Raw genomic sequence first — 56,352 nt, forward strand, 5'->3', positions numbered from 1 at the left:
GACGTCCATGATCCTGCTCCTGTGGGTGACCGAGGCGGATTGCCTCGATGACCAACATCGCAGAGATGGGCGCTCAGCGAACGTCCTCGGTGGGGCCGGAGCGACTACCGCGCGAGCGGTTTAGTCCTCCGCTGCGAAGCGGCATCCGGATCCCAACCCTCAAGCGCCCCCCCAAGCCTTATGCGTTCCTGACACCCCCACCGCGACGCTTCGCTCCCCACAGCTCGAAGCGCTCGCATGTCCTCCCCCTCGGATTCCACTCACCCCACCCCAGCCCAAGGCCTCGCCGGGCTGACCCTGGCCGCGCTCGGCGTCGTCTACGGCGACATCGGCACCAGCCCGCTCTACACCGTCAAGGAAGTGTTCTCGCCGCATACCGGCGTGGCGCTGACGCAGGCGAACCTGATCGGTGCGGTGTCGGCGATGTTCTGGGCGCTGATGCTGGTGGTGACGCTGAAGTACGTGATCCTGATCCTGCGCGCCGACAACCGCGGTGAGGGTGGCGTGCTGGCGCTCACCGCGCTGGCCAGTCAGGCGGTGGCGGGGCAGCCGCGGCTGCGGGCGGCCTTGTTGCTGCTGGGTGTCGCCGGGGCCACGCTGTTCTATGGCGACAGCGTGATCACGCCGGCCATCTCGGTGCTGGGCGCGATGGAGGGGCTGGAGGTGCTGACGCCGGCGCTCAAGCCCTATGTGGTGCCGGCCGCGCTGGTGATCCTCACCGGGCTCTTCCTGGTGCAGCGCCATGGCACGGCCGCGGTGGGGCGCTTCTTCGGGCCGGTGATCGTGCTGTGGTTCCTGCTGCTGGCCGGCAGCGGCGTGGTGCAGATCGCCCAGCAGCCGGCCATCCTGCAGGCGCTGAACCCGCTGCATGGCCTGGCCTTCCTGAGTGAGCGCGGCTGGGGCGTGCTGGCGGCGCTGGGCGCCATCGTGCTGACGCTCACCGGCGCCGAGGCGCTGTACACCGACATGGGCCACTTCGGGCGCCGCCCGATCCGCCTGGCCTGGATGGGCCTGGTGCTGCCGGCGCTGGCGCTGAACTACATGGGCCAGGGTGCGCTGCTGATGGGCGACCCCGAGGCCCTGGCCAACCCCTTCTTCAAGCTCTTCAGCGCCGCCTGGTTGTTGCCGGCCCTGGTGCTGGCCACCTTTGCCGCCATCATTGCCTCGCAGGCGGTGATCTCCGGGGCGTTCTCGCTCACCAAGCAGGCCATCGCGCTGGGCTTTCTGCCGCGCATGCAGGTGCGCCACACCTCGGCGGCGGCTTCGGGGCAGATCTACCTGCCGGCGGTGAACAGTGCGCTGCTGCTGGGCGTGCTGGCGGCGGTGGTGCTGGCGCGCAGTTCGTCGGCGCTGGCCTCGGCATACGGCATCGCCGTCACGCTGACGATGCTGATCACCACGCTGCTGACTTACGTGGTCATCAGCCGCGCCTGGAAGATGCCGCGCCCGCTGGCCCTGGCTGCCACGGCCTTCTTCGTGACGGTGGACCTGGCCCTGGTGGCTGGCTGCGCGATCAAGTTCTTCGACGGCGGCTGGGCCCCGCTGGCCTTCGGCCTGGGCCTGTTCGTGCTGATGAGCACCTGGGCGCGCGGGCGCGCGCTGGTGATGGAGAGCATCCACGCCGAAGGCCTGGAGCTGGAACCCTTCCTGGCGCAGTTGGAGGGCAGCGAACTGCCGCAGATCGCGCGCACCGCCGTCTACCCGGTGGCCGACCCGAGCCGCGTGCCCCAGGCCCTGCTGCACAACCTCAAGCACAACCAGGTGCTGCACGCGCGCAACCTGATCCTGACGGTGGTGACCGAGTCCCGCCCCTGGGTGGCCGAGGCGGAGCGCGCACAGCGCCAGCCCTTGAGCGAGCGCTTCGAGCGCATCACCCTGCACTACGGCTTCATGGAAACGCCGGATGTGCCGCAGGCGCTGGAGGCGCTGGGCCTGCCGGCCTTCGAGTGCAGCTACTTCCTGAGCCGCGAGACGGTGGTCTCGACCCCCGGCAGCGGCATGGCGCGCTGGCGCGAGCGCCTGTTCGGGCTGATGAGCCACAACGCCGGCTCGATCGCGCGCCACTTCCGCCTGCCGGACAACGCCGTGGTGGAGTTGGGCACGCGGGTGCAGATTTAGCCCGGCATCGGCACGCCGGCGACGGTTTCCAGGCGCAGCCGGCCCTGCTGCACGGCTGCTTCGAGTTGCTCGGCGTCAGCGGCCGCCAGGCCCGCGCCGGCCCAGGCGCACACCACGCGGTTGCGGCCCTCAGCCTTGGCGCGGTAGAGCGCGGCGTCGGCCAGGGCCAGCAGCAGCGGCCAGTCGCTGGCGCCGTCGGCTTCCCAGATGACGCCGCCGGCCGACACGCGCACCTCCAGGCTCTTGCCCTCGCCGATGGCGATGGGCGCGCTGCCGATGGCGGCGAGCACGCGCGGCGCAAGGGCGCGCAGGCCGGCTTCGTCGGCACGCGGCAGGATCAGCAGGAACTCCTCGCCGCCCCAGCGCACCACGGCATCGCCGTCGCGCAGCATGGCCTGCAGGCGGCGCGTCAGCTCGATCAGCACGGCATCGCCCGCGGCGTGGCCGTGGCCGTCGTTGACGCGCTTGAAGTGGTCGGCGTCCAGCAGCAGCAGGGCCACCTTGTGGCGCTGGCCCTCGGGCCGGGCGGCGTTGTCGGTTGCCAGGCGCTGCAGCAGAGCCTCGCCAAAGCGGCGGTTGTGCGCGCCGGTCAGGGCGTCGTGGTTGGATTCGTCGCTGAGCCGGGCCATGTCCTTGCGCAGGCGGCGGTTGATGCGGCGCGAGCGGCTCAGGCGTTGCCAGGTGATGAAGGCCAGCAGGGCCACGATGAGAGCGGCACCAGCCCAGGCGCGTTCGCGCCAGCGGCGCAGCTGCAGCTCGGCTTCGCCGCGCGCCTGCTCCAGCCGCAGGCGCTCGATCTCGCGCAGGCGCTGCTGCGCGGCCACCGATTCCTGCAGCTGGGCAATGGCCTGCTCGCGCTGCGAACGGGTGAGCTCGGCGTCCAGCGTCACCCAGCGGCGCAGGGTCTGCAGCGCGGGCTGCCAGCGGCCGGCGGCTTCCAGGGCATTGACCTGCTGCTCCATCAGATCGGCCAGCTCGCGCTTGTCGCCGCCCGCGGCCACGCTCTGTTCGCCGATGGTGACCGCCTGCTGCACCAGGGCCAGGCCTTCGTCGGCGCGACCCAGATGCACCCAGGCGACACCGCGGTTGACCAGGGAGAATGCGTAACCATTGGGGTCGGCCTTGAGGTCGGACAGCGCCTCGGCACGCTGCGCGTAGTCAACCGCCTGGCGGTACTCGCCCAGATCGTTGCTCAGCGCCGCCAGGTTGATCAGGGTGTTCTGCATCAACCCGGCGTCGATGCGCAGCTCCTCGGCCAGTTGCAGCAGCTCCTGCAGCACGGCCTTGCGCTCGCGGGTTTCCTTCTGCTGCGCCAAGGTGTAGCTGTGGTTGAACAGCAGGCTGGCCAGCTTGTACTTGAAGCCGATGGAGCGGGCCAGGGCAATGGCGCGGCGGGCGTACTCATCAGCCCGCTGGAAGTCGCGCCGGGTGGCGTTGATGCGGCCCAGCAGCTCCAGCGCCACCACCTGGTTGGCCGGCTGCTGCTTCGCGGCCGCCAGCTCGGCGGCGCGCAGCGCGTCGGTAATCGCCGGCTCGGCTTCGCCCAGATTGAACTGCGCACTGGCACGGGCAAGCAGCCAATCGATGAGCAGAAACGGATCGGCCGGCTCGGGCAAGGCCGTCATCCGGGCCAGGCCCTGGCGGATGGGTCCGGGCTCGCGCGGGTTTTCCAGCCGCAAGGCCACCAGCAGCTGGCTGTGGCGGCAGGGCGCACAGGCCTCGCGGTCGGCCATGGCTTGCAGGCGGCTCAGCGCGGCGCGCGCCAAGGCGTCTTCGCCCGCCTCCAGCGCCACGCCGGCCAGGCTGGTTTCATAGCGCCAGCGCGCCTCCAGCGGCGCCGCAGGGCCGGGTGCCTGGGCGGCGCGCAGGCGCTGCAGGGCCGCGGGCGGGGTGGTGTAGCCGTGGGCGGCCAGGTCGTTCAGGACGGCCTCGGCGGTTTCGGCCGCCAGGGCCGGCCCCGCCAGCGGTACGGCCAGCAGCAGGGCCAGCAGCGGGGCCAGCGGGCGAAACGCCAGGCGCATGGGCTCTCCAGTTCGTGGGCTCGGCGGAATGATGCCCCAGCCCCCGCGCGCGCAGGCATTGGGTTCAGGAGCCGGTCAGCTGCCTTGTGATGGCCCGCTGCACCGGCGGCAGCCAGGCCGCCAGATCGAGCACGGCGCGGCGCAGCAGCAGCGCGGGCGGGCGGTCGTCGGTGAACAGGCGCACCACGGCATTGGTGCCTTCGAAGATGAAGCGGGTGGCGCGCTGGTGCGTGCGGGCGTAGCGCTGCAGGGCGGCGGCGTCGCCCGGGTTGCGGCCGCCGGCGCGGCGCAGCGCGCCCAGTTCCTGCGCCAGGGTCTCGATGCCGTACAGACCAAAGTTGTAGCCATGCGCGGTGACGGGGTGCATGCCCACGGCCGCGTCGCCCGCCAGGGCGAAGCGATGCGCGGCAAAGCGCTCGGCGTACACCGCCACCAGCGGGTAGACCTGGCGCGCGCCGGCCACCTGCATGGGCCCCAGGCGCCCCTCGCAGGCCTGCTCCACGCGCGCGGCGAATTCGGCTTCGCTCAGGCTCAGCAGCGCGGGCACGGCGTCGCTGCGTACCGTCCACACGGCCGAGCTCTGACGCCCGGCCATGGGCAGCAGGGCCAGGGTGTGGCCGGCCAGAAAGCATTCCTGCGCCACGCCCTGGTGCTCGGCTTCGTGCGTCAGCGGGCACAGCAGGGCGGAGCGGCCGAAATCCAGGCTGCGCGCCGGGATGCCGGCCAGGCGGCGCAGGCTGGAAAAGCGGCTGTCGGCCGCGACCACCAGCGGGGCGCGCAGCTGGCGCCCATCGGCCAGCTGCAGGGTGGCGGCCTCTTCGTTGCGCTGCAGGCCCTGCACGGCCACGCCGGTTTCGATGGCGATGCCGCGCGCGCGGGCACCGGCCCAGGCCGCGGCGCGCAGGCGCTGGTTGGGCACCAGCCAGCCCAGCGCCTCGTGGGCCTGCGAAGCGAAGGGCAGCACGCGCGAGCTGCCGGCGCTGCGCACGCTGGCGGCGCGCAGGGGTACGGGTTCGCCCTGCGCGCACACCCGCTGCCACAGGCCCAGGCCTTCGAGGATGCGGCGCGCGCGGTGCGTCAGCGCAATCTCGCGGCCGTCGTCGGCCGGCTCGGCCAGCGCGGCCTCGGGCTGCTGTTCGAGCACGCGCGGCTGCCAGCCTTGGTCGTGCAGCGCGCAGGCCAAGGCCAGGCCGGCCGGCCCGGCGCCCACGATGAGGAGGTCGGCAGCGGGGGCGGCGGGCTCGGACATGGTGCAGGCAGCAAGACAAGGGGGCCGCCAGCCTAGAGCGCCGGCCACGCGCCGGCCTTGACCGAAATCACCGCCTGTGCCGATTTCGGGCTCCGCCCCGCCGGGGCGGCGCAAGACAGAAAAGTGGCCGCTGCGCAGACTGCCGGCCGTGCTTTCCCCGGCTTGCGCAGTACCGGGCTGCTCGCGTTCTTGTGACGTTCCCCGGGCCAGCTTGGCCCACCCAACCCGGAGTCCCCGATGCCTTCTCACCCTTCCGTCTGGCGCCTGCCGGCGGCCCTGCTCTGCGCCGGCCTGCTGAGCCAGCCCGCGCTGGCCAGCCTGCCCCGCCCCGAAGACCCCCTGACCCTGCGCCGCGCACAGGCCGAGAGCCTGCAAGTGCAGGCCCCCAGCCAGCCCGGCCAGGCCCGCCAGGGCGAGCACGTGGCGCGCCAGGGCCTGCACCCCTCGCAGCTGCCGCTGCGCCGCGCCGAAGACCTGCTGCAGCGCCGTGAACGCATCGGCGAGCAGCCGCAACCGCTGCCGGCCGAAAGCAATCTGCGCAAGCGCCAGCAGTCCGCCCTGTCCGCCCGCGCCCTGGCCGATGGCGCAACGGCCCAGGCCGCGCAAAGCTGCCAGGCCGCCGACTTCCGCGGCCGCAGCGGCGCGAACCTGATCGCCTTCATCGACCAGGCCGCGCTGAGCGGCTGCATGTACCAGCTCTACACCGGCAGCGCCGCCGACCACCGCACCGTGTTCAGCAACGAGAACATGGTGGCGGTGGCCAACACCCTGCGCCTGCGCGCGATGAACTACACCGGCACCGACAGCGATCAGGTCAAGAACTTGCTCTCCTACCTGCGCACGGCCGGCTACTGGTGGTACCTGAGCGAGACCGGCAACAGCAGCACCGGCGTGCCGGCCGCCTCGCGCAGCGTGATGAACGCGGCCCTGGGCGCAATGAAGCAGCTGGCCGCCGCGCCGCGCTTCTACGACAGCAACGAGACCAATGCCTATGTGGTGGCGGAGGTCTTCAAGACCGTGCCGGCCGGCTTTGCCGCCGCGCTGGCACCGGCCGCAGCGCGCTGGATCGAGCAGTTCCAGCCCCAGCACGCCCAGGCCGGCTACTGGCACAACGACGCCCTGCTGGCCGCCATGAACACCCTGTTCTATGGCGACGGCCAGACCGCCTACATCACCGCGGTACGCAACGACCTGCGCTACGCCCGCGCGCTCGACGGCTTCCTGAGCCGCAACCGCACCCTGCTGGGCACGGACAACGACTACCACCTGCGCAATGCCGTGGGCGAGATGCTGCGCTTCCTGCGCCACCCGGCGCTGAAGGACGGCGTGCGCCTGATGGGCGTGGCGCAGATGGCGCAGTTCCAGCCCAGCAACGATCAGGCCATCGACGTCTGGCTGCGCGCTGCCGACATGGTGGACGCCTATGACGCGCCCTACTGCGCCTCCTACGGCACCTGCAATGCGGCACAGACGCTGGAACAGCAGAAGCTGCCGATCCGTCACGCCTGCAATGCGAACTACGTGATCCGCGCCCAGGCCATGACGCCGGCCCAGCTGCAGGCCAGCTGCGAGTCGGTGATCCAGCAGGCCGGCGAGTTCCACGCCGTCTTCAACACCCTGGGCCGCCCGGTGCCGAACGACAACAACCAGACCCTGGAGCTGGTGGTGTTCGACAGCTCGGAGCAATACAAGCGCTTCTCGGGCCACATCTTCGGCAACAACACCGACAACGGCGGCATCTACCTGGAGGGCAGCCCCTGGGTGGCGGGCAACCAGGCGCGCTTCATCGCCCACCGCGCCGAGTGGCTGAGCGGCTTCGAGATCTGGAACCTCAACCACGAGTTCGTGCACTACCTGGACGGCCGCTTCAACATGGGCGGCGGCTTCAACGACTACCCGCTCAGCAACGGCGTGAACCGCGCCTCGTCGGTGTGGTGGATCGAGGGCCTGGCCGAATACATCTCCTTCGCCCACCTGCGCCGCTTCAATGCCGACGCCACCTCGCGTGCGCAGACGGCCCCGCTGGCGCTCAGCGAAGTCATGCGCAACACCTATGAGAGCGGCAGCGCGCGTGTCTACAACTGGGGCTACCTGGCTGCCCGCTACATGGTGGAGCGCCAGCCGCAGCTGGTGGACGCCTTCCTGCCCCGCACCCGCGTGGCCGACTACGCCGGCTACAGCCAGCAGATCCTGGGGCTGGGCACGCAGCTGGATGCCGACTTCTCGCGCTGGCTGAACGAGTGCGTGGGCGGCGGCCAGCTGCAGTCCAGCGGCTGCCTGTCGCAGCGCCCGGGCACCCTGCCCCTGGTGGACGCGAATGCCGTGGGGCCCTGCCGCGCGGCATCCGAGTCCGAGCTGGGCAACGGCTGCGCCCGCGCGGTGCCCGGCAATGGCGGCGCGCGCTACTACTACCTGCGCGGCACCGGCTGGAACCAGGTGCTGTTCCGTCTGGCCGAAGTGGCCGGCGGCGGTGCCGACGTGTACGCCAAGGCCGGCGGCTGGGCCACCGCCCAGGACCACCAGGTGCACGGTGAAGTCCAGGCCGGCGGCGCCGTGCAGTTGAACGTGCCCACCAACGGCCAGGGCTGGATCTACGTCACCGTGGTGCCGCGCGCCGGCTTTGCCGGCGCCACCCTGCGCGGCATGTACAGCGCCCTGCCCTTCGGCCAGTAAACCCCTCTCGCGCGCCGCCGCGGCGGCGCGCCCTCAGGAGCTCTCTCCCATGAAACTTCGTCTCATCTCCCTGCTCGGTCTGGGCCTGGCCCTGGCCGGTTCCGCCCGTGCCGACCTGACCCTGCTCGACGCCCCCGCCTGGAAGGCCCAGTACGCCCACGCCGGTTACGACAGCCTGGCCGACCTGCCCGCCGACACCGTGCTCAATGGCCCGCTGCAACGCCAGGCCGGCCGCCACGGCTACCAGGTGGACAGCACCCAGCACGCGCTCTACGGCTTTGCCGACGGTCAGGGCGGCCTCACTCTCAGCACCGAGGCCGTGCTGGACCGCCTGGAGCTGAACAGCTTCAGCGCCGGGGTCACCGGCCTGGCCGGCTGGGTCAGCGCGCTGGACCTGTTCGGCGAAAGCCGCGAACACGTGCTGGTGCAGCTGAACCTCACCGACGTGCTGGGCGCCAGCTTCCAGCGCGTGCTGGAGCTCTCCTTCGAGCCCCTGTTCCTGGGCCTGCACAGCACGGCGGCGTTGCAGAGCGTGAGCTTCAGCGTGCTGGACCACGGAGCGCTCGGCCATCTGAGCTATGTCAGCCCGGCCTTCGGCGGCCTGTGGCTCAGCGACGGCCAGGACGGCCCCGGCCAGAACGTGCCCGAGCCCGCACCGCTGGCGCTACTGGGACTGGGCCTGCTGGCGCTGGCCCTTCAGCGCCGCAAGACGCCCGCGGCCTGACGCACCGCCGCCGTGAGCTGCTGCAGCAGCGGCAGCTCCAGGCGTGAGCATTGCCACACCAGCGGCACGTCCTGCGGCAGTTGCGGCTCCAGTTCCAGCAAGCGCCCCGCAGCCAGGGCCTCCTGCACCAGGGGCTCGGGCTGCAGGGCCCAGCCCAGGCCGGCCTCGCAGGCCTGCACGAAGCCCTGGCTGCTGGGAATGGCATGCGCCGGCGGCCGCAGTTCGCGCCTCAGCAGGCGGCGGAGCCAGCGGTATTGCAGATCGTCCTTGGCGTTGAAGCGCAGGCTGGGCGCGGCCGCCAGGCTGCGCGCACTCACTCCCTGCGGGAAATGGCGCGCCACGAAGGCCGGGCTGGCGCAGGCGCGGTAGCGCAGCCGCCCCAGCGCCACGCTGCGGCAGCCCTGCAGGGGGCTGAGCCGGGTCGTCACCGCCGCCAGCACCTCGCCGCGCTGCAGGGCCTCGGCGGTGTGGCCTTCGTCGTCCACGCGCAGATCCAGCAGCGCCCCGCTGGCCTGGTTGAAGGCGGCCGCCGCCGGCATGAACCAGGTGCTGAGCGAATCGGCATTCACCGCCACCGCCAGGCTGGGCGTTTCGCCGCGCGTGCCCGGCAGCAGCCCTTGCAGCAGGCCCTGCTCCAGCAGCTCCACCTGCTGCGCATGGCGCAACAGCGGTTCGCCCAGCGGCGTGATGCGGCAGGGCCGCGCGCGCAGCAACAGCGGGCCACCCAGGCGGTGCTCCAGCGCCTTGATGCGCTGGCTCAGCGCCGACGGCGTCAGGTGCAGGGCACGGGCGGCGGCATCGAAGCTGCCCTCGCGCACCACCGCCACCAGGGCAGCGAGCTGGGCGTAATCGAGTTGCATGGCTTCAGTTTGGCTTCAGCAGCTTTAGAAACTTTGACTGGATTGCAACATGCCCCAAAGCGAGCATGGCGGCCATGCAAAACCTTTTGCCCCATTGGCTTGCCAGCGCCCAGGGTTTCGGCCTCGGCCTGAGCCTGATCGTCGCCATCGGCGCCCAGAACGCCTTCGTGCTGCGCCAGGGCCTGCGGCGCGAGCACCTGCTGCCCGTGCTGGCCTTCTGCGCCACGGCCGACGCCCTGCTGGTGGCCCTGGGCGTGTTCGGCGCGGCCTGGATGGGCGCGCAGCTGCCTTGGCTGAGCACCGGCCTGGCCTGGGGCGGTGCGCTCTTCCTGTGCGCCTACGGCCTGCGCTCGCTCTTGCGCGCCGCCCGCGCCGGCGCCAGCCTGCAGGCCGCGCAGCAGGGTGCGGGCAGTCGCCGCGCGGCGCTGGCCCAGGCCGCTGCGTTCACCCTGCTGAACCCGCATGTCTACCTGGACACCGTGCTGCTGCTCGGCGGTGTGGGCGCGCAGCAGCCCGCTGAACTGCAGCCGGCTTTCGTGGCCGGCGCGGCGCTTTCCAGCCTGCTGTGGTTCAGCGCCCTGGGCTTTGCCGCGCTGCGCCTGGCGCCCTGGCTGGCCCGCCCGGCCACCTGGCGCGCGCTGGATGCGGCCATGGGCCTGCTGCTGCTCGGCCTGGGCATCGGCCTGATCCGACAGGCGTAAAAAAGCCCGGCCGAGGCCGGGCTGGGAGCAAGGGGCGGCGCGCTTAGAAGCGGTGCACCATGTTGACGGACAGGGCGCTGGCGTCGCGGCCGGGTTTGTCGGTGAAGCCGTAGAGAAGACCTTGCGAGTAGGGCAGGATCTGCTGCACTTCCTTGTTGTCCACATAGCTGCCCGACAGCCAGATCGAGGTGCGCTTGCTCTTGATGTGCTCCAGCGCCAGGCCGGCAATCGCGGCATCGGCATTGATGGCGCGCTTGTCGTTGTACATCCCGTAGCTGGCCACCAGCTTGTGCGTCGGGTTGATCTTGTAGTGCACGCCGACGTAGCTGAGCGAGCCATCGAAACCAAGCGCGGTGGCGATCTGCGAGCCATAGGCCAGGAAGGCCGGCTTGAGCACGGCCGGGATGGCCGTGCTGGCATTCAGCGTCGCGCGCAGTTGGGCGCCCAACACCGGGTGCAGATCTTTGGCGCGGATCCACTGGCCCCAGAGCTTGAAGGGGCCGGTCTCGTAGCTGGCGCCGATCATCGTGTTCTCGAGCGAATCCAGGCCTTCCGAGGTCTTGCGGCGCTGGTGCGCAATGCCGAAGTCGAAGCCACCGATTTCGTACCCGGTGCTGATGCCCCAGAAGCGGCCATTGCCCACTTCCTTCTCATCCGGCGAGTACATGACATTGAGGCGGAAGCCATCTTTCTCGGCCACGTACTGGATCGAGTTGTCGATGCGCACTTCCAGGCCGGTAGGCACCGTGAGCGTGGCGAAGGCGTTGCCCACGTTGCCGGCCTGGTGCGGATCGAAGCGACCGAAGGTGGCAAACACCGGGCTGTACTGGCGGCCCAGCGACAGCGCACCGGCCGGGGTGACGGCGGCCACCCAGGCCTGGCGATGCCAGAAACGGTTGTTCAGCGAGGCCTGCAGTGAGGCGCCGAGCTGTGGCACGAGCTGGTCGCGGATGGTGTTGGGGATATCGACCAGCACGCGCGCCGGCAGGGCGGTGCCACTGATGGGCGTTTGCTGGTTCTGCGAGCCGGTGTCCGCGTAGAGCTGATGCTCGATCTGGAACATGGCCTTCCAGCCCGGTGCGATCTCCTCGGTGCCCTTCAGGCCCAGGCGCGAACCCAGCTGGGTGCCGCTGGACACGAACGTGCGCTTGCCGCTGCCATAGCCTTCGATGCTCGTGACGCCGACGTCCAGGATGCCGTAGAGCTGGACCGAACTCTGCGCCTGCACGGCGCCAGCCGCCAAGGCCAGAAGGCTGAGTGCGATGTGCTTCATGGTGGGAACTCCTGCCTTCGAGATCATTGGACCCAGCCCTTGGCCCTCAGGGCCTCGTGCATGGCGACGCCGAACTTCTCATGCGCGGCCACGGAGGGGTGCACGCCATCGGCAAACATCGAGTTGGCCGGCGTTACGCCGGCCGGCAGCACGCGCAGGAAGGGGTTGCCCGCCGAGCCCGCCGGGGCCGCGGTGACGAAGCAGAACGAGCTGCTGCTGCCCAGCGCCGCGGGCACATTGCAGACCGGCGCCTGCACGTTGACGAAGCCATTGGCGGCCGGATTGCCGTACCAGTTGGAGGCCAGCGCGCCGGCATCGAACAGCAGCACGCCCGGATCCATCAGCTCGACTTCCTTCTTGATCTGTGCGTTGTAGGCGCCGCTCAGGGCCGTCAGCAGGGCCTGGGTGGAGGCACCGCCGGCCACGCCGAAGGGGGTCTGCGCGGCATTGGGGATGGTCATGAGCACCACGCGCTGGGCCCCCGCAGCCTTGACGCGCTTGACCTGGGCAATCGCCGCCAGACCGGCCTGCTCCATCTCGATGACGTACTTGGCCACGATGAGCTGGGTCTCGGCCGCGGTGAGCGCGCGCCCGGCGGCCACGCTGGCGGCGGTGATGTCATTGCCGGCCAGGGTGGCGTTGAAGAACACATCGTTGGCGCCACCCCAGATCACGACCAGGTCGGTGGGGTTGAAATTGCCCTTGGCCAGCGCGCGGTCGATCTGCGTCACCAGCGGCACAGCCGCCTGCGCGGTGCAGGCGCCCGCTGCATTGGGGTTGCAGCCCACGCCGGGCACCTTGGCCACGCGCGCACCGCCCTGGGCGTAATTGGTGGCATTGGCGGCGCTGTTGGCGCCGTTGCTGGCGGCCACGGGGCTGGCCGAGCCGACTTCGAAGCGCTCAGGCGCGATGGTGGTGCCCAGGCGCCGTGCCAGCACTTCCACCCACACCTCACCCGGGCTGTTGGTGAACTTGCCGACCAGATCGGCCGCCGCCTTGGGCACGCCGGCCTGGCTTTGCAGGATCAGCGAGTTGCCACGCGAGTAGGCGCCGCCGTCCGTCAGGCTGTCGCCGAAGGCGATCAGGCGGGTGGTCGTGGTGGTGCTGGGGGGCGGTGGGCTGTTTTCTCCGCCGCCGCAGGCGGCCAGGGCCGCCAGGGCTACGGCGCACAGGCCGAGCTTGAACTTCATGCAGGTCTCCAAGGTGCCGGGACCGGCGCCGGCCGGTCTCCTTCGAATGACTGAAGCATGCCTTCCGTCCGGACCGAGCCCCACCCGGCTGTGGCGTGTTCGCCCCTAGGACAATCCCCAGCCATGCCTCTGTTCACCTGGCGCCTGCTGTGCGCCCTGCTCACCCTGCTGGTGAGCTGGCTGGCCCTGAGCCCCGCCCCGCCCGACCTGGCCAGCACCGGCTGGGACAAGGCCAACCATGCCTTCGCCTTCGCCGCACTGAGCTTCGTCAGTAGGCAAGGCTGGCCCAGAACGCCACGCTGGCGCCATGTGGCGGCCTGGCTGGCCTACGGCTTGCTGATCGAGCTGCTGCAGACCCAACTGCCGCCGCGCCAGGGCGAAGCGGCCGATTGGCTGGCCGACGCCATCGGGATCGGCCTGGGGCTGGGTCTTTCCGCCTTGCTGACGAAGCTCAGCGGGCGAGCGCGGGCAGGATGACACCGCTGCAGGCCCCCAGGCCGATGCGGCGCGCACCCGGGCGCTCGGCGTAGGCGCGCAGGCTCAGTTCGTCGCCGTCCTGCAGGAAGGTGCGGGTCTCGCCCTCGCCCAGGTCGACCGGCTGGCGGCCGCCCTGGGTCAGCTCCAACAGCGAGCCGGCCTGCTCGGGCAGCGGGCCGGAAATGGTGCCGGTGCCGAGCAGATCGCCGGGCTGCAGATTGCAGCCATTGCTGGCATGGTGGGTCAGCAGCTGGGCGGCCGTCCAGTACATATGGCGCATGTTGCTGCAGGCCAGGCGCGTGGGGCCGCGGCCGGCGGCGCGCTGCGCGGCGGTGTGGATCCACACCTCCAGCTGCAGGTCCACGCCGCCCGCCACTTCGTTGGCGTTGTGCTGCAGATAGGGCAGCGGCGCCGGGTCTTCGGCCGGGCGCTCCATCGGGCAGCGGAACGGGGCCAGCGCCTCCCAGGTCACGATCCAGGGCGAGACCGTGCTGCCGAAGTTCTTGGCCAGGAAGGGGCCGAGCGGCTGATATTCCCAAGGCTGGATGTCACGGGCCGACCAGTCGTTGAACAGGCTCAAGCCGAACAGATGCTCTTCGGCGCGCTCGATCGGAATCGGTTCGCCGAGCGCATTGCCCTGCGCCACCCACAGGCCCAGCTCCAGTTCATGGTCCAGGCGCTGGCTGGGGGCGTACTGCGGCACCTCATCGTTCGGGCCCTTGCGCTGGCCCCAGGGGCGGCGCAGCGGCGTGCCGCTCACCACGATGCTGGACGCACGGCCGTGGTAGCCGATCGGCACCCATTTGTAGTTAGGGAGCAGCGGGTTGTCCGGACGGAACAGCTTGCCCACCGTGAGGGCGTGGTGGATGCCGGCGTAGAAGTCGGTGTAGTCGCCGATGCGCGCGGGCAGGCTGAACTCCAGCTCGGCCTGGGCGATCAGCGCGCCCTGCAGGCGGGCCTGCTGCGGGCTGCCTTCGCGCAGCGCATCAAAGAGGGCGTGACGCAGCGCGCGCCGGGCCGCGGCCGGCTGCGCCATCAACGCATTCAGGTCGCCGCGCGCCAGCGGCTCCAGCAGCACCTGGATGGCGCTGCTCCAGCGCCCGGCGCTGGCCGCTTTGGCCAGGTCCAGGGCCTGGTCGCCGATGGCGACGACGATGCGCCAATCCTGCTGCGTGCCGGCACGGCGGACGCGGGCATAGGGCAGGTTCTGCAGCGGGAAGTCGGTGTCGGCCGCATTGGCGCTGGCCACCCAGCTCTGGGCGGCGGGGTCATGGGTGTGGTCGAGGGAGTTCATGGCTGCTGTGAGTTGAACTGGTCGGCCAGGCCGGCCCAGCATTGGTCGTAGTTCGATTCGAGCATGGCGCCGCCGCCCAGCGCAAAGGGCGTGGGGCGCAGGCGCAGGCGGGTCTCGAACATGAAGGCAAGGGTGTGGTCGAGCTTGTGCGGCTTGAGTTCAGCGTTGGACGCACCGGCGAAGGCATCGGTGTCTGGCCCATGCGGCACGTAGGCGTTGTGCAGGCTGGCGCCGCCGGGCTTGAAGCCCTCGGGCTTGGCGTCGTACTGGCCGTAGACCAGGCCCATGAACTCGCTCATCACATTGCGGTGGTACCAGGGCGGACGGAAGGTTTTCTCGGCCACCATCCAACGCGGCGGAAAGATCACGAAGTCGGCATTGGCCCAGCCCGGGGTGTCCGAGGGCGAGGTCAGCACCGTGAAGATGCTCGGGTCGCAGTGGTCAAAGCTGACGGTGTTGATCGTGTTGAAGCAGCGCGTGTCGTACTTGTAGGCGTACAGATTGCCGTGCCAGGCCACCACATTGAAGGGGCTGTGCGCCTGCTCGCTGCACCAGAAGCGGTTGTCCTGCTTCTTGACGATCTCGTAGGGGCCGGCGGCGTCTTCGAAGGCAGCCACCGGCACCAGGAAGTCGCGCGGGTTGGCCAGGCCGTTGGAGCCGATCGGGCCCAGCTCGGGCAGGCGGAAGGCGGCGCCGTGGTTCTCGCACACATAGCCGCGCACCGGGCCGTCCACATCCACCTTGAAGGCCACGCCGCGCGGCACCACGGCGATCTCGCCGGGTTCCACCACCAGGCAGCCGAACTCGGTGCGGATCTGCAGCGCGCCCTGCTGCGGCACGATCAGCATCTCGCCGTCCGCGTTCACGAGCGCACGGCGGCCCATGGCGCGGTCCGCCACGTACAGGTGCACGGCGATGCCCACGCCGGCGTCCGGGTCGCCATTCACGGCATAGCTGCGCATGCCATCCACGAAATCGAGCCCCGGCTGCGCCCAGGGCAGCGGGCCCCAGCGCAGCGGCTGCGGTGCGCTGGCTTCCACGTTGGCGGCACCGCTCAGCCACAGGGGCTGGGTGTATGCCTCGTAACGGCCGGCCACCACCGAGGGCTGGCGGCGGTACATCCAGGTGCGCAAATTGGCCGCGCGCGGTGCCGTGAAGGCGGTGCCGGAGAGCAGTTCGGCGTACAGGCCATAGGGGCAGCGCTGCGGGCTGTTCTGGCCGGCCGGCAGGGCGCCGGGCAGGGCCTCGCTGACATGCTGGTTGCCGAAGCCGGCGAGGTAGGACAGTGAGTTCATGGCGCTCCGGAGGGGCTGAGATGCGGCGGAGCGGAATTCTGCCATTCCAAATTTATTCGTCTATCTAGAATCTGCTCATGAACCCTTCGCGCGCCCGTGGCATCCAGAGCATCGAGGTCGGCGGCGCCCTGCTGCGCGCGCTGATGGACGCGGGCGGCAGCATGGCGCTGAAGGACCTGGCGCAGGCCGCAGGCATGCCGGCCGCCAAAGCCCATGCCTATCTGGTGAGCTTCTGCCGGCTCGGCCTGATCGAGCAGCCGGTCGAGGGCGGCCCCTATGCGCTGGGGCCCACCGCGCGCGAGCTCGGTCTCATCAGCCTGCAGCAGCACGACCCGGTGCGCCTGACCAGCGAACAACTGGAACCCTTAGCCCAGCGCTTGGGCATGACGGTGGGCCTGGCCGTCTGGGGCAACCAGGGCCCGACGGTGCTGCGCGTAGCGCACCCGCCCGCCCCGGTGCACATCCATCTGCGCCATGGCAGCGTGCTCAGCGTGGCAGACAGCGCCAGCGGCCGCGTGCTGGCGGCCGATCGAGCCTGGGACGAAGTGGGCCGGCATTGGCGCGGCCAGGCGAGCGCCGGCCGGCTGATCCTGGAGACCGTGCAGCAACAGGGCTGGGCCCTGAGCGACGAGGCCCTGGCGCCGGGCGTGGCGGCCGTGGCCGTGCCGGTGCACAACGCCGCAGGTCGGGTCGAACTGGCGCTGGTGGCGCTGGCGCCGCGCCAGCAGTGGCTGGAAAGCCCCGGCCGCCCGCTGGGCGCCGCCCTGGAGCAGTTGCTGCGCACCGCGCAGGCCTGCTCGGCCCAGCTGGGTTACACGCCCAGGCGCATCTCGCGCAGCAGCGCGGCTTCCTCGGCCGGGCCGTAGAACAGCGGGTACAGGCTGCGCGCCTGGGCGATCAAGTCCGCCCGGCCTCCCATGGTTTCGATGTCGCGCCGCATCTCGTCGAGCGGCTTGCACATCAACACCGCAGGGGCGTTGACGGCCGGATCGAGGCGCTCGCCGGCCAGCAGGCGCGAGCCCAGCATGCGCCGGTAGAAGGGGGAATGACGCGGATGGACCTCAAAGACGATCAATTCGGCCTTTTCGATCCGGTGCGCGTACAGATAGGCCATATGGAACAGGCGCGCCAGCACAGGCTTGGACTCGGTGCCGCCATCGACGGCCAGCCGCGTGAACTCGCACAGCCGCTGCTGCTCGCGCAGCCCGCGCAGCTCTTCCGGGAACACCGCATCGGCCGCCAGGCCCGCCGGGCCGTCCATGCGCACCGTCAGCGTGCCAACCACCTGGTCGCCCTCGCGCACCCGCAGACTGGCCAGGCCATCGGCCGCCATCTCCAGCGGTGTGACGCGCAAGCCGCGCTGACCATAGCGCCGGCCCACCAGGGCCTGGTTGGCCAGCCAGCCCGCGCTGCCCTGCACGCGCTCGGCCGCAAATCGCTCAAGGGGTGGCGCCACAGGAGCCAGCCAAGCCTCCAGCGCCCCCACGGGGCCTGATTCTTCTATGCTGGAATCGCTCATTACTGCCTCGCTCGCCAATCCCTCGGAAGGAAGAGGGAACCGCAATGTAGCCGGCGAGCGTGAATTTATTGACGGAATAAGCCCGGGAATCCCCTGATGCAAGGCCTATTCGCAACAACGGCCCTGCGTGCAGGGCCGTTTCTGCTACGAGCAATTACTTCTGCAGGCGTTTCGCTGCCAGGCGGCGCATATTGCGCATCGAGATGCGGTGATATTCGACCACCTGCAGCAGGCCACGGCGGTGGAAATCCAGCACCTTGGCGTCTTCCAGCTTGGCGAATTTCTCGTCGTTGATGGCCAGGAAACCATCGACTTCGATTTTTTGGCCGCCTTCCATCGAGGCCTCGAAGCGCATCGGCTCCAGGATGCCGGCTTCGTCCAGCGCCTCGCACACCAGGCGGGTGCGCTCGACCTCGGTCTCGTAGCTCTCCAGGAACTTCAGCACCGACTGGGTGAACTCGGTCGGCTCGCCCTTGTCGTCGAACATCGGCTGGCCCTCGGTCTGCGAGAAGCCTTCCCACTGGTCGTCCATGCACACCACCATCTGGTCGCCGTTGTCCAGGCGGGCCATGGCGAAGGGGTAGCGGCGCAGGTAGGCGGGGGCGTACTCGGCGTCCCAGGTGCCGTCTTCCTTGATGAACAGGTTCTCACCGTTTTGCAGGCCCAGCACGGCCAGCGGCATCAGCGGCGCGGGCTTGCCATCCTGGCCCTGACCGGCGCGCACGAACACGATGGGGAAGTTCTGGCAGGCGTCGGCGAACTCGATGACGTTCAGGAACATCGAGTTCAGGCTCTTGGCCGGGTTGAGGTTGATCAGATCCTGGCGCACGCGCAGATTGCGGTGCTGGGCACGGTCCAGAGCGACCAGGCTGCGGTACATCGGGGGGAGTTGCATGGGATTTCTCTCAGATAAAGGCCGAATGTCGGCGCCGTGGCGCCGTGTTGGAGGCTCAGGCGAGTCGGGTGGCCAAGACCTTGTCCACCCGCTTGCCGTCGAGGTCGACGACCTCGAAGCGCCAGTCCTCCCACTCCACCGCGTCGGCCGTGCGCGGCAGGTGCCCCAGCAGCAGCATGATCATGCCGGCCAGGGTGTTGTAGCGCCCGCGGTCTTCCTCGGGCAGTTCCTTCAGCCCGAGCCGGTCCTTCAGTTCCGGCACGGGAATCAAACCATCGATGAGCCAGCTGCCGTCGGCGCGCTGCACCGCCCAGGCTTCGCCATCGCTGGGCGCATTGAATTCGCCGGCAATCGCTTCCAGCAGGTCGCGCAGGCCGATCACGCCCTGCACCTCGCCGTATTCATCGACGACAAACACGAGCGGGGCATCGCTGGCGCGGAAATGCTCCAACAGCTCCATGCCCGACAGGGTTTCGGGCACGAACACCGGCGGATCCAGCGTTTCCGCCAGGTTCAGGGGCAGCCCCGCCAGCGCACGCGCCAGCAGACCCTGGGCGGTGACGACACCCAGCACATCGGAAAGATCGCCCCGGCACACCGGGTAGCGGCTGTAGCCGTGCGCCTGCAGCACCGCCAACACCTGCTCGGGTGTGGCATCGGCGTCCAGCCAGGCGATTTCGGCGCGCGGGATCATCATCGAGCCGATCTGGCGCTCGTCGAGGCGGAACACATTGCGCACCATCTGGTGCTCGCTCTCCTCGATCACGCCGGCATCCAGGCCCTCCTCCAGGCTGGCGGCAATCTCTTCTTCCGTCACGCTGCGCTGGCCCTGATCCTTCAGCCCCAGCAGGCGCAGGGTGGCCTCGGTGCAAAAAGTCAGCAGGCGGACAAAAGGCCGGGTCAGCGTGGAAATCGCCTCCATCGGCTTGGCCACCAGGCGGGCGATCAGCTCCGGATAGAGCTGCCCCAGACGCTTGGGCACCAGCTCGCCGAACACGATGGTCAGGAAGGTGATGATGAGCACCACCAGGCCGGTCGCGGTCAGGTTGGCGCTCTTCTCGGTGAAGAAGGGGAAACCACGCTCGAGCCATTCCGAGAGCGGGCCGGAGAAGGCCGCCTCGCCGACGATGCCGTTCAGCACCCCGATCGAGGTGATGCCGATCTGGATGGTGGAGAGGAACTTGGTCGGGTTGTCGTGCAGGGCCAGCGCGGCGCTGGCGCCATGCTCCCCGGCCTCGACCATCACCTGAAGCCTGGCCTTCCGGCTGGCCGTCAGGGCCATCTCCGACATGGCAAACCAGCCGTTCAGCAGGATCAGGAAAAGAAGTAGCGCGGTATCCATTCAATGCGGCGCCGCGGTGGCGCCAGAAAAAAGCGCCGGCAGGCGGCGCGGGGCGCATTCTCTCAGCCTCGGGCGGGCGGGCCGAACCAGGGTTCCCCCGCCCCCACAATGCGCGGCCATGGATTGGCTCATCGGTGATTTGCAGGGCTGTGACGACGCCCTCGGGCGGCTGCTGACCGCGGTGGATTTCTCGCCCTCGCGCGACCGGCTCTGGCTGCTGGGCGACCTGGTCAGCCGCGGGCCCCAGTCGCTGGCCACGCTGCGGCGCGTCGTCGCCCTGGGCGCCCAGGCCGTGCTGGGCAATCACGACCTGCACCTGCTGGCGGTGGCGGCCGGCGTGCGCAAGGCCAAGAAGAGCGAGCAGCTCGACGCCCTGCTGCTGGCCCCCGACCGCGAGTTGCTGCTGGACTGGTTGCGCGCGCGCCCCCTGGTGGCCCAGGCGCCGGGCTGGCTGCTGGTGCACGCCGGCCTGCTACCCGGCTGGTCGGCCGAGCAGGCGCTGGCCCTGTCGGCCGAAGTCGAGGCGCTGCTGCGCGACCCGCAGGCCCTGTCCGCCTTCTGGCCGCAGATGTACGGCAACCAGCCCGATCTGTGGCGCGACGAACTCCAGGGGCCCGAGCGCCTGCGCACCATCATCAATGCCTGCACCCGGTTGCGCTTTGTGGACCTGGGCGGCCGCATGGACTTCGAGACCAAGGAAGGCGCCGATGCCGCCCCGCCCGGCCTGTTGCCCTGGTTCGAGCACCCCCAGCGTGCCAGCCGCGGCACGCCGATCGCCTTCGGCCACTGGAGCACCCTGGGCCTGATCAACCAGCCGGACCTGCTGGCGCTGGACACCGGCTGCGTCTGGGGCGGCTGCCTGAGTGCCGCCCGCATCGACGGCGGCCGCCGCGAGATCGTTCAAGTGCGCTGCGAGCAGGCGCAGAAGCCGGGCTGAGTGACAATGCGCGCCCTCAGGAAGCGTGGCCGAGTGGTTTAAGGCACTGGTCTTGAAAACCAGCGAGGGTTTGCGCCCTCCGTGAGTTCGAATCTCACCGCTTCCGCCAGTTTCTCTATGAGAAACAAGCAATTAGGGGCGAAATCCACCAACCAGCCCAACAAAAAAGACGCGACGGGATGATGCGGCGCGATGTTGCGACTGTCCAACATTGCGCACCTGCCCGCCGTCTCGAAGTGCTCGGCCGGCATGGCGGCGAGTGCCTCATAGCGACTGGCTTCCTGCTTAGAAATGCCTGCGTCCGCGAGCGTCTCTGCCTTGGTTTGCAACTTCGTCACATCGTTGGACGAGGTTGCAAGATCGGTTCGCCGGCCTTGCGCCTTTTCCATCGATAAGGAGAGTTCACCTGCGCGCCGCTCGGCCCGCACCTTGATTTCGGTCGCGTACTGAATCAGCTCTGAATCCTTGGCCTGGCGGGCATAAGCGGCCTGGGTTGGGGGTCAGACCTTCTTGCCGCCTGCGGTAATCAGCTTTGGCGGCGTGGCTGGCGCAAACCTGTTGTTTGCCTTCTTGGCCGCCTGTTGTGCCGCGTCCTTCTTCCCGCCTTCGCCTTTCCGAGGGTGAACGTAGGGCATGAGTGCCTTCGCCGCGTCAATGCGCAGCTTGGCCTCTGCCGTCGCGTCGTTCATGACGGCGCGGAGGAACTGTTCCGGATCGTCATAGGTCGCGCTCAGGCCAAGGAAGGCCGGCGGCTTTGGTTTCCGGCCAGCACCTGGGCGTGCACCACCCCAGCCGCGTGATTTGCCTGTCATCTTGAATTCCTTTCAAAGGGGGATTTTTTCTGCGCGTGCGGGACCACGTGGTCCGCTGAACCGGTCTCCGGCAACTTTTGACGCCCCCCTACCCCTGGGGCTCGTGCGATTGACCCGCAAAGGCCACCACACGAAGCCCCAGAGATGCGTTTAGATCCCCGCCAGCGCAGGCAGGAACGCCCGCCACGCTCGCGCCTGCTCGGTCAAATGATCCTTGCCCATGCCAACCCAGTAGGGCAACTCCACCTCATTGGCGGCATACCCCTGCTGGATCAGTTCATCGGCCTTGCCCTGCAGCGCAGCCTGAGCCCGCTCAGCCGCCTTCAGGGCCTCGTCCAAAGAGCGCACGAGATCCTGACAGTCGGGCTGCTGCAGCCGGCGCTGAGTGGCACGCCAGCGCGCAGCCTCTGCCTTCTCCTGCAGCGAGCGCAAACCGCGCTGCAACTCGGGGATCAGTGCCCGCACTTCGGCAAGCTCACGGGCAAGAACCTCGCGCTTCTCTCCTGGCTTTTCAATCTGCTTGCCAGCCATCACAGCGCGCAGCCGCTCGAGCGGGTCGCTGGTGTGCCTCATCGCGCCCTGATCAGCAGCCAGCGCCAACAGCAACTCGTTCTCCCGAGCTTGTGCCGCGTCCAGAGCATCTTGGGTTTGGAATGCCTCATGCATGAGGGCGGCATAGGTGGGGCAGAACTCGGCGGCGAGCATTGGTGTCTTCTGGTTGGCTTTCATGTGGTCCTCGTCGTGGTGAGTCAGTTGCGCACTTCAATCAGGGCACCTCGGGTTGCTCGGCTCAGGCGAGCCAACAACACGGCACGGCGCTTGTCTGGCAGCGCGGGCAAGCGCTGAACGGTTCGGCCAGCCTGCGCAATTGCGCGCATGCGCTTGTCCGCAAGAGACAGCAGCAACAGCGGATCGGCTGCCACGCGCTGTTGGGCATAGGCCAGTCGCATGGAAGCGGCCAGCGCTCGGAGTTCGCAGGCGCGCACGGCGGCCCGACCCTCGTCCTTGGTCATCTCAGTTCCTTTCGGGTTCCGGCTCAAAGTGAGCCGCGCCACCAGGCCGGCGCAGGCGGCGCGGTGGTGACTCAGTTCAACCCGGGCTCAAAGCCCGCGCAGCGCTGGTGCATCTCGGCCCACTGACGGCCGATTGACGCGGTGGTGAGGTCAGCGGCGCGGGGGGTGGATGTCGTGTTTCGGCTGTCTCTCTGCAGCTCACGGAGCAGGCGGCTAGAAGGCGCCCACCCTCCGCCGTGCCGGCCTGCTAGGCCAGCGGCGTGCAGCAGATCCAGGGCTCGAGCCACCATGCCGGCGGGCAGGCGTGCCCCGTCAGCCAGCGCGCGGACGCTCAGGGCGCCAGCAATGGGGTGAAGCCACAGCAGCGCGTCCAGCACTTCGCGGGTGCTCTCTGGCATCGCGAGGCCGGTCTGGGTCAGTGGGCCGACTTCCACGCGGGCGGTGTGCTGCGAATCCTGCGAATCCTGCGAAAACCCGCATGAATGCTGGGCTCCCGGGGGTTTTGCAGGTCTGCGAACGCCTGCGAAAACCTGCGAATCTGGCGGCGAAGTCGCTGTCACAGGGGCAGGATTCGCAGAGATTCGCAGACCGTTCGCAGGCTCCGAATCGGCTGCCAGGCCGCATGAATGCTCACGATTCGCAGGATTCGCAGGATTCGCAGGGGCATGCCCACTCACAGGCAAGAGCAGGTCGGCCAGCAGCTCAGAAGCGCGCGCGCTCATGGAGCCACCCGCGCACCGGCATGAAACTGCGCCGCGTTGTGCGCATAGCACCCAGCGTTCTCGGCCTCCCAGCGGGTGGCGAAGCCGGCAGCGGTCCAGTAGGCCGCACCGCAAGGTGCCACCGCCTTGACGCTGCCGCCCTCAATCCGCAGCACCAGGCCATGCGCTTCCAGCAGGTCTAGAGCAGCATCCCGCTTGTCTTTGGTGCGGGTCTGCGCCGGGCCATCCTTGACGATCACGGCCAGTCGTTCGCTGGCGCCGGTTCGCCCAAATAGCCACTCGTACAGGCGCAGGGCGTTCGCGGCGCTCGGGTCGGCTGCGCCGCCTTCGATGATGGCTTGCCAGGAGTCCAGGCTATAGCCCACCAGCGCCAGAGCGTTGCGGGCGCTGGCCTCGCTCACCTCGACCTCGCCCGCGAACGCTGTCAGCACCCCGGCCACTCGGCACGCTTGTTCGACGGCGCGCAGGGCGAACGGCTTGATGCCGCGCAAGTCACCTTTGCGGGCCTGCACCTCGAAGCGCTCGAAGGCGCGACCCAGCAGCAGCCTCGCGGCCGGCGCCAGCACCAGCGTGGGCGAGTCCGTTGCGTCCTCGGGCAGTGGAGCGGCTAGAAGCTCACTGCAGCGCTGCCAGTAGGCGCCCACCGAGGGCAAGGTCTCGGGCCGGAACGGGCGGTGTAGACGCGGCTGTTGCGGCGAAGGCCAGGCCAGCAGGAAGCGCGGCCAGAAGCCCAGCGCGCTCAGCATGGGGTCGGTCATGGTCTCCGCCGCCGCCATCGGCTGCAGCAGCCAATGCAAAGCCATGCGCACCCCGTAGCGCTCAGTCCGGCCCGTGGTCACGCGGCTGGCGCTCAGGTGGCCCGCATCGAACAGCTTGGACAGGAACGCGGCGGTCTTGCTCCGCATGTCGGCGCTCATGCCGTAGCCGGCCAGGATGGCGGCTGCTTCGTCGCTGAACATGCCCTGCGAGACGATGCCGTTATCCAGATCGCGGCGCAGACCTTCAACCGTGGAGTCAGCGCACAGCCGGTAGGCGGGCGGCGACGGTGGCTCGCCCTTGTCCTTGCCCTTCGGCTTGGCCCGCCAGTCTTCCAGTTCGGCGCGGTAGTCTGCGGCGAGTTGACGCTGGGCCTCGATCACCGGGCGCAGTGCAATGCCTTGTGCCGTGGTCTTGCCGTCGCCGCTGTCGCCCAAGGTCTGCAGGTACAGGCTCAAGGGCCGCACGCCGGCCAAGGTCTCGACGTTGTGCAATCCCTGGGTCAGCAGAGATGCAGCACCGAGCAGGCACTGCCCCGCCATTGCCGGCTCCACTTGACCATGCTCAGCGACGGCCGTGCAGACGTCACTCAGCGGGCCAAGCGCAGCCACCGGATAGGCAGGCGCATCACGCTCGGCCAAGCGCGGCGAAAGCAGCTCCCGGGCGCGCTGGATCGCGCTGGCGGGGTCAAGGTGGGCAGTAGGCGCAGCCCGCTGCAGTGCGGTCTGAACCACTGCGCCCCGGGCGGCAATGGCTTCGTCCAATTCAGCGACGCTCATGCTGCCACCTCCGTTCGCATCAAGGCGATGCGGGCTGCACCCAAGCGCAGCCGGTCGCGTGTCTCCTCAGTCAGGGCCTCGCCCTGCGCCAGGTCATGCGCGCAGACCATCACCAACGTGGCCTCGAAGTCCAGCAGTTCCAGCGCCTGGCCAGCGCTCAGCAGGCGGCGGCGTGCGAGCGGCTGTGCACCACTGCCCGGCGCCTCCCGAGGCGGGAACAGGTCTGATATCTCCAGACCCAGCGCGGCCGCAATGGCCTCGACGTTGCAGCCCTGCCAGCAGCGCAGAAGCACGGCGCCATCGTTGCCGACACCGATGCTCAGTGCGGAGCGATTCCGGCCGCCATGTGCTGGGCAGCAGGCCCGCCAGCGGTCGCGCCCGTTTGCGCGCAGCTTGAGGCCCCCCAGGCGGGATAGAACAAGATCAATCGGGCTGCTGCTCATCGCGGTGCTCCGATCAGATCAAGCCATGCCTCCAGGTCGTGCAAGGAGCTGAACGCGCGGGTGAGATGCCACCTGCAGGCGATCCATTCCCGGCGCCCAATCTCGTCCCTGAGTAGGTGCAGGGTGACGCCAGCAAGGGCGGCGCGCGCGGCTAGCGTGGCCGCTTGCTTGTCTTGCGCCAGGGCTTTGGCCTCGGCAGAATTCGGGTTGCTCGCAAAGCTAACCCCCTCGACGCCCTGCGCCGCGCCAACGGTCGCCAGGGCGTTGTCATTTCCGGGTTTCATGCTGCACCTCCCGCCAAGGTGCGGCGCAGCTCGCCCACGTTCCACGCCGTTGTGGCGGGGCCTAGCTTTTTGGGGGTAGGAAGTCGCCCCTCTTTGGACCAGCGCCAGACCGTGGCCGGCCCGATGCTGAACAACTGGGCAACGATGGGAAGGCGAACATGGGCGCTGTCGGGCAGCTTGTCAAAGTTCGCCAAGCCAGGGGGGACCTGGGCGGCTTCGGAGGCCGCAAGAAAAGCGGCGGGGCTGGACTCAGTGGGCGTGATATCTGGTGACATGGGGCACTCCTTGGTGAAGTGCCTCCAGTCTCAAAAGCCACATTTCACGAGCCGGGTTAGCGCGGCTTTTTCTTAGGACGACCCCGCTTTGCTACCTGCCCCTCACGAATCCTGCGCAGCATGGTTTGGACGCCTTTGAAGGTGAAGTGCACCTCATTGCCCTTGGCGTCCCACGCGCAAATCTCGCGCTCCTGCTTTGCCCCGACTTCGTTCGGGCTCATGTGCAGCCTATCCAGCGTTGCCCAAAGGTGCGGCCAAACATCCGAAGTGCCCGCGCCTTCGCCGGCCTGCTTCAAAGCGTCCTGAACTAGGTCACGCTTGCGCACGCCTCCTTCGTCTGTCTTGACAGCGGAACGCTCCTTCTTTGCACGATCACGCTGGGTCTTTCGGTACTTCTTTGCCATTGGTTCAGACGTGGCAAGGCGCACGCTTACCCCGCCGATAAACACCCAACTCGCGATCAGCATTGCAAGTGCAGCCGCCTTCTCCGCGTTGCCGTCTTGCATCGCCCATCTCATCTCTGCCGCACGAGCTAGGACCTCGGCGGCGGAATAGGCTGTCGTAGCTTCGTCAGGGCCCTGCATTGAATTCCGCAGGAAGTAATGGGCCTCCTTCACCCACTGCTCTCGCCAATAGTCCCAGTTCTGTTCTTTCCACTCCAGCTCGCTGGCAGCGAGGGGGCCGACAACGTTGCGGAGGCGAGCGATAGCCTCTTCCTCAAGGTAAGGAAGTACGCCAATCTGCTCCCCAAACCGGCCGACCTCGATTAGCTTGAGGCCATGAGCCTCGATGCCTGAAGCCAAATCGTCAGGCTCGTCGTGGAAGAGGCCTTTGCCATCTCTCAAGGGTCGGATCACGCCACTTCCTCAATAGCTAAGTGCAACGGTCGCCGCGCCAGCCCGCCAGGGTCGCGGGTTTTCGCCCATTAAGGCCAGGTGCGGCGGCAGAGGGTCAGTGAGCGTCAGGCCACTTCGGGGCTCGCCGGCCGAACTCGGTCAAGACTGGCTTGGATCAGCCGCACTTCTGCGTCTTCAAGCACTTCCCACCAGCGGTCGCGGCGCATCTCATCAGCGCTGAAATCGCAGGACGTCCCATCGGCACGCCAGAACCTAAAGGTCGGTTCTGCAATACGGCGTCCCTGTACTTCAAAGCTCTCCCAGTCGGATGAAATGCGGCGGTCGGCCATGTTGGGGTTGATCGTCCAACTTGATTGACAGAGCACATCTAAAGTCTCGTTAGCCATGGTCCAGGTCCTTTCTGGTTCGTGGTCAGGGGTCGCTCGCTGCTCCTACAGCTTGCGACCCCGCTTTGCCGGCAACCGGCCGGCGCGGGTTTACCGGGAAGCCCGGTTCATTGGGATCACCTCGCCTGCGGGAGCATCGATGGCCAGGAAGGCCGCCCAGTCCTCCATCATTCGGCGCCGTTTTTCGAATAGGTCGCCGCGACGGTAGGCGGCTTCCACCTTGTCGCCGATGGTGTGCGCTAAGGCCATCTCGGCCACCTCACGCGGGTAGTTGGTGCGCTCTGCGGCCCAATCCCGGAAGGTGGACCGAAAGCCATGAGGAACCGCCTCAGCGCCCATGCGCCGCATGACGGCGGTCAGGGTCATGTCTGACAGCATGCCGCCCTTGGAGTTGGGGAATACAAGCTCAGCGCCATCAATCCGTGGGACCGAGCGCAGCAGTTCCAAAGCCGCGCTGCTGAGTGGCACGCGGTGTTCGGCACCAGCCTTCATGCGCTCCTTGGGCACCGTCCAGACTGCACCCTGCATGTCCACTTCTGCCCAGGCCATGCCTCGGACTTCGCCACTGCGCGCAGCCGTCAGGATGACGAATTGAAGCGCCAGCGGGCCCATGCCGGACATGCCGCGCAGCCGCTTCATGAAGGCGCCCACTGCGTCGATGGGCAGGGCTGCGTGATGCTCCACCTTGGCGATCTTGCGGGGAGAGGCCAGCAGCTTGTCCAGGTGGCCGCGCCAGCGGGCCGGGTTCTCCCCTGCACGGTACTTGCGCACCGTGGCCCAGTCCAAGATGGTTTCAATGCGGCCCCTTAGCCGGGTGGCCGTCTCCGTCTTGCCGGCCCAAAGACTCGGCCCCTCGGGATCGGCGGGGTTGGCCGGCTGCTCGAAGACAGCCAGCACATGCGGCAGATCCACATCCCGCACGAGCAGTTGGCCGAGCGTGGGATAGGCCCACTGCGCCAGGGTGTTCCCCCACTGCTGACGGTGCTTCGCGTTCTTCCAACTTGCCTTGTGCGCTGCTATGTAAGCCTCGGCGCACTGTTCGAACGTCAGAGCCTTGGCGCGCTCGGCAGCCAGCTCAGCGCGCCGCACGCGCCTCTCGTCCAGCGGGTCGCGGCCTTCACGTATGGCATCTCGGGCTTTAGCTGCTGCCTCACGCGCAGCGGCAAGCGTGACGCCGGGGTAAGCACCCAGCCCAATATCCCGACGCTTGCCAGCGATCAGCACGCGCAGCACCCAATGCTGTGCGCCAGTGGGCGTCACCCTCAGCGCCAAGCCGGCAACGCCACCCACAGGCCAGAAACCAGGGCCGTTTCGCTCCCTTAACCGACTTACAGCCAATGGGCCAAGCGCTTCCGCAACCTTCGGCACTCTTTCGCTCCAACAACCCGCCCAACAAAAGCGGTGCAGCTGGATGGTACGGCGCGATACGGAATGGCGCTAGCGCTTTTCCGTTTCTCCTATGAAAACTGGATTTTTGAGCCGGAGTGATGCGGCAAAAAATGGCTGCTTAGGGGACACCGCTTCCGCCAACTGAGCTCGGTCAAGTCCGCGCAGCGGGCTTGGACGCGCCAGAGGCGCGGCAATCTCACAGCCCCCGCCAAACCCAGCAGAACCTAGCCCATCCCCACCCGCTGCCGCACCCAACCCAGGGCCGCCGCAAAGGGCAGCGCCGAGCGCGGCCGGTAGGGCGTGCACCACAGCCCGCCGTGGCAGGCCTGGTCCATGAACAGCTCGAAGGGGTGGGCCAGCTCCACGCGCGGATCGGCCGCGCCGCGGTCGGTGCGCAAGTCATGCACCCAGAGCGCGGCCATCAAGGCATTGGTGGTCTCGGGCTCGAAGACCTCGATCCCAAAGCTGGAAGCGCCGGCAAAGCCGGCGGCCAGGGCGGGGTTCTTGATGACGGAGGCGGTCACCGTCGACGGCGCGATGTTCAGGCTGACGCGGTGGCCGAGTGAGCGCGCCCACAGCGCGCGCCACTGCTGCAAGCGCTTGGCCAGCGCGTAGTTGGGCCCCTGCTCCAGCACCAGGCTGTCCACCAAGCCGTAGCGGCGCCCCTGCGGCCCCTGCAACAGGCACTCCACATTAGGCTGGAAGAAGCGCTCGCCCGCCGCCAGGTGCAGGGGCTTTTGCAGGCTGCGCGTCAGCAAGGGCCGTGCGGCGTACATGCGCTGCGAGGCCTGGGCCGTCAGCTCGGGAATGGCGAACACATCGGTGGGCGTGGCCAGATAGGCCAGGCTGCTGGCAGGCTGCGCGCGCAGCAGGGCCGAGGCCACCATGTCCATGGCCAGGCTGACGCGCAGATGGCGCTCGCCGTCCTGGTAGGCCAGGCAGGCCACGTCGAGCGGGCGATCGAAGCTGCGCAGCCAGGCGGCAACGCGCGGCGCGTCCTGCAGCAGATCGACGCCGGCCTGGGTGGTCCAGTCAGCCCGCGCCGTGCTGCTGCTGCGGATCGGCAGGTGCAGCTGGGCGTTGCCAACCAACACGCGGTCCGCCACGCGGGCCCAGACCTCGGGGCGGTCCACGTCCACCGCATACAGATTGGCGCGCCAGCGGCAGAGCCAGCGCAGCGGGCCGGCCTCGCTGGCGGCACCCAGCAGGGCGATATGGCGGTCCGACAGGTCGAACCACTCGGGGTGGCGCACGCAGCGTCCCAGGGCCTTGGCGGCGCTGGCTTCGATGATGCCGTTCTCGACCCAATCGAGCAGCTGGCGCAGGAGTGCATCGCCGTGCAGCTGCTGGCCCTTGTAGGGCACGGTCCAGGGTTGCACGGAACTGGCGCCCGCACCCTTCAGGGTCATGGTGCCCAGCGGCCAGCCTTCGGGCTGCTCCAGGGCCTGGGCCAGCGGGCGCGACTGGCCTTGGGAGTCGTCCCAGACCAGGGTCTGCCAGGCCGCCTGCAGGCCGGCGCGCGCGCTGGCCAGGGCGGCCTCGGGCTGCGGCACGGCAGCCTCGATGAGCTGGCGGAAGTAGGCGGGGTAGCGGCGGCGCCAGCGCGTCTCGGCCTCGGCCGCCTGGGCAGCGCGGCCCTGATCGAGCGCGCGCAGAGCCGCCGCCACGATGCGCGCGCCGGCGGCCGTGCTGCTGCGCGAGCCGTCCGCCTGACGAGGAAATTCGATGCCCATGAAGGTGTGCTGGCGCGCCTGAAACGGAAGCGCACGAGCCTAGCGCAAGCCCCCAGAGCGGCCTACGCAGAACCCGACCGGCGGCGTGACAGCCTGCCGGGCCTGCGCTTCTTGGCCCTCAGGCCAGGCGGCCGGCCTGGAAGTCCTGCACCGCCTGCAGCAGCTCGGCCTGGGTGTTCATCACGAAGGGCCCGTATTGCGCAATCGGCTCGCCCAGCGGCCGTCCGGCAATCAGCAGCAGGCGCGCGCCCTGTTCGCCGGCCTGCAGGCGAACGCCGTCGCTGCCCGGCGTGTTGGCCAGGATGGCCATGCGCTGCGCCGGCACGGTGCAGCCGGTGTCGAAGCGCAGGCTGCCACGGTAGACGTAGGTGAAGGCGTTGTGGCTCTCGGGCAGGGCCTGCTCGAAGCGCGCGCCCGGGGCCAGCTCGATGTCCAGGTAGAGCGGCTCGGTGTGCTCGCGCTGCACGGCGCCGGCCACGCCCTGGCTGTGGCCAGCGATGACGCGCACGCGCACGCCCTCGTGCCGCAGCTCGGGGATCTCGGCGGCCGGGATGTCGCGGTACCAGGGGGCGCGCATCTTGTCGCGCGCCGGCAGGTTGAGCCAGAGCTGGAAGCCTTCCATGCGCCCTTCCTCCTGTTCGGGCAGCTCGGAGTGGATGACGCCGCGCCCGGCCGTCATCCACTGCACGCCGCCGCTCTGCAGCAGGCCTTCATGGCCGGCCGAATCGCGGTGGCGCATGCGTCCTTCGAGCATGTAGGTGACGGTCTCGAAGCCGCGGTGCGGGTGGTCGGGGAAGCCGGCGATGTAGTCGTCGGGACGGTCCGAGCCGAAGGCGTCGAGCATCAGAAAGGGGTCGAGGCGGCGCTGCAGGTTCTGCGTCAGCACGCGGGTCAGCTTGACGCCGGCGCCGTCCTGGGTCGGCTGGCCGGCGATCAGGGTCTCGACCGCGCGCGGTCGTTGCAGGGTCGGCGTGCTCATGGGGCGCTCCTTATTGGGTCAAAGCGGGTTGGGTCAGTTGTTCGATCTGCGCACGGGCCTGGGCCAGACCGTTGGCTTGCGCCTCGGGGCCCATGTTCAGGCCTTCGGCGTAGATGAATTCGACATCGGTGATGCCCAGGAAGGCCAGCACGGTACGCAGATAGGGAACCATGGTGTCGGCGGGCTGGTCGCGGTGGATGCCACCGCGCGCCGTCACCACATAGACCTTCTTGCCCTGCAGCAGGCCCACCGGGCCCTGCGCGGTGTAGCGGAAGGTGACGCCGGCCTTGGCGATGGCGTCGATCCAATGCTTCAGCTGGGCCGGGATGCCGAAGTTGATCATCGGCACGGCCAGCACCAGCACATCGGCAGCCTGCACCTGCTCGATCAGGGCCTGATCCAGCGCGGCGCGCGCGGCTTGTGCCGGGCTGCGCTGCTCGGCCGGGGTGAACAGGGCCTGCAGGGCCTCTTCGTCCAGAGCCGGGTGGGGGTTTTGCACCAGGTCGCGCACCTGCAGGGTGCTATCGGCCTCGGCGGCACGCAGGCGCTGCACCAACTCGGTGGCCAGGCGGGTGGAGAAGGAGCCCTCGCCGTTCTGCACGGGGCGGGCGCTGGAGTTGATTTGCAGGATGTTCATGGTGGGGCTCCGGTGGGTTGGCAGGCCTTGTTGGCCATGAATGAACTCTAGGGAGGACCAATCCGCAGAAAAAGCCGGCAAACTGCACAACATCGTTCCACCAACAGAACAATAAAGCCATGAACACGGATGCCGACGACCTGCTGGTGTTCGCCCGCGTGGTGGAGGCCGGCAGCCTGAGCCGCGCCGCCGAGCGCCTGCAATGCCCGAAATCCACCGTCTCGCGCCGGCTTGCGGCGCTTGAGCGGCGCCTGGGTGAAAAGCTGATGCAGCGCACCACGCGCCGGCTCAACCTCACCGAGTTCGGCCAAGGCGTGCTGGAACATGCGCGCAGCCTGAGCGCCGAGGTGGACGCCGCCCTGGCGCTGGCCCTGCACCGCCAGCAGCGCCCCAGCGGGCGCCTGCGCGTGTCGATGCCGGGCGACTTTGCCAGCCAGGCCCTGAGCGGCATGCTGAACGAGTTCGTGCAGACCTACCCCGAGGTGCAGTTGGAACTGGACCTGTCGCCGCGCCGGGTCGACTTGGTGGCCGAGGGCTACGACCTGGCGGTGCGCATGGGCAGCCTGCCGGCCGACTCGCAGCTCGGCGCGCGCCGGCTGGCGCTGATCGACAACGGGCTCTACGCCGCGCCTGACTATCTGGCCCGGCAGGGTGAACCGCAGCGGCCCGAGGGTCTGCTGCAGTTGCATGGGCTGATGATCTTGGGCCGCAATGGCGAACCTTGGCCCTGGACGCTGACGCGCGGTGAAGGCGCCACGGCCGAGACCTGGCAAGGCCTGCCGACCCGCCGCACCCTGATCAACGCCCCCGACACCCTGATGCGCATGGCCTGCGCCGGCCTGGGGGTGACGGCGGTGGGCCACCACTACGCCCGCGCCGACGTGGCCGGCGGCCGCCTGGTGCGGGTGCTGCCCGATTGGTGCCTGCCGCCCACTGCCTGCTGGGCCGTGTTTCCCGAGCGACGCCTGATGCCGCTGCGCACCCGGGTCTTCATCGAGGCCATGGCGGCGGCACTGGCCGGCTGCGGCCAGGGCCCTGTTCAAACCGGCTGAGGTCGGCGCCCCTCCAGCAAGTCCACGCTGGCGCGCGTGCCCTCGTACAGGCGATCGAACAGGCTGCGCACGCGCGGCACCTTGCGCAGTTCGGGGGGCGTCAGCAGCCAGAGCTCGCTGCGCCACTCGCGCGGCGGCTCGAACATGCGGCGCAGGCTCGGGTCGCTATCCCCCAGGTAGCAGGGCAAGGCGCCCAGGCCCACGCCGGCGCAAACCAGGCTGTAGACATTCATCAGGCTGTTGCTGCGCACCGCCACCCGCCCCTCCAGGCCCTGCTGGCGCAGCCAGGTGGCGGAATCCAGGTGGGCGAGATGCTCGTCCACCCCCACCCAGGGCCAGGTCTCCCATTGCCCGGCCACCCCACCCAGGCGCACGCTGCGGTACACGGTGGCGTCCACCCGCGCCAGGCGCCGGCCCACCAGTTGCACCGGCGGCGGGCCGCCGGTGCGCAAGGCCACGTCGGCCTCGCCCTTGAGCAGGTCGAAGCGGCGCGGATCGGTGCTGACATGCACCTGCACCCCTTCCAGGGCCTGGTACTGGGCCAGCAGCGGCGGCAGCAGGGCGTGCATCAGGGTGTCGCCGGTGGTCAGGCGGAGCACGCCGCCGGGCCAGGAATCGCGCGTCAGCAGCCGGTCGGTCAGGCGCGCCACTTCGCGTTCCAGGCCACGCGCCACCGCCACCAGGTCGGCCCCGGCCGGCGTGCACTGGTAGCCGCTGCGGCGGCGCTCGAACAGCGTCAGCCCCAGTTCCTGCTCCAGCGCCGCCAGGCGCCGGAACACCGTGGCGGCGTTCAGGCCCAGGCTCTCGGCCGCGCCGGCCAGGCCACCGGCGCGCTCCACATGCAGCACCAGGCGCAGGGCGTCCCAGTCGGGCGTGGCGGAGCGGATTCGCGGTGGAGCATCCATGGCGGGCCTTTCTTGCACAGGTGTCGAATTTCATTGCAATTTTGCAAGTGCACGAGGCCTGCGGAGTTTCGACACTGGCAACCTTTTCCGCAGCACCCAATCGCCATGAACCCCGTCGCCCACCTCCCTCTTGAGCCCAACGCCCCGACCGATTTCGACTTCTTGGTCGGCCACTGGCGCGTGCAGCACCGGCGCCTGAAGGGGCGCCTGGTCGGCAGCACGAACTGGGAGGAGTTCGAAGGCCGCAGCACGATGCACAAGACCCTGGGAGGCTTCGGCAATGTGGACGACAACCTGCTGGAGCTGCCGGATGGCGCCTACCGCGCCGTCACCCTGCGCGCCTACGACCCCCAGGCCGGCACCTGGTCGATCTGGTGGCTGGACGCCCGCATGCCGGGCGCGCTGGACGTACCGGTGGTGGGGCGGTTTCAAGAGGGCGTCGGCACCTTTCTGGCGCAGGACACGCTGGACGGTCGCCCGATCGTGGTGCGCTTTCTGTGGCTGAGCGAGAACCCCGAGCGCCCGCGCTGGGAGCAGGCCTTCTCCGCCGACGGCGGCGCCAGCTGGGAAACCAACTGGGTGATGGAGTTCACTCGCATGGCTTCGGCCGCATGAGCGCCGTGAACCGCGTGCTGGAGATCCGCAGCTACCGGCTGCAGCCCGGCAGCGGCGCCGAGTTCCACCGCCTGGTAGCGAAGCACAGCGTGCCGCTGCTGCGCGCCTGGGGCATGGACGTGGTGCGCTTCGGCCCTTCGCTGCACGAGCCGGACGCCTACTTCCTGATGCGCGCCTTCGATTCGTTGGCCCATCTGGAGCAGTCGCAGGCGGCCTTCTACGCCACACCGGCCTGGCGCCAGGGGCCGCGCGAGGCCATCGTGTCGCGCATCGTCAGCGACGCCAACACCGTCGTGGCGCTGCCGGAGCGGGCCATCGAAGCGCTGCGCGAGGCCGGACGTGCGGCCGCTGGCCCGACTGTGACAATGCCGACTTGAACCCCGAAGGCCGCCCCTGGTCGCGACACCCGCGCTGACCGCAGCGCCATTGCCGCCGCCTTGAAATCCCAATCCTCACTCACCATCCAGCGCCATTGGCGCTGGCTCTACCTCGGGCTGGGCCTGCTGGCCCTGCCCTTGCTGGCCTGGGTGTTCTCCGGCCCGCACCGGGCCGACGTCACGGTCGTCGCCAAGCCTTGGCGGCGCCTGGTCGAGATCGAGCGGCGCGTGCTGGAGATGCAATCCGACTGGTGCGACCGCCTGCCGGCCGAGGCGCAGGGGGTGGAGCGTCAGATGCGCGAAGACCCGAGCGGCCAGCGGGGCCTGGCCGCGTACTGCCGCTTCCGCGCCCCCGAGTGGCGCCGCCGCCGCTTTGCCGTGGCCGACGGCGAGGCCCCGGTGCCGCCCTTCTGGCCGGCCCTGGATCTGCAGGACCCCGGCAGCCCGGAGGGCGAGCGGGCCGGCCGCCGCCATGCCGAGCAGGAGCTGCTGCTGCGTGCCGAGGATGGCCGCGAGTGGACGTGCCGCCTGTCGGTGGCCGAATGGCAGCGCCTGGGGCTGGGCCAGCAGCTGCGCCTGCAGGTCGATCGGTTTGGCGTGGCCGATTGCGCCAGCTTCCTGACGCGCTGACCCCCGACACGCCCCGGGCAAGCCCGGGGCTGGCCCCACGTGGGCCCGCCGGGCGGGCCACAGACAATGGCGGGTTTGAAGGAGCGTGTGTTGCGTCGACTCGCCTGGGGTTTGTGTCTGGTTCTCGGCCTGAGCCTGGGCTTGGCCGACGCCGCACCGCCCGCCCTGCCCGAGCCCCTGGCCGAACCCCGTTTCGAGAGCCTGAGCGACGCCGGCGCGATCCCGGACGGTGTCGTCTCCGCCATGGCGCTGGACCCCAGCGGCATGGTCTGGGTAGGCACCAGCGTGGGGCTGCTGCGCTTTGACGGCCACCACTTCGTGCCCGTTTCCATGGCCGGCCTGGGCCGCAGCGGCACGGGCACCACCTTCGTGCGCACCCTGATGGCCGCACGCGACGGCCGCATCTGGGTGGGCACCGATGGCCGCCTGCTCGGCGCCTACGACCCGCGCACCGAGCAATGGCAGGTGTTCCGCCACGACCCCAAGGACCCCGAAAGCCTGGGCGGCGTGGTGCGCACCCTGGCCGAAGACGCGCAGGGCCGCATCTGGGTGGGCAGCACCGGCGGCGGCCTGCAGGTGCTGGAACCCGGCCAGCCGCGCCTGCGGCGCTATGGCGCGGCCGAGGGCCTGCCCGATCCGCGCGTGCAGAAGCTGGCCATCGGTGCCGACGGCACGGTCTGGGTCGGTACCTGGAACGGCCTGGTGCGCCTGGTGCCCGGCGCCACACGCCTGACGCCACTGACGCTGCACGACGGCACCGAGCTGCGCCTGCCCGGCCAGGTGGTGCACGCCATCGCCCCCCTGGCAGACGGCAGCCTGTGGCTGGGCACCCAGGAAGGGGAACTCTGGCGTGTGGACCTGGCGCAGGGCCGCAGCCGCCAGCTGGATGAGCGCCCCGGCAATCTCGGCGCGGTGCAGACCCTCACCGCCGTGCGGGCGCAGGAGGTCTGGGTGGGCCGCGCGGCGGGCATCGAGCTGCGCGAGCTGGCCAGCGGCCGCCTGCTGCGCACCCTGCGCCCACGCGCCAGCAAGCCCTGGAGCCTGGCCGGTGCGGACATCCGCGCCATCCTGCATGACCCGGCCGGCCTGCTCTGGGTGGCCGGCTACGGCACCGGGCTGCAGCGCGTGAACAACCTCGACCAGGCGCTGTGGGTGCGCCGCGCCGACGACGACCCCGCCAGCCCCCTGGCCGAACCCGATGTGCGCAGCCTGCTGGCCTTGCGCGATGGCAGCTTCTGGGCCGGCACGAACGACCGCGGCATCGCCATCCTGGACGCGGCGCTGCGCACCGTGGGCGGCATCGCCAGCGGCCAACAGGGCCTGGCGCCCGGCCGCGTCACCGCGCTGGCGCAAGGAAACGACGGCCGCATCTGGGCAGGCGTGGAATCCAAGGTGCTCGAGTTCGCCCACGCCCGGGCGCAGGCGCACGCGCACGAACTCGGCCGCGGCCGGCTGCGCCGCCTGATGGTGGACCGCGAGGGCAACGTCTGGGCCGGCACGCAGGACGGCCTGTTCCGCCGCGCCGCCGCGGGCGGCCGCTTTGAGCGCGTGACGCACCACGACGGCCGCCCCCTGCTTGGCGGCGTGAATGCCATCGTGCAGGCGCCGGACGGCAAGCTCTGGGTGGGCGCCGAGGCGGGGCTCTTCCCCGTCGCAGCGGGCGGCAAGGTGCTGGGGCCGATCGACTACGCCGCCGGCGCCGGGCTGACCAGCCAGAACGTGGTGGGCCTGCTGATCGGCCGCTCCGGTGAGCTCTGGGTGGACACCACCGCCGGCCTGCACCGCCTGCGCGCCTGGGACGGCCGCACCGCCACCCTGCGCTACCTGGGCGAGCAGCCCGGCATGGGCAGCGAGGCCTTCGGCGCCAACCTGCTGCAGGACGCCCGCGGCATGCTGTGGACGCATCGCGGCATCTACGACCCCATGCAGCAGCAGGCGCGCCAGCTGGGCGTGGCCGACGGGGTCGACATCGGCTCGGCCTGGTTCCGTGCCTACACCCAGGCGGCCGACGGGCGCATGCTGTTCGGCGGCAGCCGCGGCATCCTGGTGGTGCAACCGCAGGCCTTCCAGTTCACGCGCTTCGCACCGCCGGTGGTGGCCACCGGCCTGCGCATCGGCTCACGCGAGGTGCCGCTGGCGCGCCTGCAACCCCGCCTGGAGCTCAGCCCCGAGGAGCGCAGCTTCAGCCTGGAGTTCGCCGCCATGGACCTGAGCGACCCGGCACGCAACCGCTACCGCCATCGCCTGCAGGGCGTGGATGCGGACTGGGTCGAATCCCGTTCGCGCCAGCGCCAGGCCAGCTATGGCGGCCTGGCGCCCGGCCGCTACATCCTGGAGGTGCAGGGCAGCAATCGCCATGGTGAATGGAGCCCCAAGCTGCTGCGCGTGGAAGTGCAGGTGCAGCCGGCCTGGTGGCAGGCCTGGTGGGGCCGCGGCTTCATCGTGCTGAGCCTGTTGGGCCTGGGCTGGGGCGTGGCGCAGTGGCGCACGCGCCGGCTGCGCTTGCGCCAGAAGGAATTGCAGGAGCAGGTGGCGATTGCCACCCACGCGCTGGAGGCGCGCTCCAAGGCGCTGGAGCAATCGGCCCTGACCGACGCGCTCACCGGCCTGCACAACCGCCGTTTCGTGCTGCAGCGCCTGGACGACGACCAGCGTCTGGCCCGCCGCATCGCCGAGCAGGCCCTGCTGCAGGGCCGCACGCCACCGGCGGCGGCCGATCTGTCCTTCCTGATGCTGGACATCGACCACTTCAAGCGCATCAACGACGAGCGCGGCCACGCCGCCGGCGACGCCGTGCTGGCGCAGATTCGCCCCCGCCTCGTGAAGGTGTTCAGCGCCTCCGACTACCTGGTGCGCTGGGGCGGCGAGGAATTCCTGGTGGTGGTGCGCGGCACCTCGCGCGAAAGCTTGGCCGAGCTGGCCGAGCAGGCCTGCCGCGTGATGGCCGACGAGCCCTTCGTCATCCCCAACGGTGAACCGCTGAACGTGACCTGCTCGATCGGCTTCGCCTGCTACCCGCTGGACCCGAGCGCCCCGCGCGAGGCCCCCTGGTCCGCCGTGCTCGCGGTGGCCGACGCCGCCCTCTACGCCGCCAAGCGCGAGGGCCGCAACCGCTGGGTCGGCGTGGTGCAGGGCCGCGGCACACCGTTTGCCATCGCGCAGTCGCTCAGCGGGGAGTTGGAATGCGAGGCGCGGGTGCTGCGGGGCAGCCCGCCAGCGGGGGGAACGCCAGCGGCCTGAGAGGGCCAACGACCCTTCCGCTGGGACGCGGCCCTTGCACGTCTGCATGCAGCGGCACCCAGCATCGTGGGAGCGGCACGTCCATGCAACTCCCATACAGCACCTCGGCCGCCACATGGGCCTCGTGCAGCGCCTTGTGGGCCAGCCTGGGAACCCGAACTGACCGCCCGGTCCGGCGGTCCGCCGGGCGCACATGGGCTGACGTTTTGATTCCTCCAGCCACAGGGTCAGAGCTCCCGCCGTGGCAGCGCCAAATCGGCTTGGAACGGCAACAACAACGACGGAATCCGCCGTCCGCCACCTGCAATTCGACCGCTTGAGTGCGGGTGACTTTCGATAATCCCCGGCCGTTTGAGGCGCGCTCCGAAAAGTCGGGCGTGGCCGACCCATGGAGGATGGAGTGCAATTTTCCCAAGCCCTTGTTCGCCGCCCGGCACCGTCCTGTGCGGCGGGCCTGACGAGCGCCACCCTGGGTGCGCCCGACTACCCGCGCACGTTGCTGCAGTTCCAGGCCTATTGCGACGCGCTGCGCAGCCTGGGCGTGGAACTGACCGAGCTGCCCGCACTCGACGCCTTTCCGGACGCCCACTACGTGGAAGACGTCGCGGTGCTGACGCCCGAGTTCGCGCTCATCACCCGCCCCGGTGCGCCGGCGCGGCGCGGTGAAACCGTTCACATCGAAGCCCCACTGGCCAAGCACCGCGAACTGCTACCGATGCAGATCGGGCGGCTGGACGGTGGCGATGTGTTGCTGCTGGGGCGCCGCTTCTTCATCGGCCTGACCGCTCGCACCGACGCGCAGGGCATTGCCGAGTTCGAGCGCCTGGTGAAGCCATTCGGCTACTCGGTGCAGGCCGTGCCAGTGTCAGACGGCCTGCATCTCAAGTCCGTGGTCAATGCGCTGAACGAGGACACCCTGTTGGTGGCACAGGCGCTGGTGGAACGACCCGAGTTTGAGGGCCTTCGCTGCATTCCCGTGGCCCCAGCTGACGAGTACGCCGGCAACACCCTGCATGTGAACGGCACGCTGATCACACCAGCGGGTTTCGAGCGGGTCCATGAACTGCTTGCGCCCCTCGGCCTGCCCTTGTTGGTGCTCGACACCAGCGAGTTCCGCAAGATGGACGGCGGCCTGACCTGCCTGTCCCTGCGCTTCTGAAATGCCGCCGCGCTCGGACTCCATGGCGGAAAGAAAAGCCCAACTGGACCGCATTGATCTGCGCATCCTCGAGGTGCTGCGTAGCGAGGGGCGCATCTCGTACCGCCAGTTGTCGGAACGCGTGAATCTCACACCCCGCCCCTGCCAGGCCCGGGTGGAACGGCTGGAGGCGATGGGCGTGATCGAGGGTTACCGCGCGGTGGTCAAGCTGCCGGCAGCCCGAAAGACCATCGTGATTGCACAGGTCGCCCTGACCGATCACGGACGCTCGCAGGGACCGTTCGAAGAGGAAATGCGCAACAACCCGGCGGTGCTGGACTGCTGGCTGGTCAGCGGCAGTTTCGACTTCCTGGTGCGGCTGGCTTGCGAGGATCTGGACGACTATCGGCGCATTGCCGACCTCTGGCTGAAGAGCCCGCACTTCCGGATCGAGAAGATCGTGACGGCGGCGGAGCTGCAGGCCATCAAGCGCAGCTCGGTCTGATCGACCGTCTCTCATGTCCGCCGTGCCCCCTCAGGACCCCGCCGGTAGCGCCCAAGGGGATCCGTGCGGCACGGCGGCAGGCCTGAGCGAGCAGGATCACGCCTTGCTGCTGGGCGCGGCGCAAACCGCCTTGCTGTTCGACGACAGCCCCGGCTTCCTGTTCGTCGTCAAGGACGCTCAGGGGCGCTACGTATCCTTCAATGCCTCGCTGTCCCGGCGTGTCGGCGCAGACTGCTTGCGCAGTCTGCAGGGACGCCTGGCCACCGAGATCTGGCCCGCGGCACTGGCCCAGCGCTACGAGGACCAGGACGCCTGGGTGCGGCAGCACCAGACTCCCTTGCTGCACCAGCTCGACCCGATCCTGCTGCCCGACCGCAGCCCGGGCTGGTGCATCACCCACAAGTTCCCGCTGCACGCGCGCGACGACCAACTGGTCGGCATCCTCTGCCTGTCGCGCGATGTGACCGGACTGGCGCGGCACGCTAGCGATCAGCGCCTGGTACTCGCGGTCGATCAGATGACCAAGCACTGCGAGGCGCGCCAACCGGTGGCCGAGCTGGCCGAGCTGGCTGGGCTGAGCCCCGAGCGATTCGCCACCCTGATCCGGCGCATCTACGGGGTGAGCCCGATGGCCTTCGTGCTGCGCAACCGTATCCGCCAGGCCTGCCTGCGCCTGCGCGGCGGCAATGAATCCCTGCTGGAGGTGGCCCTGGCCGCCGGCTTCTACGACCAAGCCCAGTTCAGTCGGCAGTTCAAGCGCGTGATGGGCATGGTGCCTTCCAGCTACCGCCAGACGCGCCCCAGCGAGCACCAGGGCCTGTGGCGCTGGGACGGCATGCTCTGACCCCAGCGGAAGAGCCCCAGTCACGCCGGCGGTGCCGGGCAGCTGGGGCCCTGGGGCTCAGACCGCCCTGAAGGGCCGCAACCCTCCAGGGCCTTCAGTCACTTGGGCAACGAATAGCTCAGCGTGAAATTGCCGCTGCCAGAGTAGGCGTACACCTTGATGTAGTAGTAGCCGGCACCACCCGTGTAACTGATCGCCTCGGTCGAGTTGGCGCCTTCGGACTTGGCCACCACCACGAAGCTGCTGCCGTTCCACTTGTACAGGTAGAGGTCAAAGTCCGCCGCGGACGGACCCGTGAGGTTCAGCTTGAAGCTGCCCCCGGCGGCGCTGTAGTGGAAGTCGCCGCTGGGGTAGTTGGCGGAGTAGCCCGTGCTCAGGTAGCCGCTCACCGTGGTGCTGCCGCTGTCCACCGGCCTCACCGTCAAGGTGGCACTGCCGCTGGTGGTGCTGCCGTTGGCATTGCTCACGACGACGCTGAAGCTCGCACCGTTGTCCGCACTGGTGGTGGGCGGTGTGGTGTAGCTTGCGGCGGTGGCGCCAACGATGCTGACCCCGTTCTTTTTCCACTGATAGCCCATTGCAGTGGCGCTGCTGGCCGTGACCGTGAAGGTGGCGGGGGTGCCGGCATTGACGGTGACCGAGGCCGGCTGCCCAGTGATGACCGGCAGGTTGGTATCCACCGGCTTGACCGTCAGCGTGGCGGCGGTGCTGGTGACGCTGCCCTTGCTGTTGGTGACCACCACGCTGTATTGGGCGCCGTTGTCGCTGGCCGTGGTGGCCGGCGTGGTGTAGCTGGCGGCTGTCGCCCCGGGGATGGCGGCACCGTTCTTCTGCCATTGGTAGCTCAGCGCGGTGCTGGAACTGGCCACCACATTGAAGCTGGCGGTCTGGCCGACGTTGACCGTCACGCTGGCCGGCTGCGAAGTGATGCTGGGCACGCTCGCATCGGGCGGGTTCGGGCAGGCAACGCCCACCCCGCTGAAGGCGCTGGCCACGTCGGCCGACGGGTAGCCGCGGTTGAGCGCCGCTTTCATCACACCGCAGGCGCCGTTGTTGAAGGTCTCGTTGGCCGTCCAGTACAGCTTGTTGGCGTCGGCCATCACCTCGAAGGCCTTGCGCGTGTTCCAGCCGGCCTTGGTGGCCAGCAAATAGAACGCCTTGTTGTAGACCCCGCTGGTGTGGTGCACGTCCATGCTGCTGCTGTACTTGCTGGCGTGGTCGATGGAGATGCCGTCGCGCGGCGGGTTGTCCATGTAACGCAGGGACCCGGAGCCCTTGAAGATGTCCCCGCCCACCAGCCAGTCGTTGCTGCCGCGGGCGTAGAACTCGGCCGCCTCCCCGGCCATGTCGGAGTAGGCCTCGTTCATGCCGCCCGATTGGCCCGAGTACACCAGGCCCGAGTTCTGCTCGGTGTAGCCGTGGCTGACCTCGTGCGCCATCACGTCCAGCGACACCAGCGGATGCAGGGTGGCGCCGCCGTCGCCGAAGGTCATCTGCTGACCATCCCAGAAGGCGTTCTCGTAGTTCTGGTCATAGTGGATGCGCACCGTCAGCTTCTGGCTGATGGGCCGGCGCTGCAGCCAGTCCTGGTACATGTTGAAGACCACGTTGCCGAAGTAGTGGCCGTCGTTCAACGGCGAGTAGGCGCCGTTGACCTGCTTGTACTCATTGCGCGAGCAGGTGAACTTGAACGGCGTGTTGGGCGCCGTGGTGGTGCCCTTCATGTCCACCGTGACGACATTGGTGGTCGACATCTGGCAGTCATCGGTTACCGCCAGCGGGCCATACTTGCCGCCCGGCCCGAACTCGTACTTGCCGGTCTTGGCGTTGCCGCCGGGGCCGGTGGCGTCCTTGTGCGCCAGGCCCTCCCACTGCTCGATGACGCGCCCGCTGTTGGCCTCGATCAGGAAGTGCGGGCGCGTCGGCTTGCCGCCCTCTTGCGAGAAGAACGAGACCAGGTAGACCAGCTCCGCCTTGTTCTGGGCGTTCAGTCGCACGTAGAGCTTGGTCTGTTCCTGGCTGACGCTGCTGAGGCGCACGCGGCCCTTGGCTTGGGCCAGCACGGCAGCCGGGCTTAGGCTGGGCGTGGCATGGGCCAGGTCCGCCTGGATGCCTCGCACCAGCGAACCGGTGAATTGCGAGCTGCTGACCAGGCCGCGTGCATTTGGCTCCACGTGCTCCACGATGGCTTCGCCCCAGACCGGCACGCCCATGTAGAACTGCTGGTGCCGCGTGACCACCAGGCCGCTGGCATAGGTGTGGCGGGTCTGGACCTGCAGCTCCTGGGCATTGAGCCCCAGGGCGGCGGCGCCCCGTGTGCCGGGTGCCACGGCGGCACGCGCGGTCGGAACCGCGTCCGGCGCATCCAGGCGCAATCGCTCAGCGGCCAGCGCAGGGAAGGCCGCTTGAAGAGCGGCCAGGCTCAGCGCAGCCTGCAGCACTCGATGGTGTCCTCGTTTCATGTCATCTCTCTCTAGCTGGATTGCATGACCCCTTGTGGGGGCAGTGGGTGGAGCCCTACAGGGGTGCTGCCGGGCCAGTGCTCGCGCCTAGCACTCGGACGGCGGGTAGCAGCCCGGTACCTGCGGCTGCATGCGCCTTCGAGCGCCCGCCCCGGTCACCCGCCGCGCTGGGTCAGAACCCGGTTCGGTGTGCGCTCAAGGCAAGGCAAGCGTCGCGCTCACGGCCCATGGCAAGCCGCCGCTGCGATGGCCTGCCATCGACTGCGGTGCCCCGTGCACGGGCCTTGAATGTGACGGGTGGATGCTGCGCGGCCTCGCGCCGCGCCGCCTTGTACGCAAAGAGGAGTGCGGCCCGCAAAAGCATGCAAGCGCGCGGGTTGCCACGATCAGGACCTACCCGCAGTCCGGCCTAGAGTGCAACAGCGCGTTTCAACGCGAACCCTCTCGCCAGGTGTCAACGCCTCCCGGCGTTGCATGGCTCCATGAAGCAGCGCAAGCGCGCATCGCGTTCGCCCACAGCGGCTGGGAGAACAGTCGCGCCTTGCGAAAAAGCCCCGGATGCTTTCGCGTCCGGGGCTTGCGCGGCTCAGCGCGGCAAGGCCTTACCTGCGGGCCGGCGGCACGTCCGTGCAGCTGCCGTGCGCCACCTCGGCCGCCATGCCGATGCTCTCGCCCAGCGTGGGGTGGGGGTGGATGGTCTTGCCGATATCCACCGCATCCGCCCCCATCTCGATGGCCAGCGCGATCTCGCCAATCATGTCGCCGGCATGGGTGCCGACGATGCCGCCGCCGACGATGCGGTGCGTCTCGGCATCAAACAGCAGCTTGGTGAAACCCTCGTCACGGCCATTGGCAATGGCGCGCCCGCTGGCGGCCCAGGGGAACAGGCCCTTCTCGACCTTGCGGCCCTCGGCCTTGGCCTGGTCTTCGGTCAGGCCCACCCAGGCGACCTCAGGGTCGGTGTAGGCGACGCTGGGGATGACGCGCGCGTTGAAGGCGGCACTGGCGAGCTTGGCGTCGCCCTTCAACTCGCCGGCAATCACTTCAGCCGCCACATGGGCTTCGTGAACGGCCTTGTGGGCCAGCATGGGCTGGCCGACCAGGTCACCGATAGCGAAGATGTGCGCTGCATTGGTGCGCATCTGCACATCCACCGGGATGAAGCCGCGATCCGAAACGGCCACACCAGCCTTCTCGGCACCCACCTTCTTGCCATTGGGCGTGCGGCCCACGGCCTGCAGCACGAGGTCGTAGGTGCCCTCGCTCTTGGTGCCGTCCAGGCCCTCGAACTGCACCTTGATGCCCTCGGGCGTGGCTTGCGCGCCCACGGTCTTGGTTTTCAGCATCACCTTGTCGAAGCGATGCTTGTTCATCTTGTCCCAGACCTTGACGAGGTCGCGGTCGGCGCCCTGCATCAGGCCGTCCATCATCTCGACGACGTCCAGGCGCGCGCCCAGCGTGGAGTACACCGTGCCCATCTCCAGGCCGATGATGCCGCCGCCGATGATGAGCATCTTCTTCGGCACTTCCTTCAGCGCGAGCGCGCCGGTGCTGTCGACGATGCGCGGATCGTCCGGCAGGAAGGGCAGACGCACAGCCTGCGAGCCGGCCGCAATGATGGCGGCCTTGAAGCGGATGGTCTTGTGGCTGCCGGTCTTGTCCTGCGCGCTGCCGGTGGTCTCCTCGACCTGCAGGTGGTGCGGGTCAAGGAAGCTGCCGTAGCCGCGCACCACCGTGACCTTGCGCATCTTGGCCATCTGGGCCAGGCCGCCGGTCAGCTTGCCAATGACCTTTTCCTTGTGGCCGCGCAGCTTGTCGATGTTGAGCTTGGGAGCGCCGAACTCGACGCCCAAATCGGCCATATGGCTGACCTCGTCCATCACCGCGGCCACGTGCAGCAGCGCCTTGGAAGGAATGCAGCCGACGTTCAGGCAGACGCCGCCCAGGCTGGCGTAGCGCTCGACCAGCACGACCTTGAGGCCCAGGTCCGCCGCGCGGAAGGCGGCCGAGTAGCCGCCCGGGCCGCCGCCGAGCACGAGGACCTCGCACTCCAGGTCGGCGCCGCCGGTGTGGACGGCGGTGGCGATCGGGGCCGCGATGGGCGCGACTACGGGAGCAGCGACCGGGGCCGCAGCCACCGGCGCTGGCGCTGCAGGCACTGCCGCGCCCTCAACCAGCGCAATCAGATCGCCCTGGTTGATCTTGTCGCCGAGTTTGACCTTCAGCTCCTTGAGCACGCCCGCACCGGTGGCGGGGATCTCCATCGAGGCCTTGTCGCTCTCGACCGTGATCAGGCTTTGGTCCACCGCGATCGCGTCGCCCGGCTTGACCAGGATCTCGATGATGGCCACGTCCTTGAAGTCACCGATGTCGGGGACGCGCAGTTCGATCTGTGCCATGTCGCCGACCTCAGAGCAGTACGCGGCGGAAGTCCGCCAGGATGGCGCCCAGGTAGGCGTTGAAGCGGGCCGCAGCTGCGCCGTCGATGACGCGGTGGTCCCAGCTCAAGGAGAGCGGCAGCGTCAGGCGTGGCTCGAATTCCTTGCCGTTCCAGACCGGCTTCATGAAGCTCTTGCACACGCCCAGGATGGCCACTTCGGGCGCATTGATGATGGGCGTGAAGTAGGTGCCACCGATGCCGCCGAGCGAGCTGATGCTGAAGCAGCCGCCGCTCATCTCGGCCGGGCTGAGCTTGCCGTCGCGCGCCTTGGCCGCGAGCTCGCTCATCTCTTTGGCGATCTGCGCCACGCCCTTCTGATCGGCGTCCTTGATGACCGGCACCATCAGGCCGTTGGGCGTGTCGGCCGCAAAGCCGATGTGGAAGTACTTCTTCAGCACCAGTTCGTCGCCATCCAGGCTGGCGTTGAACTCGGGGAACTTCTTCAGGGCCGCCACGCAGGCCTTGATCAGGAAGGCCAGCATGGTGAACTTGGTGCCCGACTTCTCGTGCTCCTTGTTCATCTGCACGCGGAAGGCTTCCAGCTCGGTGATGTCGGCCTCGTCGTGGTTCGTCACATGGGGGATGACGACCCAGTTGCGGTGCAGATTGGCGCCGCTGATCTTCTTGATGCGGCCCAGGGGCTTGCGCTCCACCGTGCCGAACTTGGCGAAGTCCACCTGCGGCCACGCCAGCAGGCCGGGGAAGGCACCGCCTCCCGCTGCCGCGGCGGCAGGTGCCTTGGCAGCAATCGCCTTGGTCTGCGTGCTGCCGGCCATGACGGCGCCGACGAAGGACTGCACGTCTTCCTGGGTGATGCGGCCCTTGGGGCCGGAGCCCTTGACCTCATCCAGCGGCACGCCGAGTTCACGCGCGAATTTGCGCACCGAGGGGCTCGCGTGCGGCAGCTTGCCGCTGGCGGCCAGGGGCTCGTGCGGCGCGGCAGCGGGCTGGCTGCGCGCTGGCGCCGGCGCGCTGGCAGCCACGGGGGCGGCGGCCACGGCAGCGGGTGCGGCGCTGGCCTGGGCCGGCGCTGCGGCAGCACCGGCCACGCCGCTGAGCACCAGCACGGCACTGCCGATGTTGACCGTGTCGCCCAGCTTGACCTTGATCTCCTTGACCACGCCGGCGTGGCTGCTCGGAATCTCCATCGAGGCCTTGTCGCTCTCGACCGTGATCAGGCTCTGTTCGACCTTGACCGTGTCGCCCGGCTTGACCAGCAGCTCGATGACGGCCACGTCCTTGAAGTCGCCGATGTCCGGCACCACGACGGTGACATCGCCGCCCGCGGCAACCGGCGCTGCGGCCGGTGCGGGCGCGGCTACCGTGGGGGCAGGTGCCGGCGCGGCCGCCACGGCAGCCGGCGCCGGCGCTGCAGCGCCCGCTGCTTCCAGCTCGAGGATCAGGTCACCGATGTTGACCGTGTCGCCCAGCTTGACCTTGAGCGCCTTGACGACGCCGCCATGGCTGCTCGGGATCTCCATCGAGGCCTTGTCGCTCTCCACGGTGATCAGCGATTGCTCGGGGCGGATGGTGTCACCCACCTTGACCAGCACTTCGATGATCGCGACGTCCTTGAAGTCCCCGATGTCCGGGACCTTGACTTCCACCAATGCCATGTTGGTGCGTCCTTATGCGTAGAGCGGGTTGATCTTGTTGGCGTCGATGCCGTACTTGGCAATCGCTTCGGCCACCTTGGCGGCCGGCAGCTTGCCTTCGTCGGCCAGCGCCTTCAGGGCGGCCACGACGATGTAGTGGCGGTTCACCTCGAAGTGCTGGCGCAGCTTGCTGCGGAAGTCGCTGCGGCCGAAGCCGTCGGTGCCCAGCACCTTGTAGGCACGGCCGGCCGGCACGAAGGCGCGGATCTGGTCGGCATAGGCCTTCATGTAGTCGGTCGAGGCCACCACCGGGCCGGCGGTCTTGCCGAGCTGCTGCGCCACGAAGGAGACGCGCGGCGTCTCGGTGGGGTGCAGCAGGTTCCAGCGCTCGGCGTCCTGGCCGTCGCGGGCCAGTTCGTTGAAGCTCGGGCAGCTCCAGACGTTGGCGCCCACGCCCCAGTCGGCTTCCAGCAGTTCCTTGGCGAAGATCGATTCGCGCAGGATGGTGCCGCTGCCCAGCAGGTTCACCTCCAAGGGCTGCTTAGCCGCCGGCTGCAGCAGGTACATGCCCTTGAGGATCTCGGTCTCGGTGCCGGCCGTCAGGCCCGGCATGGCGTAGTTCTCGTTCAGCAGGGTCAGGTAGAAGAACACGTTCTCCTGCTTGCCCACCATGCGCTCCAGGCCGTTGTGCAGGATCACCGCCACCTCATGCGCGAAGGTCGGGTCGTAGCTGATGCAGTTCGGGATGGTGCCGGCCAGGATGTGGCTGTGGCCGTCCTCGTGCTGCAGGCCCTCGCCGTTCAGCGTGGTGCGGCCGCTGGTGCCGCCGAGCAAGAAGCCGCGCGCCTGCATGTCACCCGCTGCCCAGGCCAAGTCGCCAATGCGCTGGAAGCCGAACATCGAGTAGTAGATGTAGAAGGGGATCATCACGCGGTTGTTCGTCGAGTACGACGTCGCCGCGGCGATCCACGAGGCCATGCCACCGGCCTCGTTGATGCCCTCTTGCAGGATCTGGCCGGCCTTGTCCTCGCGGTAGTACATCACCTGGTCCTTGTCGACCGGGGTGTAGAGCTGACCCTTGGGGTTGTAGATGCCGATTTGGCGGAACAGGCCTTCCATGCCGAAGGTGCGCGCCTCGTCCACCAGGATGGGCACCACGCGCGGGCCCAGTTCCTTGTCGCGCAGCAGCGCGGTCAGGCAACGCACGTACGCCTGGGTGGTGGAGATCTCGCGGCCTTCGGGGGTCGGGTCCAGCACGGCCTGGAAGGCGGAGAGCGGCGGCACGGTGAAGCTCTCGTCGGCCTTCACGCGGCGCTTGGGCAGGTAGCCGCCGAGAAGCTGCCGGCGCTCGTGCAAATAGCGCATCTCCGGCGTGTCGTCGGCCGGCTTGTAGTACGGAATCTTGGGCAACTCGCTGTCGGGAATGGGGATGCCGAAGCGGTCGCGGATGTACTTAATGTCCTCGTCGGTCAGCTTCTTGGTCTGGTGGACGGTGTTCTTGCCCTCACCGGCCTTGCCCATGCCATAGCCCTTGACCGTCTTCACCAGCAGCAGCGTGGGCTGGCCGGTGGTGTTGTGGTGGGCCTGGTGGAAGGCGGCGTAGACCTTCTCGGGCTGGTGGCCACCGCGGCGAAGCTCGAAGATCTCGTCGTCGCTCATGTGCTCGACGAGCTTGGCGGTTTCCGGGTACTTGCCGAAGAAGTGCTTGCGGACATAGGCGCCGTCGTTGGCCTTCATGGCCTGGTAGTCGCCGTCCACGGTTTCCATCATCAGCTGCTTGAGCTTGCCGCTCTTGTCGCGCGCCAGCAGCTCGTCCCAACCCTTGCCCCAGACCAGCTTGATGACGTTCCAGCCGCTGCCGCGGAACTCGCCTTCGAGCTCCTGGATGATCTTGCCGTTGCCGCGCACCGGGCCGTCCAGGCGCTGCAGATTGCAGTTGATGACGAAGACCAGGTTGTCCAAACCTTCGCGTGCGGCCAGACCAATCGCGCCCAGGCTTTCGGGCTCGTCCATCTCGCCGTCGCCCATGAAGGCCCACACCTTGCGCTGTGCCGTGTCGGCAATGCCGCGGGCGTGCAGGTACTTCAGGAAGCGCGCCTGGTAGATCGCCATCAGCGGGCCCAGTCCCATGCTGACGGTGGGGAACTGCCAGAACTCCGGCATCAGCTTGGGGTGCGGGTAGCTGGACAGACCCTTGCCGTCCACCTCCTGGCGGAAGCTGTCGAGCTGCGCCTCGCTCAGGCGACCTTCCAGGAAGGCGCGGGCGTAGATGCCGGGCGCGCTATGGCCCTGGATGTAGAGCAGGTCGCCGCCGTGGTTCTCGTTCTCGGCGTGCCAGAAGTGGTTGAAGCCGGCGCCGAGCATCGAGGCCAGCGAGGCAAACGAGCCAATGTGGCCGCCCAGATCGCCGCCGTCGGCCGGGTTCAGGCGGTTGGCCCGCACCACCATGGCCATGGCGTTCCAGCGCATGTAGGCGCGCAGGCGCTTCTCGATCTCGATATTGCCCGGGCAACGCGCTTCCTGGTCCGCCGGGATGGTGTTCAGGTAGGCGGTGTGGGCGCTGAAGGGCACATCGATGCCGGCCTGGCGGGCCTCGTCAATCAGCGCTTCCAGGATGAAGTGGGCGCGTTCACCGCCCTCCTCGCCAATGACCGCCTTGAGGGCGTCCAGCCACTCCTGGGTTTCGCGGGGATCAGCGTCGTTGGGGCGCGCGGCCAGGATGTCGTTCGGCTGGGCGGACATGGGGGACGTCTCCGTTTTTAGAGTCACAACTCGAATCGAGGGCGGAGTGTGCCATAGGCCGCCCATCTTTCAAATGGCGGATAGCCTTTCCGCATTACGAAACCAAGTTGAGGTCGAGATAATCGGCCGATGCCTCTCCGCCCCGACTGGAGCCAGTCGCTCCAGACCCTCTTTCGCCCCGCCCTGGCCGCCGCCACGCGCTGGTGGCGCCGCCAGTCACCCGCGCGCCAGGACCGCTTTGCCACTCTGGGCCCCCTGCTCTCGGTGCTGCTCTTTCTGGGCACCATCGTGTTGGCCTTCTGGTACCTGCGCAACGAAGAAATCGAGCGCGAGAGCGAGGCTGTCAAGCGCGACACCGAGATCGCCCAGCAACAGCTGCGCTTGCGCCTGATCGAGAACCAGGAGCAGATGGCGCGCATTGCGCGCGAGATCGTCACGCGCGCAATCGACACCTACGAATTCAGCGCCCAGGCCAGCGCATTCGCGCGCGAGCGTCCTGAGGTCATGCACATCACCTGGCTGAGCGCCCGGCGCGAGCGGCGTGCCTCGGTGGCCAGCACCGGCTTCCAGGCCCCCACGCTGATGGCCCCGGGTTCGGCCGACCCTTCGATGCCCCAGGGCAACAACGTGCCCGACCAGACCTTCGTAGCCGTGCGCGAGCGCCGCCAGCCGCTTTACACCGGCGCCTTCAACGACGCGGTGGGCAATCTGGTGTTCCAGCTGCAGGTGCCGCTGATCGACCGCCACGGCTTTGCCGGGGTGCTGATCGCGGAGTACGGTGTCGAGGCCCTGCTGCGCTACTACGTGCCGAGTGAAGTCGCCTCGCGCCACGCCATCGCGGTGCTGGATCCGAACGAGCTGGTGGTGGCCAGCACCGTCACCCCCATGCCCGGCGTGACGCCCGGCAAGGCCGCCATCCTGCACGAGGTGCCGCTGGCGCCGGCCCTCAATGGCCTGGTGTTGCGCGGCCAGGGCTACCGCACCAGCATCGGCCTGATCTCCAACACCCTGTTCTGGATGGTGGTGGCGCTGGCCACGCTCACCGTCTGGATGCTGCTGGGCACCTGGCGCCACATGCGCCGGCGCCTGCACATGCAAAACGCCTTGCTGGCCGAAACGAACTTTCGGCGTGCGATGGAGAACTCCATGCTCACCGGCATGCGCGCCCTCGACATGGAGTCGCGCATCGTCTACGTGAACCCGGCCTTTTGCGCGATGACCGGCTTCACCGAAGCCGAGCTGCTCGGCCACCGCCCGCCTTTTCCCCACTGGCCGCGCGACCGCATCGAAGAAAACCAGCGCCTGCTGGATCAGGAAATGCAGGGCCGCAGCCCCAGCGGCGGCATCGAAGTGAAGGTGATGCGCAAGGACGGCTCGGTGTTCGACGCGCGCATGTACGTCTCGCCCCTGGTGGATGCCAAGGGCAAGCAGACCGGCTGGATGGCCTCGATGACCAACATCACCGAGGCCAAACGGGTGCGCGACCAGCTGAGTGCCAGCCATGAACGCTTCACCACCGTGCTGGAAGGCCTGGACGCCGCCGTCTCCGTGCTCTCCATCCCGCAGCAGGAACTGCTGTTCGCCAACCGCAGCTACCGCCTCTGGTTCGGCGCGGAAAGCCTGGGCCATACCCAGCTGGCCGAGCAGCCTGGCACCCAACTCTCACTGCCCAGCGACGATGTGGACGACTACAGCGGCCTGCCCGCCCAGCCGCTCACCGAAGGGCCCGGCAGCAGCCCGCGCGAGGTCTATGTGGAGCAGCTGGAGCGCTGGTTCGACGTGCGCACCCGCTACCTGCAGTGGACCGACGGCCGCCTGGCCCAGATGCTGATCGCCACCGACATCACCGCCCGCCGCGCTGCCGAGCAGCAGGCCGAGGCCCAGGCCGCCAAGGCCCAGGTGACGAGCCGCCTGATCACCATGGGCGAGATGGCCTCCAGCGTGGCCCACGAACTGAACCAGCCGCTCACCGCCATCACCAATTACTGCAACGGCATGATCAGCCGCGTGCGCGGCGACAACATCGCCAAGGATGACCTGCTGGCCGCGCTGGAAAAGACCAGCAAGCAGGCCCAGCGCGCCGGCCAAGTCATCCACCGCATCCGCGCCTTCGTCAAGCGCAGCGAGCCGCAGCGCCAGACGGCGCAGGCCGCGGACATCGTCGAGGACGCCGTCGAACTGGCCTCGATCGAACTGCGCCGCCGCAACGTGCAGCTGCACACCTATGTGGCGCAGCGCCTGCCCGCGCTGATGGTGGACCCGATCCTGATCGAGCAAGTGCTGCTGAACCTCTTGAAGAACGCGGCCGAGGCGATCGACATCGCCAAGCTGCCGCCCTCGCGCCGCCACATCGAGCTGCGCGTGGTACCGCGCCACATGCCCGACCAGGGCGGCACCATCGAGTTCTCGGTCCAGGACATGGGCCCCGGCCTGCCCGAGGACGCCATCAACCGCATCTACGAGGCCTTCTACTCCACCAAGGCCGACGGCCTGGGCATCGGCCTAGGGTTATGCCGGTCTATCGTCGAGAGCCACCAGGGCCGGCTGCGGGCCGAGAATCTCTACAATGGCGAGCTTGTTTCGGGCTGCCGCTTCTCGTTCACGATCCCCGTCGATCTGCGCCACGCGGACAGCCTCACTCCCTCCCCGACCGCCAGCACCACACCATGAGTTTGATTCCCAAGAAGGGCAATGTCTTTGTCGTCGACGACGACGAGGCCGTGCGTGACTCCCTGCAATGGCTGCTGGAGGGCAAGGACTACCGCGTCAAGTGCTTTGACTCGGCTGAAAGCTTCCTGGCCCGCTTCGACCCGCGCGAAGTGGCCTGCCTGATCTGCGACATCCGCATGGACGGCATGAGCGGCCTGGAGCTGCAGGACAAGCTGATCGAGCGCAAGAGCCCGCTGCCGATGGCCTTCATCACCGGCCATGGCGATGTGCCGATGGCCGTGCAGACGATGAAGAAGGGTGCGATCGACTTCATCGAGAAGCCCTTCAAGGAAGACTCGCTCGTGGCCTTGGTGGAAAAGATGCTGGATCAGGCCCGCACGGCCTTTGCCAGCCACCAGGAAGCCGCCAGCCGCGACGCCCTGCTGAGCCGCCTGACCACGCGCGAGGCCCAGGTGCTGGAGCGCATCGTGGCCGGCCGCCTGAACAAGCAGATTGCCGACGACCTGGGCATTTCCATCAAGACCGTGGAGGCGCACCGCGCCAACATCATGGAAAAGCTCAACGCCAACACCGTGGCCGACCTGCTCAAGATCGCGCTCGGCGCCACCACCGCGAAGGCGTAATTGCCGCAAGCTTCCGAGGCCGCTCACCGAGCGGCCTTTTTCGTTTCTGAAAGGACCCTGCCCATGACCGCCCAACTGATCGACGGCAACGCCCTGGCCGCCAAGCTGCGCTCCCACATGGCCACCGAAGTGGCCGCGCTGACGGCCCGCGGCCACAAGCCCGGCCTGACGGTGCTGCTGGTGGGCGAAGACCCGGCCAGCCAGGTCTATGTGCGCAACAAGGTCAAGGCCTGCGAAGCCATCGGCATGGCCTCCAACCTGGAACGCCACCCCGCCGACATGACGCAGCACCACTTGCTGACGCGCATTCGCGAGCTGAACGCCGACCCGGCCGTGCACGGCATCCTGGTGCAGCTGCCGCTGCCCAAGCATCTGGATGCGGACCTGGTGATCGAGTCCATCGCGCCGGAGAAAGATGTGGACGGCTTCCATGTGGCCAGCGCCGGCGCCCTGATGGTCGGCCAGCCCGGCTTCAAGCCTTGCACACCCTACGGCTGCATGAAGATGCTGGAGGAGATTGGCTGCAACCCGCGCGGCAAGCACGCGGTGGTGATCGGCCGCTCCAACATCGTCGGCAAGCCGATGGCCATGCTGCTGCTGCAGGCCAGCGCCACCGTCACCATCTGCCATTCGGCCACGCCGAACCTGGCGGAGATCACGCGCCAGGCCGACATCCTCGTGGCCGCGGTGGGCCGCCCTCGCTTCGTCACGGCCGACATGGTCAAGCCCGGCGCGGTGGTCCTGGACGTGGGCATCAACCGCCTGCCGGACGGCAAGCTTTGCGGCGACGTGGACTTCGTGCCGGTGAAGGAAGTCGCCAGCTGGATCACGCCGGTGCCGGGTGGCGTCGGCCCCATGACCATCACCATGCTGCTGCAGAACACCCTGGAAGCGGCCCAGCGCAAGGCAGGCGCCTGAGCCATGGCCAGCAATCCCCTGCTCTCCCCCGCCCATCTGCCCGACTTCGGGGCCGTCCGCCCCGAACACATCGAACCCGCCATCACGCAGCTGCTGACGCAGGCACAGGCTGCGCAGGCCAAGGTCACGGCCGCGGACTTCCCGGCCAATCTGCAGGCGATTGAGCGCGAGCTGGACGTGGCCAGCGAGGCCCTGGGCCTGGCCTGGGGTGTGGTCGGGCATCTGAACGCCGTGGCCGACACGCCGGAGCTGCGTGCGGCCTACAACGCCATGCTGCCGGCCGTCAGCAACTTCTACGCCGAACTGGGCGCCGACGAGGCCCTGTACGGCAAGTACAAGCAGGTCGCGGCCGAGCAGCCGCCCAGCGACCCGGCCCAGGCGCGCGCCCTGCACCTGGCCCTGCAGGGCTTCGTGCTTTCCGGCGCCGAGCTCGAAGGCGCGCAGAAAGAGCGCTTCACCGAGCTGCAGAACCGCGGCGCCGAACTGGGCCAGGCCTTCAGCGAGCATGTGATGGACGCCACCGACGGCTTCGCCCTGTTCGTGCCGGCCGAGCGCCTGGACGGCATGCCCGCCGATGTGCGCGCCCATGCCGAAGAACTGGCCCGCGCCGAGGGCCGCCCCGGTGAGGCCAAACTGACCCTGCACGCGCCCTGCCAGGTGCCGCTGATGCAGTACGCGCACGACCGCGCACTGCGCGAGCAGATCTACCGCGCCTACGTGACCCGCGCCAGCGAGTTCGGCCCCGCCGAGCAGGACAACAGCCCGCTGATGCACGAGATCCTGGCCCTGCGCCATGAAGAGGCGCAGCTGCTCGGCCAGCCCGATTTCGCCAGCCTGTCGGTGCTGCCCAAGATGGCCGATTCACCGGAACAGGTGCTGGGCTTCCTGCGCGACCTGGCCAGCCGCGCCCGCCCGCATGCCGAGCGCGATCTGGCCGCCGCCCGCGCCCACGCCCGGACCCTGGGCCTGGACGATCTGCAGGCCTGGGATCTGGCCTATGTCAGCGAAGACCTGAAGACCCGCCAGTACAGCTACAGCGAGCAGGAAGTGCGCGAGTACTTCACCCTGCCGCAGGTACTCGATGGCCTGTTCGCCCTGCTCGGGCAGATGTTTGGCCTGAGCCTGCGGCGCATCGAGGGCTCGGTCTGGCACGACAGCGTGCAGCTGTATGAACTGCAGCGCGAGGGACGCCTCGTCGGCCATGTCTACCTGGACCTGCTCGCCCGCGTGGGCAAGCGCCCGGGCGCCTGGATGGACGATGTGCGCGGCCGCTGGCGTCGGCCCGACAGCGGCCAGCTGCAAACCCCGGTAGCGCATCTGGTGTGCAATTTCGCACCGGGCGCCGACGGCCAGCCCAGCCTGCTGACGCATGACGATGTGCAGACCCTGTTCCACGAGTGGGGGCATGGCCTGCACCACCTGCTCACCGAGGTGGAAGTCGGGGGCGTCTCCGGCATCGACGGCGTGGAATGGGACGCCGTGGAGCTGCCCAGCCAGTTCCTGGAGAACCTGGCCTGGGAATGGCCGGTGGTGCAGCGCCTGAGCCGCCACGTGAAGAGCGGCGCGCCGCTGCCCCGGGCGCTGTTCGACAAGATGCTCGCCGCCAAGAACTTCCAGGCCGGCCTGCAAACCCTTCGCCAGGTCGAATTCGCGCTGTTCGACATGCGCCTGCACCAGGCCGAGAACCCGGCGGTGCTGGAGTTGTTGCGTGAAGTGCGCCAAGAGATCGCCGTCCACCTGCCGCCCGACTTCAACCGCTTCCCGCACGCCTTCAGCCACATCTTTGCCGGCGGCTACGCGGCTGGCTATTACAGCTACAAGTGGGCTGAGGTGCTGAGTGCCGACTGCTGGGCCGCCTTTGAGGAAGAAGGCGTGGACAACCCCGCCACGGGCGCCCGCTTCGTCAACGAGATCCTGGCCCGCGGAGGGTCACGCCCGGCACTGGAAAGCTTCAAGGCTTTCC

General features: G+C 68.8%; 47 protein-coding genes and 1 tRNA gene (1 of these 48 only partly in view). 20 read left to right on the forward strand and 28 right to left on the reverse strand.

The window, feature by feature from the left end; all coding sequences use genetic code 11:
* Positions 1-237: 237 nt before the first annotated feature.
* Positions 238-2,118: a potassium transporter Kup gene (locus ACE3QP_RS08790; RefSeq protein ID WP_374435279.1), complete on the forward strand. Its 1,881-nt coding sequence runs from the start codon at positions 238-240 to the stop codon at positions 2,116-2,118.
* Here the strand turns inward: ACE3QP_RS08790 and ACE3QP_RS08795 are convergent.
* Together ACE3QP_RS08795 and ubiM are read right to left on the reverse strand one after the other, a co-directional pair.
* Positions 2,115-4,139 (reverse strand): diguanylate cyclase domain-containing protein, encoded by a 2,025-nt coding sequence (locus ACE3QP_RS08795; RefSeq protein ID WP_374435281.1) that lies wholly within the window; start codon positions 4,137-4,139, stop codon positions 2,115-2,117. The genes ACE3QP_RS08790 and ACE3QP_RS08795 overlap by 4 nt on opposite strands.
* Before the next feature lie 64 nt (positions 4,140-4,203).
* A complete protein-coding gene (gene ubiM, locus ACE3QP_RS08800; RefSeq protein ID WP_374435283.1) occupies positions 4,204-5,388 on the reverse strand; it encodes a 5-demethoxyubiquinol-8 5-hydroxylase UbiM in 1,185 nt (394 codons plus the stop codon).
* Positions 5,389-5,625: 237 nt separating this feature from the next.
* On the opposite strand from ubiM, the gene ACE3QP_RS08805 reads away from it, so the two are divergent.
* Entirely contained in the window at positions 5,626-8,061 is a 2,436-nt protein-coding gene (locus ACE3QP_RS08805) for a collagenase (RefSeq protein ID WP_374435285.1), read from the forward strand.
* 49 nt (positions 8,062-8,110) lie between these two features.
* Positions 8,111-8,785 (forward strand): PEP-CTERM sorting domain-containing protein, encoded by a 675-nt coding sequence (locus tag ACE3QP_RS08810; RefSeq protein WP_374435287.1) that lies wholly within the window; start codon positions 8,111-8,113, stop codon positions 8,783-8,785.
* On the opposite strand, the gene ACE3QP_RS08815 is transcribed toward ACE3QP_RS08810, so the two are convergent.
* The gene (locus tag ACE3QP_RS08815; protein ID WP_374435290.1) at positions 8,758-9,645 is read right to left on the reverse strand and encodes a LysR family transcriptional regulator ArgP; all 888 of its coding nucleotides are present in this window, start codon (positions 9,643-9,645) and stop codon (positions 8,758-8,760) included. The genes ACE3QP_RS08810 and ACE3QP_RS08815 overlap by 28 nt on opposite strands.
* 74 nt (positions 9,646-9,719) lie before the next feature.
* Between ACE3QP_RS08815 and ACE3QP_RS08820 the strand changes: the two genes are divergently transcribed.
* Positions 9,720-10,346: a LysE/ArgO family amino acid transporter gene (locus tag ACE3QP_RS08820; protein WP_374435292.1), complete on the forward strand. Its 627-nt coding sequence runs from the start codon at positions 9,720-9,722 to the stop codon at positions 10,344-10,346.
* Positions 10,347-10,389: 43 nt separating this feature from the next.
* On the opposite strand, the gene ACE3QP_RS08825 is transcribed toward ACE3QP_RS08820, so the two are convergent.
* Together ACE3QP_RS08825 and ACE3QP_RS08830 are read right to left on the reverse strand one after the other, a co-directional pair.
* Positions 10,390-11,619 carry a porin gene (locus tag ACE3QP_RS08825; RefSeq protein ID WP_374435293.1) on the reverse strand — a complete coding sequence of 410 codons (1,230 nt, stop codon included), beginning with the start codon at positions 11,617-11,619 and terminating at the stop codon, positions 10,390-10,392.
* Positions 11,620-11,642: 23 nt separating this feature from the next.
* Positions 11,643-12,809 (reverse strand): SGNH/GDSL hydrolase family protein, encoded by a 1,167-nt coding sequence (locus ACE3QP_RS08830; RefSeq protein WP_374435295.1) that lies wholly within the window; start codon positions 12,807-12,809, stop codon positions 11,643-11,645.
* A gap of 123 nt (positions 12,810-12,932) precedes the next feature.
* Between ACE3QP_RS08830 and ACE3QP_RS08835 the strand changes: the two genes are divergently transcribed.
* Complete coding sequence (locus tag ACE3QP_RS08835; RefSeq protein ID WP_374435297.1) at positions 12,933-13,286, forward strand: VanZ family protein; 354 nt, start codon at positions 12,933-12,935, stop codon at positions 13,284-13,286.
* Here the strand turns inward: ACE3QP_RS08835 and fahA are convergent.
* Together fahA and hmgA are read right to left on the reverse strand one after the other, a co-directional pair.
* Complete coding sequence (gene fahA, locus ACE3QP_RS08840) at positions 13,261-14,580, reverse strand: fumarylacetoacetase (RefSeq protein WP_374435299.1); 1,320 nt, start codon at positions 14,578-14,580, stop codon at positions 13,261-13,263. The genes ACE3QP_RS08835 and fahA overlap by 26 nt on opposite strands.
* Positions 14,577-15,875, reverse strand: a complete 1,299-nt coding sequence (hmgA, locus tag ACE3QP_RS08845; protein ID WP_374435300.1) for a homogentisate 1,2-dioxygenase — start codon at positions 15,873-15,875, stop codon at positions 14,577-14,579. Before hmgA ends, fahA begins: the two co-directional genes overlap by 4 nt.
* Positions 15,876-15,952: 77 nt before the next feature.
* Here hmgA and ACE3QP_RS08850 point away from each other — a divergent pair, with 77 nt between their 5' ends.
* Positions 15,953-16,741: an IclR family transcriptional regulator gene (locus ACE3QP_RS08850; RefSeq protein ID WP_374435302.1), complete on the forward strand. Its 789-nt coding sequence runs from the start codon at positions 15,953-15,955 to the stop codon at positions 16,739-16,741.
* On the opposite strand, the gene ACE3QP_RS08855 is transcribed toward ACE3QP_RS08850, so the two are convergent.
* From ACE3QP_RS08855 to ACE3QP_RS08865, 3 genes are all read right to left on the reverse strand, one after another.
* A complete protein-coding gene (locus ACE3QP_RS08855) occupies positions 16,687-17,394 on the reverse strand; it encodes a long-chain N-acyl amino acid synthase (RefSeq protein ID WP_374435304.1) in 708 nt (235 codons plus the stop codon). The genes ACE3QP_RS08850 and ACE3QP_RS08855 overlap by 55 nt on opposite strands.
* A gap of 154 nt (positions 17,395-17,548) precedes the next feature.
* Positions 17,549-18,289: a SapC family protein gene (locus ACE3QP_RS08860; RefSeq protein ID WP_374435306.1), complete on the reverse strand. Its 741-nt coding sequence runs from the start codon at positions 18,287-18,289 to the stop codon at positions 17,549-17,551.
* A 55-nt stretch (positions 18,290-18,344) separates the two neighbouring features.
* Positions 18,345-19,631: a hemolysin family protein gene (locus ACE3QP_RS08865; RefSeq protein WP_374435308.1), complete on the reverse strand. Its 1,287-nt coding sequence runs from the start codon at positions 19,629-19,631 to the stop codon at positions 18,345-18,347.
* Between the two features lie 118 nt (positions 19,632-19,749).
* Here ACE3QP_RS08865 and ACE3QP_RS08870 point away from each other — a divergent pair, with 118 nt between their 5' ends.
* Complete coding sequence (locus ACE3QP_RS08870) at positions 19,750-20,568, forward strand: symmetrical bis(5'-nucleosyl)-tetraphosphatase (protein ID WP_374435310.1); 819 nt, start codon at positions 19,750-19,752, stop codon at positions 20,566-20,568.
* A gap of 19 nt (positions 20,569-20,587) precedes the next feature.
* Positions 20,588-20,677 (forward strand) — tRNA-Ser (locus tag ACE3QP_RS08875).
* A gap of 391 nt (positions 20,678-21,068) precedes the next feature.
* Here ACE3QP_RS08875 and ACE3QP_RS08880 read toward each other — a convergent pair.
* The 13 genes from ACE3QP_RS08880 to ACE3QP_RS08940 all read right to left on the reverse strand — a co-directional run bounded on the left by ACE3QP_RS08880 (position 21,069) and on the right by ACE3QP_RS08940 (position 31,633).
* Positions 21,069-21,380, reverse strand: a complete 312-nt coding sequence (locus ACE3QP_RS08880) for a terminase small subunit (RefSeq protein ID WP_374435313.1) — start codon at positions 21,378-21,380, stop codon at positions 21,069-21,071.
* A gap of 150 nt (positions 21,381-21,530) precedes the next feature.
* Positions 21,531-22,109: a hypothetical protein gene (locus tag ACE3QP_RS08885; protein ID WP_374435315.1), complete on the reverse strand. Its 579-nt coding sequence runs from the start codon at positions 22,107-22,109 to the stop codon at positions 21,531-21,533.
* A 20-nt stretch (positions 22,110-22,129) separates the two neighbouring features.
* Entirely contained in the window at positions 22,130-22,393 is a 264-nt protein-coding gene (locus tag ACE3QP_RS08890; protein ID WP_374435317.1) for a hypothetical protein, read from the reverse strand.
* Between the two features lie 718 nt (positions 22,394-23,111).
* Entirely contained in the window at positions 23,112-24,650 is a 1,539-nt protein-coding gene (locus tag ACE3QP_RS08895; protein WP_374435318.1) for a DUF3987 domain-containing protein, read from the reverse strand.
* Positions 24,647-24,943: a hypothetical protein gene (locus ACE3QP_RS08900; protein ID WP_374435320.1), complete on the reverse strand. Its 297-nt coding sequence runs from the start codon at positions 24,941-24,943 to the stop codon at positions 24,647-24,649. The genes ACE3QP_RS08895 and ACE3QP_RS08900 overlap by 4 nt, the downstream gene beginning before the upstream one ends.
* 146 nt (positions 24,944-25,089) lie before the next feature.
* Positions 25,090-25,377, reverse strand: coding sequence for a hypothetical protein (locus ACE3QP_RS08905; RefSeq protein WP_374435322.1), 288 nt, complete (start codon positions 25,375-25,377; stop codon positions 25,090-25,092).
* Positions 25,374-25,652, reverse strand: a complete 279-nt coding sequence (locus tag ACE3QP_RS08910; RefSeq protein ID WP_374435324.1) for a helix-turn-helix transcriptional regulator — start codon at positions 25,650-25,652, stop codon at positions 25,374-25,376. Before ACE3QP_RS08910 ends, ACE3QP_RS08905 begins: the two co-directional genes overlap by 4 nt.
* A gap of 56 nt (positions 25,653-25,708) precedes the next feature.
* Entirely contained in the window at positions 25,709-26,509 is an 801-nt protein-coding gene (locus ACE3QP_RS08915; RefSeq protein ID WP_374435326.1) for a hypothetical protein, read from the reverse strand.
* A gap of 104 nt (positions 26,510-26,613) precedes the next feature.
* The gene (locus tag ACE3QP_RS08920) at positions 26,614-26,895 is read right to left on the reverse strand and encodes a hypothetical protein (protein ID WP_374435328.1); all 282 of its coding nucleotides are present in this window, start codon (positions 26,893-26,895) and stop codon (positions 26,614-26,616) included.
* 90 nt (positions 26,896-26,985) lie between these two features.
* Positions 26,986-28,263 (reverse strand): tyrosine-type recombinase/integrase, encoded by a 1,278-nt coding sequence (locus ACE3QP_RS08925; RefSeq protein WP_374435330.1) that lies wholly within the window; start codon positions 28,261-28,263, stop codon positions 26,986-26,988.
* 245 nt (positions 28,264-28,508) lie between these two features.
* Complete coding sequence (locus tag ACE3QP_RS08930) at positions 28,509-30,017, reverse strand: hypothetical protein (protein WP_374435332.1); 1,509 nt, start codon at positions 30,015-30,017, stop codon at positions 28,509-28,511.
* Positions 30,018-30,135: 118 nt separating this feature from the next.
* Entirely contained in the window at positions 30,136-30,996 is an 861-nt protein-coding gene (locus ACE3QP_RS08935) for a pirin family protein (RefSeq protein ID WP_374435334.1), read from the reverse strand.
* A gap of 10 nt (positions 30,997-31,006) precedes the next feature.
* On the reverse strand, positions 31,007-31,633 hold the full coding sequence (locus tag ACE3QP_RS08940; protein WP_374435336.1) for an FMN-dependent NADH-azoreductase: 627 nt from the start codon (positions 31,631-31,633) through the stop codon (positions 31,007-31,009).
* 119 nt (positions 31,634-31,752) lie between these two features.
* Between ACE3QP_RS08940 and ACE3QP_RS08945 the strand changes: the two genes are divergently transcribed.
* A complete protein-coding gene (locus ACE3QP_RS08945) occupies positions 31,753-32,685 on the forward strand; it encodes a LysR family transcriptional regulator (RefSeq protein WP_374435337.1) in 933 nt (310 codons plus the stop codon).
* On the opposite strand, the gene ACE3QP_RS08950 is transcribed toward ACE3QP_RS08945, so the two are convergent.
* Positions 32,673-33,590 (reverse strand): LysR family transcriptional regulator, encoded by a 918-nt coding sequence (locus ACE3QP_RS08950; protein WP_374435339.1) that lies wholly within the window; start codon positions 33,588-33,590, stop codon positions 32,673-32,675. The genes ACE3QP_RS08945 and ACE3QP_RS08950 overlap by 13 nt on opposite strands.
* A gap of 105 nt (positions 33,591-33,695) precedes the next feature.
* Between ACE3QP_RS08950 and ACE3QP_RS08955 the strand changes: the two genes are divergently transcribed.
* The 7 genes from ACE3QP_RS08955 to ACE3QP_RS08985 all read left to right on the forward strand — a co-directional run bounded on the left by ACE3QP_RS08955 (position 33,696) and on the right by ACE3QP_RS08985 (position 40,939).
* Positions 33,696-34,205 (forward strand): DUF1579 domain-containing protein, encoded by a 510-nt coding sequence (locus ACE3QP_RS08955; RefSeq protein ID WP_374435340.1) that lies wholly within the window; start codon positions 33,696-33,698, stop codon positions 34,203-34,205.
* Positions 34,202-34,582, forward strand: a complete 381-nt coding sequence (locus ACE3QP_RS08960) for an NIPSNAP family protein (RefSeq protein ID WP_374435342.1) — start codon at positions 34,202-34,204, stop codon at positions 34,580-34,582. The genes ACE3QP_RS08955 and ACE3QP_RS08960 overlap by 4 nt, the downstream gene beginning before the upstream one ends.
* Positions 34,583-34,642: 60 nt before the next feature.
* Positions 34,643-35,212: a hypothetical protein gene (locus ACE3QP_RS08965; protein WP_374435344.1), complete on the forward strand. Its 570-nt coding sequence runs from the start codon at positions 34,643-34,645 to the stop codon at positions 35,210-35,212.
* Positions 35,213-35,302: 90 nt separating this feature from the next.
* Complete coding sequence (locus ACE3QP_RS08970) at positions 35,303-38,452, forward strand: two-component regulator propeller domain-containing protein (RefSeq protein ID WP_374435346.1); 3,150 nt, start codon at positions 35,303-35,305, stop codon at positions 38,450-38,452.
* 400 nt (positions 38,453-38,852) lie between these two features.
* A complete protein-coding gene (locus ACE3QP_RS08975) occupies positions 38,853-39,611 on the forward strand; it encodes a dimethylarginine dimethylaminohydrolase family protein (protein ID WP_374435348.1) in 759 nt (252 codons plus the stop codon).
* A 22-nt stretch (positions 39,612-39,633) separates the two neighbouring features.
* A complete protein-coding gene (locus ACE3QP_RS08980) occupies positions 39,634-40,095 on the forward strand; it encodes an Lrp/AsnC family transcriptional regulator (RefSeq protein ID WP_374435468.1) in 462 nt (153 codons plus the stop codon).
* Between the two features lie 13 nt (positions 40,096-40,108).
* Complete coding sequence (locus ACE3QP_RS08985) at positions 40,109-40,939, forward strand: helix-turn-helix domain-containing protein (protein WP_374435349.1); 831 nt, start codon at positions 40,109-40,111, stop codon at positions 40,937-40,939.
* A gap of 98 nt (positions 40,940-41,037) precedes the next feature.
* Here the strand turns inward: ACE3QP_RS08985 and ACE3QP_RS08990 are convergent, their stop codons facing one another.
* The 4 genes from ACE3QP_RS08990 to aceE all read right to left on the reverse strand — a co-directional run bounded on the left by ACE3QP_RS08990 (position 41,038) and on the right by aceE (position 50,178).
* Complete coding sequence (locus ACE3QP_RS08990) at positions 41,038-43,401, reverse strand: M4 family metallopeptidase (RefSeq protein ID WP_374435351.1); 2,364 nt, start codon at positions 43,399-43,401, stop codon at positions 41,038-41,040.
* A gap of 602 nt (positions 43,402-44,003) precedes the next feature.
* Positions 44,004-45,800, reverse strand: coding sequence for a dihydrolipoyl dehydrogenase (lpdA, locus tag ACE3QP_RS08995; protein WP_374435353.1), 1,797 nt, complete (start codon positions 45,798-45,800; stop codon positions 44,004-44,006).
* Between the two features lie 10 nt (positions 45,801-45,810).
* Positions 45,811-47,457, reverse strand: a complete 1,647-nt coding sequence (aceF, locus tag ACE3QP_RS09000) for a dihydrolipoyllysine-residue acetyltransferase (protein WP_374435354.1) — start codon at positions 47,455-47,457, stop codon at positions 45,811-45,813.
* Positions 47,458-47,469: 12 nt separating this feature from the next.
* The gene (gene aceE, locus ACE3QP_RS09005) at positions 47,470-50,178 is read right to left on the reverse strand and encodes a pyruvate dehydrogenase (acetyl-transferring), homodimeric type (protein ID WP_374435356.1); all 2,709 of its coding nucleotides are present in this window, start codon (positions 50,176-50,178) and stop codon (positions 47,470-47,472) included.
* A 129-nt stretch (positions 50,179-50,307) separates the two neighbouring features.
* On the opposite strand from aceE, the gene ACE3QP_RS09010 reads away from it, so the two are divergent.
* The 4 genes from ACE3QP_RS09010 to ACE3QP_RS09025 form a co-directional block, all read left to right on the forward strand.
* On the forward strand, positions 50,308-52,848 hold the full coding sequence (locus ACE3QP_RS09010) for a PAS domain S-box protein (RefSeq protein WP_374435358.1): 2,541 nt from the start codon (positions 50,308-50,310) through the stop codon (positions 52,846-52,848).
* Positions 52,845-53,471: a response regulator transcription factor gene (locus tag ACE3QP_RS09015; protein WP_374435360.1), complete on the forward strand. Its 627-nt coding sequence runs from the start codon at positions 52,845-52,847 to the stop codon at positions 53,469-53,471. The genes ACE3QP_RS09010 and ACE3QP_RS09015 overlap by 4 nt, the downstream gene beginning before the upstream one ends.
* A gap of 63 nt (positions 53,472-53,534) precedes the next feature.
* Entirely contained in the window at positions 53,535-54,389 is an 855-nt protein-coding gene (gene folD / locus ACE3QP_RS09020) for a bifunctional methylenetetrahydrofolate dehydrogenase/methenyltetrahydrofolate cyclohydrolase FolD (RefSeq protein WP_374435362.1), read from the forward strand.
* Positions 54,390-54,392: 3 nt separating this feature from the next.
* A protein-coding gene (locus tag ACE3QP_RS09025; protein WP_374435364.1) for a M3 family metallopeptidase crosses the window boundary here: on the forward strand, positions 54,393-56,352 show its 5' portion. It continues 53 nt past the right edge of the window; only the first 1,960 of its 2,013 coding nucleotides appear in the window; it begins with the start codon at positions 54,393-54,395; the stop codon falls past the right edge of the window.

The organism is Inhella sp., from assembly GCF_041912635.1.
Lineage (GTDB): Bacteria > Pseudomonadota > Gammaproteobacteria > Burkholderiales > Burkholderiaceae_C > Inhella.

Coding starts and splice junctions, on each gene's coding strand:
- ACE3QP_RS08790 (WP_374435279.1), top strand. CDS start 238: ATGTCCTCCCCCTCGGATTCCACTCACCCCACCCCAGCCCAAGGCCTC.
- ACE3QP_RS08795 (WP_374435281.1), bottom strand. CDS start 4,139: ATGCGCCTGGCGTTTCGCCCGCTGGCCCCGCTGCTGGCCCTGCTGCTG.
- ubiM (WP_374435283.1), bottom strand. CDS start 5,388: ATGTCCGAGCCCGCCGCCCCCGCTGCCGACCTCCTCATCGTGGGCGCC.
- ACE3QP_RS08805 (WP_374435285.1), top strand. CDS start 5,626: ATGCCTTCTCACCCTTCCGTCTGGCGCCTGCCGGCGGCCCTGCTCTGC.
- ACE3QP_RS08810 (WP_374435287.1), top strand. CDS start 8,111: ATGAAACTTCGTCTCATCTCCCTGCTCGGTCTGGGCCTGGCCCTGGCC.
- ACE3QP_RS08815 (WP_374435290.1), bottom strand. CDS start 9,645: ATGCAACTCGATTACGCCCAGCTCGCTGCCCTGGTGGCGGTGGTGCGC.
- ACE3QP_RS08820 (WP_374435292.1), top strand. CDS start 9,720: ATGCAAAACCTTTTGCCCCATTGGCTTGCCAGCGCCCAGGGTTTCGGC.
- ACE3QP_RS08825 (WP_374435293.1), bottom strand. CDS start 11,619: ATGAAGCACATCGCACTCAGCCTTCTGGCCTTGGCGGCTGGCGCCGTG.
- ACE3QP_RS08830 (WP_374435295.1), bottom strand. CDS start 12,809: ATGAAGTTCAAGCTCGGCCTGTGCGCCGTAGCCCTGGCGGCCCTGGCC.
- ACE3QP_RS08835 (WP_374435297.1), top strand. CDS start 12,933: ATGCCTCTGTTCACCTGGCGCCTGCTGTGCGCCCTGCTCACCCTGCTG.
- fahA (WP_374435299.1), bottom strand. CDS start 14,580: ATGAACTCCCTCGACCACACCCATGACCCCGCCGCCCAGAGCTGGGTG.
- hmgA (WP_374435300.1), bottom strand. CDS start 15,875: ATGAACTCACTGTCCTACCTCGCCGGCTTCGGCAACCAGCATGTCAGC.
- ACE3QP_RS08850 (WP_374435302.1), top strand. CDS start 15,953: ATGAACCCTTCGCGCGCCCGTGGCATCCAGAGCATCGAGGTCGGCGGC.
- ACE3QP_RS08855 (WP_374435304.1), bottom strand. CDS start 17,394: ATGAGCGATTCCAGCATAGAAGAATCAGGCCCCGTGGGGGCGCTGGAG.
- ACE3QP_RS08860 (WP_374435306.1), bottom strand. CDS start 18,289: ATGCAACTCCCCCCGATGTACCGCAGCCTGGTCGCTCTGGACCGTGCC.
- ACE3QP_RS08865 (WP_374435308.1), bottom strand. CDS start 19,631: ATGGATACCGCGCTACTTCTTTTCCTGATCCTGCTGAACGGCTGGTTT.
- ACE3QP_RS08870 (WP_374435310.1), top strand. CDS start 19,750: ATGGATTGGCTCATCGGTGATTTGCAGGGCTGTGACGACGCCCTCGGG.
- ACE3QP_RS08880 (WP_374435313.1), bottom strand. CDS start 21,380: ATGACAGGCAAATCACGCGGCTGGGGTGGTGCACGCCCAGGTGCTGGC.
- ACE3QP_RS08885 (WP_374435315.1), bottom strand. CDS start 22,109: ATGAAAGCCAACCAGAAGACACCAATGCTCGCCGCCGAGTTCTGCCCC.
- ACE3QP_RS08890 (WP_374435317.1), bottom strand. CDS start 22,393: ATGACCAAGGACGAGGGTCGGGCCGCCGTGCGCGCCTGCGAACTCCGA.
- ACE3QP_RS08895 (WP_374435318.1), bottom strand. CDS start 24,650: ATGAGCGTCGCTGAATTGGACGAAGCCATTGCCGCCCGGGGCGCAGTG.
- ACE3QP_RS08905 (WP_374435322.1), bottom strand. CDS start 25,377: ATGAAACCCGGAAATGACAACGCCCTGGCGACCGTTGGCGCGGCGCAG.
- ACE3QP_RS08910 (WP_374435324.1), bottom strand. CDS start 25,652: ATGTCACCAGATATCACGCCCACTGAGTCCAGCCCCGCCGCTTTTCTT.
- ACE3QP_RS08920 (WP_374435328.1), bottom strand. CDS start 26,895: ATGGCTAACGAGACTTTAGATGTGCTCTGTCAATCAAGTTGGACGATC.
- ACE3QP_RS08930 (WP_374435332.1), bottom strand. CDS start 30,017: ATGGGCATCGAATTTCCTCGTCAGGCGGACGGCTCGCGCAGCAGCACG.
- ACE3QP_RS08935 (WP_374435334.1), bottom strand. CDS start 30,996: ATGAGCACGCCGACCCTGCAACGACCGCGCGCGGTCGAGACCCTGATC.
- ACE3QP_RS08940 (WP_374435336.1), bottom strand. CDS start 31,633: ATGAACATCCTGCAAATCAACTCCAGCGCCCGCCCCGTGCAGAACGGC.
- ACE3QP_RS08945 (WP_374435337.1), top strand. CDS start 31,753: ATGAACACGGATGCCGACGACCTGCTGGTGTTCGCCCGCGTGGTGGAG.
- ACE3QP_RS08950 (WP_374435339.1), bottom strand. CDS start 33,590: ATGGATGCTCCACCGCGAATCCGCTCCGCCACGCCCGACTGGGACGCC.
- ACE3QP_RS08955 (WP_374435340.1), top strand. CDS start 33,696: ATGAACCCCGTCGCCCACCTCCCTCTTGAGCCCAACGCCCCGACCGAT.
- ACE3QP_RS08960 (WP_374435342.1), top strand. CDS start 34,202: ATGAGCGCCGTGAACCGCGTGCTGGAGATCCGCAGCTACCGGCTGCAG.
- ACE3QP_RS08980 (WP_374435468.1), top strand. CDS start 39,634: ATGGCGGAAAGAAAAGCCCAACTGGACCGCATTGATCTGCGCATCCTC.
- ACE3QP_RS08985 (WP_374435349.1), top strand. CDS start 40,109: ATGTCCGCCGTGCCCCCTCAGGACCCCGCCGGTAGCGCCCAAGGGGAT.
- ACE3QP_RS08990 (WP_374435351.1), bottom strand. CDS start 43,401: ATGAAACGAGGACACCATCGAGTGCTGCAGGCTGCGCTGAGCCTGGCC.
- lpdA (WP_374435353.1), bottom strand. CDS start 45,800: ATGGCACAGATCGAACTGCGCGTCCCCGACATCGGTGACTTCAAGGAC.
- aceF (WP_374435354.1), bottom strand. CDS start 47,457: ATGGCATTGGTGGAAGTCAAGGTCCCGGACATCGGGGACTTCAAGGAC.
- aceE (WP_374435356.1), bottom strand. CDS start 50,178: ATGTCCGCCCAGCCGAACGACATCCTGGCCGCGCGCCCCAACGACGCT.
- ACE3QP_RS09010 (WP_374435358.1), top strand. CDS start 50,308: ATGCCTCTCCGCCCCGACTGGAGCCAGTCGCTCCAGACCCTCTTTCGC.
- ACE3QP_RS09015 (WP_374435360.1), top strand. CDS start 52,845: ATGAGTTTGATTCCCAAGAAGGGCAATGTCTTTGTCGTCGACGACGAC.
- folD (WP_374435362.1), top strand. CDS start 53,535: ATGACCGCCCAACTGATCGACGGCAACGCCCTGGCCGCCAAGCTGCGC.